General features: G+C 68.1%; 40 protein-coding genes. 4 read left to right on the forward strand and 36 right to left on the reverse strand.

Annotated elements, in window-relative coordinates:
• Positions 1-288: 288 nt before the first annotated feature.
• A complete protein-coding gene (locus AAGI91_10320) occupies positions 289-501 on the reverse strand; it encodes a cold-shock protein (GenBank protein ID MEM1043012.1) in 213 nt (70 codons plus the stop codon).
• 181 nt (positions 502-682) lie between these two features.
• Here AAGI91_10320 and thiE point away from each other — a divergent pair, with 181 nt between their 5' ends.
• Positions 683-1,324, forward strand: coding sequence for a thiamine phosphate synthase (gene thiE, locus AAGI91_10325; protein ID MEM1043013.1), 642 nt, complete (start codon positions 683-685; stop codon positions 1,322-1,324).
• 75 nt (positions 1,325-1,399) lie between these two features.
• A complete protein-coding gene (locus AAGI91_10330) occupies positions 1,400-2,803 on the forward strand; it encodes a hypothetical protein (protein MEM1043014.1) in 1,404 nt (467 codons plus the stop codon).
• A gap of 64 nt (positions 2,804-2,867) precedes the next feature.
• On the opposite strand, the gene AAGI91_10335 is transcribed toward AAGI91_10330, so the two are convergent.
• The 35 genes from AAGI91_10335 to AAGI91_10505 all read right to left on the reverse strand — a co-directional run bounded on the left by AAGI91_10335 (position 2,868) and on the right by AAGI91_10505 (position 47,321).
• The gene (locus AAGI91_10335) at positions 2,868-4,409 is read right to left on the reverse strand and encodes a YifB family Mg chelatase-like AAA ATPase (protein ID MEM1043015.1); all 1,542 of its coding nucleotides are present in this window, start codon (positions 4,407-4,409) and stop codon (positions 2,868-2,870) included.
• A gap of 75 nt (positions 4,410-4,484) precedes the next feature.
• Positions 4,485-4,700 carry a hypothetical protein gene (locus tag AAGI91_10340; GenBank protein MEM1043016.1) on the reverse strand — a complete coding sequence of 72 codons (216 nt, stop codon included), beginning with the start codon at positions 4,698-4,700 and terminating at the stop codon, positions 4,485-4,487.
• Positions 4,701-4,740: 40 nt separating this feature from the next.
• Positions 4,741-5,835: a hypothetical protein gene (locus AAGI91_10345; protein ID MEM1043017.1), complete on the reverse strand. Its 1,095-nt coding sequence runs from the start codon at positions 5,833-5,835 to the stop codon at positions 4,741-4,743.
• 13 nt (positions 5,836-5,848) lie between these two features.
• The gene (locus AAGI91_10350) at positions 5,849-7,525 is read right to left on the reverse strand and encodes a FlgD immunoglobulin-like domain containing protein (GenBank protein MEM1043018.1); all 1,677 of its coding nucleotides are present in this window, start codon (positions 7,523-7,525) and stop codon (positions 5,849-5,851) included.
• Positions 7,526-7,527: 2 nt separating this feature from the next.
• Positions 7,528-8,844 (reverse strand): CsgG/HfaB family protein, encoded by a 1,317-nt coding sequence (locus AAGI91_10355; protein MEM1043019.1) that lies wholly within the window; start codon positions 8,842-8,844, stop codon positions 7,528-7,530.
• A gap of 19 nt (positions 8,845-8,863) precedes the next feature.
• Positions 8,864-9,871 (reverse strand): CsgG/HfaB family protein, encoded by a 1,008-nt coding sequence (locus tag AAGI91_10360; protein ID MEM1043020.1) that lies wholly within the window; start codon positions 9,869-9,871, stop codon positions 8,864-8,866.
• Positions 9,872-9,983: 112 nt separating this feature from the next.
• Positions 9,984-11,900, reverse strand: coding sequence for a PEGA domain-containing protein (locus AAGI91_10365; GenBank protein ID MEM1043021.1), 1,917 nt, complete (start codon positions 11,898-11,900; stop codon positions 9,984-9,986).
• 67 nt (positions 11,901-11,967) lie between these two features.
• On the reverse strand, positions 11,968-12,735 hold the full coding sequence (locus AAGI91_10370) for a PP2C family serine/threonine-protein phosphatase (protein MEM1043022.1): 768 nt from the start codon (positions 12,733-12,735) through the stop codon (positions 11,968-11,970).
• Between the two features lie 7 nt (positions 12,736-12,742).
• Positions 12,743-14,467, reverse strand: coding sequence for an FHA domain-containing protein (locus tag AAGI91_10375; GenBank protein ID MEM1043023.1), 1,725 nt, complete (start codon positions 14,465-14,467; stop codon positions 12,743-12,745).
• Between the two features lie 133 nt (positions 14,468-14,600).
• The gene (locus AAGI91_10380) at positions 14,601-16,430 is read right to left on the reverse strand and encodes a type VI secretion system contractile sheath large subunit (protein ID MEM1043024.1); all 1,830 of its coding nucleotides are present in this window, start codon (positions 16,428-16,430) and stop codon (positions 14,601-14,603) included.
• A 270-nt stretch (positions 16,431-16,700) separates the two neighbouring features.
• Positions 16,701-18,137, reverse strand: coding sequence for a hypothetical protein (locus tag AAGI91_10385; GenBank protein ID MEM1043025.1), 1,437 nt, complete (start codon positions 18,135-18,137; stop codon positions 16,701-16,703).
• The gene (locus AAGI91_10390) at positions 18,130-18,909 is read right to left on the reverse strand and encodes a hypothetical protein (protein MEM1043026.1); all 780 of its coding nucleotides are present in this window, start codon (positions 18,907-18,909) and stop codon (positions 18,130-18,132) included. The genes AAGI91_10385 and AAGI91_10390 overlap by 8 nt, the downstream gene beginning before the upstream one ends.
• Positions 18,910-18,912: 3 nt before the next feature.
• Positions 18,913-19,500, reverse strand: a complete 588-nt coding sequence (locus tag AAGI91_10395) for a DUF1629 domain-containing protein (GenBank protein MEM1043027.1) — start codon at positions 19,498-19,500, stop codon at positions 18,913-18,915.
• Positions 19,501-19,524: 24 nt separating this feature from the next.
• On the reverse strand, positions 19,525-20,421 hold the full coding sequence (locus tag AAGI91_10400) for a hypothetical protein (protein MEM1043028.1): 897 nt from the start codon (positions 20,419-20,421) through the stop codon (positions 19,525-19,527).
• 13 nt (positions 20,422-20,434) lie between these two features.
• On the reverse strand, positions 20,435-21,124 hold the full coding sequence (locus AAGI91_10405) for a beta-ketoacyl synthase N-terminal-like domain-containing protein (protein MEM1043029.1): 690 nt from the start codon (positions 21,122-21,124) through the stop codon (positions 20,435-20,437).
• Positions 21,125-21,567: 443 nt separating this feature from the next.
• Complete coding sequence (locus AAGI91_10410) at positions 21,568-22,029, reverse strand: DUF4150 domain-containing protein (protein ID MEM1043030.1); 462 nt, start codon at positions 22,027-22,029, stop codon at positions 21,568-21,570.
• Between the two features lie 12 nt (positions 22,030-22,041).
• The gene (locus AAGI91_10415; GenBank protein MEM1043031.1) at positions 22,042-23,112 is read right to left on the reverse strand and encodes a DUF2169 domain-containing protein; all 1,071 of its coding nucleotides are present in this window, start codon (positions 23,110-23,112) and stop codon (positions 22,042-22,044) included.
• 17 nt (positions 23,113-23,129) lie between these two features.
• Positions 23,130-23,651: a DUF6484 domain-containing protein gene (locus AAGI91_10420; protein ID MEM1043032.1), complete on the reverse strand. Its 522-nt coding sequence runs from the start codon at positions 23,649-23,651 to the stop codon at positions 23,130-23,132.
• A 2-nt stretch (positions 23,652-23,653) separates the two neighbouring features.
• The gene (tssI, locus tag AAGI91_10425; GenBank protein ID MEM1043033.1) at positions 23,654-25,837 is read right to left on the reverse strand and encodes a type VI secretion system tip protein TssI/VgrG; all 2,184 of its coding nucleotides are present in this window, start codon (positions 25,835-25,837) and stop codon (positions 23,654-23,656) included.
• Positions 25,838-25,854: 17 nt separating this feature from the next.
• On the reverse strand, positions 25,855-28,539 hold the full coding sequence (gene tssH, locus AAGI91_10430) for a type VI secretion system ATPase TssH (protein MEM1043034.1): 2,685 nt from the start codon (positions 28,537-28,539) through the stop codon (positions 25,855-25,857).
• Between the two features lie 75 nt (positions 28,540-28,614).
• Positions 28,615-29,640, reverse strand: a complete 1,026-nt coding sequence (tssG, locus tag AAGI91_10435; protein ID MEM1043035.1) for a type VI secretion system baseplate subunit TssG — start codon at positions 29,638-29,640, stop codon at positions 28,615-28,617.
• Positions 29,637-31,376 carry a type VI secretion system baseplate subunit TssF gene (gene tssF / locus AAGI91_10440; GenBank protein MEM1043036.1) on the reverse strand — a complete coding sequence of 580 codons (1,740 nt, stop codon included), beginning with the start codon at positions 31,374-31,376 and terminating at the stop codon, positions 29,637-29,639. The genes tssG and tssF overlap by 4 nt, the downstream gene beginning before the upstream one ends.
• A gap of 27 nt (positions 31,377-31,403) precedes the next feature.
• Positions 31,404-31,823, reverse strand: a complete 420-nt coding sequence (tssE, locus tag AAGI91_10445) for a type VI secretion system baseplate subunit TssE (protein ID MEM1043037.1) — start codon at positions 31,821-31,823, stop codon at positions 31,404-31,406.
• A 90-nt stretch (positions 31,824-31,913) separates the two neighbouring features.
• The gene (gene tssD, locus AAGI91_10450; protein ID MEM1043038.1) at positions 31,914-32,369 is read right to left on the reverse strand and encodes a type VI secretion system tube protein TssD; all 456 of its coding nucleotides are present in this window, start codon (positions 32,367-32,369) and stop codon (positions 31,914-31,916) included.
• A gap of 257 nt (positions 32,370-32,626) precedes the next feature.
• Positions 32,627-34,156 (reverse strand): type VI secretion system contractile sheath large subunit, encoded by a 1,530-nt coding sequence (gene tssC / locus AAGI91_10455; protein ID MEM1043039.1) that lies wholly within the window; start codon positions 34,154-34,156, stop codon positions 32,627-32,629.
• A gap of 41 nt (positions 34,157-34,197) precedes the next feature.
• On the reverse strand, positions 34,198-34,722 hold the full coding sequence (gene tssB, locus AAGI91_10460; GenBank protein MEM1043040.1) for a type VI secretion system contractile sheath small subunit: 525 nt from the start codon (positions 34,720-34,722) through the stop codon (positions 34,198-34,200).
• A gap of 148 nt (positions 34,723-34,870) precedes the next feature.
• Positions 34,871-36,496 carry a type VI secretion system protein TssA gene (tssA, locus tag AAGI91_10465; GenBank protein ID MEM1043041.1) on the reverse strand — a complete coding sequence of 542 codons (1,626 nt, stop codon included), beginning with the start codon at positions 36,494-36,496 and terminating at the stop codon, positions 34,871-34,873.
• A 32-nt stretch (positions 36,497-36,528) separates the two neighbouring features.
• Positions 36,529-37,473, reverse strand: a complete 945-nt coding sequence (tagF, locus tag AAGI91_10470; GenBank protein MEM1043042.1) for a type VI secretion system-associated protein TagF — start codon at positions 37,471-37,473, stop codon at positions 36,529-36,531.
• 153 nt (positions 37,474-37,626) lie between these two features.
• Positions 37,627-41,193: a type VI secretion system membrane subunit TssM gene (gene tssM / locus AAGI91_10475; GenBank protein MEM1043043.1), complete on the reverse strand. Its 3,567-nt coding sequence runs from the start codon at positions 41,191-41,193 to the stop codon at positions 37,627-37,629.
• Positions 41,190-41,915: a type IVB secretion system protein IcmH/DotU gene (icmH, locus tag AAGI91_10480; GenBank protein MEM1043044.1), complete on the reverse strand. Its 726-nt coding sequence runs from the start codon at positions 41,913-41,915 to the stop codon at positions 41,190-41,192. The genes tssM and icmH overlap by 4 nt, the downstream gene beginning before the upstream one ends.
• Before the next feature lie 90 nt (positions 41,916-42,005).
• A complete protein-coding gene (tssK, locus tag AAGI91_10485) occupies positions 42,006-43,358 on the reverse strand; it encodes a type VI secretion system baseplate subunit TssK (GenBank protein ID MEM1043045.1) in 1,353 nt (450 codons plus the stop codon).
• Between the two features lie 34 nt (positions 43,359-43,392).
• The gene (gene tssJ, locus AAGI91_10490; GenBank protein MEM1043046.1) at positions 43,393-43,860 is read right to left on the reverse strand and encodes a type VI secretion system lipoprotein TssJ; all 468 of its coding nucleotides are present in this window, start codon (positions 43,858-43,860) and stop codon (positions 43,393-43,395) included.
• Between the two features lie 75 nt (positions 43,861-43,935).
• Complete coding sequence (locus AAGI91_10495) at positions 43,936-45,312, reverse strand: FHA domain-containing protein (protein ID MEM1043047.1); 1,377 nt, start codon at positions 45,310-45,312, stop codon at positions 43,936-43,938.
• Positions 45,313-45,450: 138 nt separating this feature from the next.
• A complete protein-coding gene (locus AAGI91_10500; GenBank protein ID MEM1043048.1) occupies positions 45,451-45,783 on the reverse strand; it encodes a DUF3467 domain-containing protein in 333 nt (110 codons plus the stop codon).
• A gap of 146 nt (positions 45,784-45,929) precedes the next feature.
• Complete coding sequence (locus tag AAGI91_10505) at positions 45,930-47,321, reverse strand: pyridoxal-phosphate dependent enzyme (protein MEM1043049.1); 1,392 nt, start codon at positions 47,319-47,321, stop codon at positions 45,930-45,932.
• A gap of 275 nt (positions 47,322-47,596) precedes the next feature.
• Here AAGI91_10505 and AAGI91_10510 point away from each other — a divergent pair, with 275 nt between their 5' ends.
• Positions 47,597-49,081, forward strand: a complete 1,485-nt coding sequence (locus tag AAGI91_10510) for an ATP-binding protein (protein MEM1043050.1) — start codon at positions 47,597-47,599, stop codon at positions 49,079-49,081.
• A 189-nt stretch (positions 49,082-49,270) separates the two neighbouring features.
• Positions 49,271-51,763 (forward strand): endopeptidase La (gene lon / locus AAGI91_10515; protein MEM1043051.1); only part of this gene is annotated, 2,493 nt, incomplete at its 3' end.

The following is a 51,763-nucleotide window of genomic DNA, read 5'->3' on the forward strand; positions in this document are numbered from 1 at the left end:
CTTGAGAGGCCCTGATGGCGCAGAAACGCTGTTCTGCTACTGTTACCTCCTCACATCGAGTCATTCCCGACCCTGATCGGGAATCCAGAAGGCGTACTACAAGCTCTGGATTCCCGCCTGCGCGGGAATGACGGCTGTTTTGAGGAGAACGCTGAGACCTAACCGAGTCCATAACATGCTCTAGACGCGAGCCACTCCCATTCGTAACCCGACATTCGCCACTCGGCACTGAAAAAGGGCTGCCCCCGGAAGAGAGCAGCCCTGTAGGTTGTGGCGCGGCAGTCGAGGTCAGCCTGCGTTCGTGACCTCCTGGGCCTGGAGCCCTTTGCGGCCCTCGCCGACGATGAACTCCACCTTCTGCCCCTCGTCGAGGCTGCGGTAGCCGTCCATCTTGATCTCGCTGTAGTGGACGAAAATGTCGCCGCCGGACTCGCGCTCGATGAAGCCGAAGCCCTTGTCGGCGTTGAACCACTTGACCGTGCCGGTCTCGCGTTCTCCCATGGTACTGGTGCGTCTTGCGTGATTGGATACGGGAGCAGAGGTACTTTCGAGGTCCGGCTTGCCAATCGAGAGACCGAGGTGCTAGCGGAGATCGACCGTCTGCTTACAGCGTCAAAGTATGCATTCTCCACGAATCAAACAAAGAAATATGCCTCGGCCGCACATTTTCTGCCCATAACCCATGCCACTGGGCCGCCTCCACGTCCTCACCGACTTCACCTTTCAGCAGCGATTCTCCCACGCCGACCTCGCCGCGCGGGCCGTCGCTGGTGGGGCGGACACCGTCCAGTTCCGCCAGAAAACCGGTCCGGTCCGCGCTCGTCTTCACGAGGCTGAGTGCACCGCCGCCGTCTGCCGCGCAGCCGGGGTCCTGCTCCTCATCAACGACGACCTCGCGCTCGCGCAGGCCGTCGGCGCGGCCGGCGTGCACCTCGGGCAGCAGGACCTGCCGGTGACCGTCGCCCGGCGCATCCTCGGACCGGACGCCGTCGTCGGCGCGACCGTCACAACCGTCGCGCAAGCCCGCAAGGCTGAGGCGGAAGGGGCGAGCTACCTCGGCTTCGGCCCTGTCTTCCCGACCCGCTCGAAGCGCAACCCAGCCTCGGTGAAGGGGCTCGATGGACTGGGTGCCGTGTGCGAGGCAGTTCAGATTCCCACCGTCGGGATCGCGGGGATGACGCCGGAGCGGGTCGCGTCCGTACTCCGCGCCGGGGCGTACGGCGTCGCCGCGATGACAGCGGTCACGGCGGCCGACGATCCCGAGGCCGCAACGGCTGCCTTCCGTGCTGCACTAGACGCCGCCACTGGCAAGGCGGGAGGGTGAGCGAAAAATGAGTTGCTCCGGTGTAGTTTTTGACTGCTCCTCTGCGATGTTCGCGCTCTGCCGCCAGGGAAATCCATGGACCGCCTCTACGCTAATCAGTTTTTGCTGACGCCGTCTCCCTCCGCCGTTCCAGAGGAGTGGCAGACTCAACCGGTCGGCGGTCAGCACCTAGCCCACTGTCCGACGATCCCCATTCGCAACCTCACGCTGAATGCGGGCGAGCACCCCCACGAGCGGGGACTCCTTGTCGGTTGGACGCCCGGACTTTTGGCAGCACCTGATGCTCCCCAGGCCGCGCTATCGGTCCGTTCGGAGGAACTCGGCGACCTGGGAGGGCGCTGGGTGTTCGTCCACGAAGCCGGCGTCCGGCTAGACCCGGCCGGCTCGTTCTCTGTCGTCTACAGCGCCGAGCACCGGACGGCGGCGTCGTCTCCGGCGGTGATGCCTCCAGATCAGCTGGAGGCCGACACCAATCTAGAGCGAGCCATCGGCCTACCCGAGGAGCGGGCGTGGTACCCGTTTGGCCTGACCCCGTACCGCAACGTTCGGCGTCTCCTGCCCGGCCACCTCCTTCCGTTCGACACGTTCGAGCCCGTCCGGCTTCCACGCTCGCCTAGCCTCGTGGGGGACGACAACGCGCTGCTCGACTGCATCGCGCAGCGGCTCCGGGAGCAGGCCCTCACCCTGGTCGCAGGGTGCGGCCTCAGCATTCCACTCACCGCCGGAGTCGATACGCGGATGATACTTGCGTCGCTCCGCGACCACACCGAGTCTATCTGGAGCTTCACCTTCCAGGCTGGTTCGCGCCCAGGGCTCGACGTGTTCACCGCTGGCTACCTCGCCGAGCGACTCGGCTTGGATCACCACGTTTTACCCAGGGTTCGCTCGGACGAGGTCGAGAGGCGGTGGTTCGAGCGCACGGGGCGCAGCGTGGCAGCAGGCTCCCTTCGCAACGCCGGAGCTACGGCCCAGCTACCTCGCGACCGCGTCTACCTGAAGGGCATAGCCGGCGAGCTAGGTCGAGGCTTCTACTACCGACCCGGCGACCGGCCCGGCATGTCGCTGTCGGTGGAGGAGATCGTGACCCGGCTTCGTCTCCCGCCGCACGAGACGGTGCTCAGTGCCGGCCGGCATTGGCTAGAGGGGGCGCAGACTGAGGCGAGCGATGCCTTTGAGCTCCTAGACATGCTCTACCTCGAAAACAGACTTGGGTGCTGGGCCGCTCCCATCCTTCTGGGAAACACCGTGCCGCCGGTAAGCATCTGGCCGCAGAACCAACGTACAGTTCTGGAGGCTATGCGCGCGTTGTCCCCCGAAACGAAGCGGCAGCAGAGCGCGGGGCTTCGCGTGGTTGAGCGGCTTTGGCCGGACCTGCTGACGGTGCCCATCAACACACCCTTCGGGGCCTTCAAGCGCGAGAAGCGAATGAAACGGATACGGCAAAAGGTGAGGCGTCTCACCAAGCGGAGCAGAGGGTGAGAGCGTTCAGGCTTCGTCCCTGAGGCCACGTCCCTGCATCCGATCCTCCGTGCTTCCGCTCCTGTCACGCGCCCCACCACGAGCGGTCGAGCGACCGGTACTGCACCGCCTCAGCCAGGTGCGCCGGCGCGATCCGGCTATCCCCAGCCAGGTCGGCGATCGTCCGCGCCACCTTCAGCATCCGGTCGTAGGCCCGCGCTGAGAGCCCGAGCCGCGTCAGCGCCATCTTCATCAGCGCCTCGCCCTCGGCGCAGAGCGCGCAGTGCTCCCGGACGAGGCGCGACCCCATCTGCGCGTTCGCGTAGACGCCGCCCGCCTCGGCGAAGCGCGCGGCCTGGCGCTCGCGTGCGGCGACGACGCGGGCGCGCACCGCCTCCGACGACTCGCCCGGCGCCCGGCGGTTGAGTTCGTCGAACGGGACCGGCGTGACCTCGACGTGGAGGTCGATGCGGTCGAGGAGCGGGCCGGAGATTTTGGCGAGGTAGCGCTGGACCTGCGGCGGCGCGCACACGCACGCCCTCGACGGATCGTTCAGATGTCCGCACGGGCACGGGTTCATCGAGGCTACGAGCATGAAACGCGCGGGGTATTCGACGGTGCAGCGGGCGCGGGCCAGCGTGATCTGCCCCTCCTCCAGCGGCTGCCGCATCACCTCCAGCACCTGACGCCGGAATTCGGGCAGCTCGTCGAGGAAGAGCACGCCGTTGTGGGCGAGCGAGATCTCGCCGGGGAGCGGATTCGAGCCGCCGCCGCAGAGCCCAGCGTCGGAGATCGTGTGGTGCGGCGAGCGGAAGGGGCGCGTGGCGACCAGCCCGTGCTGCGCCGACCCGTTGAGCGCGCCGCCGACGCTGTGGATCTTCGTCGTCTCCAGCGCCTCGTCCGGGCTCAGCGGCGGGAGGATCGTCGGCATCCGGCGGGCGAGCATCGTCTTGCCCGCGCCGGGCGGCCCGATCAGGAGCGCATTGTGCCCGCCCGCCGCGGCCACTTCGAGCGCCCGCTTGACGTTCTCCTGCCCCCGCACGTCGGCGAAGTCGACCGGGTAGTGCCGCGCCTCGTCGAAGAGGCGGTCGAGGTCGCGGCGGAAGGGCGCGCCGGGGCCGTCGGCGAGAAGCGTGACGGCGTCGCGCAGTGTAGCGACGGGGTACACGTCGAGCCCCTCGACGACGGCGGCCTCGGCGGCGTTGGCTTCGGGGACGAGCATAGCCGGCTTGCCTTCGCGCCGCGCGCGTACCGCCGCCGGGAGCACCCCGCGCACCGCGCGCAGGGAGCCGTCGAGCGACAACTCGCCGAGCGCGAACAGGGTGCCGAGCCGCTCCTGAGGAACGAGGCCGCTGGCGGCGAGGAGTCCGAGGGCAATCGGGAGATCGAACGCCGCGCCCTCCTTGCGCACGTCGGCCGGGGCGAGGTTGACGGTGATCGCCCCGCGCGGGACGGGCAGGCCGGAGTTCTTGAGCGCCGCCCACACCCGGTCGCGGCTCTCGCGCACGGCCCCGTCGGGGAGCCCGACGACGGTCCACTTCGGAAGGCCGGGCTCGGTGTGGGTCTCGATCTCGATGGGGAGGGCGTCGACGCCGAGGACGGTGGCGCTCCAGACGTGGGACAGCATCGCGGCAGGGGTTGGTGGAGGGTCTCACCCCCATAGACCCCGCCGCTGGCCCGGCGTAACCTCCTGCCAGAAGTCTTATGGACCGGCCACGCGCTGCGCCAACTGGTATCCGATGAAGCCCGTCACGCCGAACATGATGGCGTAGAGCGTGTCGTCGTAGGTCTCCCCGGCAACAAGCTCGACGAGGAGCGCCGGAATTCCGGCCCCCAGCCCGCCCGCGACGGCGAACACGACGGCGTAGACAGTCCAGAGAGTGAGGGCACGGGGGATGCTGAGGCGAGAAGAGGTCATCGAGGGCTTCGGATCGTGAGCCGCAAGATAGAGCCCGCGCTCAAAACGCGATGCTCATGCCGCCGCCGGCAGTAAACCCGCTGAAGCTGCCGAGCGTGTAGACGAACCGCCCCGTCAGGTGTAGCCGCTCCCCGACCCGGACGGTCGGCACCAGGCCGAGGTCGGTGAGCGTCTGGCCTTCGGGGACGAGCGCGCTCTCGCCGTAGATCCGCGCGCGTGCCAGCACGCCCAGGCGAAGCACCGGCGCAACCTCGATCTGCCCGGTGGCTGCGACCAGCAGCTGCGTCGGCACGGCGGTCTCCGCTGCCGTCCCGCCCAGCACGGTCGCCTGCGGCAGACGCCCCTCGCCCCGCGACTGGTACCGGGCCAGCACGCGCACCTCGTGCCGCCCGACGAGTTGCAGGTACTGCATCGCCGCCGAGACCGTGTTGCCCGGCTCATACTCGATGGCACCCCACGAGTCGGTCCCGTTCAGCGCATACGAGACATCCAGCGAAACAGATGACAGGTCAGTGACCTTGAGATCGGTCCCGCCGGTGAGCAACACCTCTTCGCCCGGATCGTACTGGTCTAGCTCGTCGGCGAGGGGCTCGTACGGCCCTCGGTACTGGTACGACGCGCCGAGCCCGAGGGCAACGCGGTCGCTCAGGGGAAAAGCGTAGGTGACGGCGGGCGCGACGCGGAGCCCCTGTCCGAAGGTCGGCACCCGGAAGTCGTACACGGTCTGGCTCGCGCGCGTGGCCGCCTCGAACTCCTCGAACGTCAGCGCGCTGCTGCCCGTGTTGGCGTTGAAGCCCAGGCTCAGCACCACGCTGCCGTCCCCGACCGGCTGGAAGTAGCTCGCCACGAACTGCACGTCGCCGAAGGCAGAGAGGGTTTCGATCTCGCTCCCGCTCACGGCGGCGTAGTTGGCGTTCAGCCCCAGCGCCACGTTTGCGCCGAGGGGGAGGTAGACGCCGAGCGGCACGCTCACTTCGGCGAGGTCTTGCCCCTCGTCGGTGAAGCGCTGGTAGACCCCTTCGAGGCTGACCCGGACGGACTGCCGGTCCCCGCCCGCGTAGAGCGCCGACGGCTCGGGCTGTCCGAGCACAGCAGGCGCAAGGGTGAGCAAGAAGAGGAGCGCGAGGTGTCGCACGTCGTTCGAGGGGCTAGCGGAGCACGGCGACGCGGCGTGTGGCCGAGGCACCGGCTGCGCGGAGGCGAACGAGGTAGACGCCGCTGGCGGCGAGGCGGCCTGAGCCGTCGCGCCCGTCCCACACGGCGGTGTGGGGCCCGGCCTCGTGGGCGGCGTCGGCGAGCACGCGGACGCGGCGGCCGAGGAGATCAAAGACTTCGAGCGTGGCAGGGCCGCGCCTAGCGAGGCGGTAGCGCATCGTGGTCTGCGCGGCGAAGGGGTTGGGGAAGCCCGCGTCGAGCGCGAACGCGACCGGCTCCAGCGGCGCGCCCTCGCTCCCGGCCTCGGCGAAGGATTCGGTCCCGGCAATTATGCGGAGCCGGCGCACCGGCGCGTCCGGCCCGAGGGTGACCTCGAACGTGCCGCCGTCCACGTCGATGCCCGTCCCGAGGTCGCGGTCGATGACCCAGAGGCCGAAGCCGGGCCGCCGCGCGCCCTCTTCGGCGAGCGACAGCGTGACGCGGCGCGGCGCGCCGAGCAGGTCCTCCGACGCCGTGACCTCCACCTCCCAGAATGTGCCGTCGGTGGGCGTGGGCCGGAGGCTGCGCGTCCAAGAGGTGCCCTCGCCGAGCACGCTGACGCGCAGGTGATCGCCGATAGGCGGCGGCTCGCGGAGACTGGGCGCTACGCCCTCGGCAAACCCGACCACGTTCAGGGTATCCGCGTAGGCTTCGGACCGTCCGCTCAGGCGCACGGTGTAGGACGCCGACACGGGTAAGGCTTCGCGGCCGACGCCCGCCTCGCGCGGCAGCACCCTGAGGGTGACAGGCCGGTCCTCGTTGTTCGACACGAAGTAGCCCTCCCACGGCTTCAGCCGCGTCACCTCGACGTAGGGCGAGACCCCATCGTAGCGGACCGGCAGGCTCACGTCTCCGTCGGCGAGAACGTCAGCCCAGTCCACGGGGAAGGCGTAGGGGTTCCCGATCTGGTTGAAACCCGGCTGCAGAACGATCGGGGCTAGCGAGTCGGGGTTGGTGGAGTTCGCCAGGTCCACGTCGAACGCGCCGCCCGTCGCCGCAGCGACCCAGAAGGCGTCGCCGCTCGTGATGGCCTGGTCGGGCGACAGCTCGTACCGCTCCAGCGCGGGCTGCCAGCGCGCTGCGCGCCACCGAGCCGCGTCCGGCCTGCCCAGGTCATCCTCCAGAATCTCCCGGACCGACTGCACCTCGATGTCGGCAGGGACCGAGACCATCCGGTACGTGCGGGGGACGAGGCCTGCGTCGGCCCTGAACGAGCCGAGGAAAATGGGCAAGCGGACGGGGTTCTCCGCCGGGTCTTCCTCGGGAAAGGTGAGCACCTCGCTGCCGTCGAACAGCTCGCCGTAGAGGTCGAGGCCGCGCACGGTCAGGGCGTCGGCCGGGATCTCGACGGTGAACACGAGGCCGTTTTCCGGTTCTACGGCGACCGCTGTGTACGCGCTCGTCCCGGTGACGCGGTAGAAGAGCGTGCCGCTGAGGGTACTGACCTCGCGGGAGGTGACCGTCACCTGGAGCGGCTCGCCGACGACCGGCAGCAGGCGGTTCACCTCGACGACGAAGTCCTCGTAGCAGAAAACGGTGACGTCGTTGCAGGATGCTTGCGCCTGCACGCTCGGCGCGGCGGCACACGCGAGGGCGACGAGCAGGCACCAGGTTCGGTTGATGGAGCGCATACTCATCGGGGTCGGTTGCCGCCGGGCGGGCCGGGCGGGCCGGGAAGCGGCTCGAAGGTGACCCCACTCCCCGTCGCCCCTTCGCCAGCCGGGTTGCGGGAGGTGCCCCCGGGCAGGAAGGTCGAACCCACGCTGTCGTTGAGGCGCTGGAGCCGGCTGCCGACCAGGTCGATCCGTCTAACGTTTCCGAGCGTCCGCGCCGCGGCCAGTCCTTTCCCGACGGACCCGCCGGCTCGCTCGACGGCCCGGGCCTGCTCGGCGCGTGCCGCGGCCTCGCCGAACCCGGGGTCGCGCTTGACGGCGGCCTGGTAGGCGCTGGCAGCAGCGGCGAAGTTACCGTCGTCCTCCTCCTGGAGCCCGCGCGCGTAGAGCAGGAACGCCTGGAGGTTGCGCGTCGGCACCACGTCGAGCGCGGCGCGCTCTTCGGGCGAGAGCGTCACGCCGATCTGATCGACAATCCCGAGGACCACCTCCCGCTTCAGCCGGAACAGCCGGTTGAGGTCGTCGGTGCGCGTCTGGAGGGCGGGCTCCGGCTCGTCGAGGTCCCAGAGGGCGGCGTCGACGCGGAGGTCGCCGTCGCTCACGTCGAAGGAGCCGCCGACGGCGCGCCCGGCGCGGAGCAGGCGGCCGAGGCGCGGCGTGGTGCGCTGGTCGAACGCGGCACGCTGCGCGAGCGACAGTTCGTCGAGCAGTGCCTGGAGCCGCACCCGCTCAACGACCTGCAACCCTCCGATGCGTGCCAGGTCGGCCGTCACCATCTCGCCGAGACCCCGACCGAGAGCCATGAACTGCGGGTCGCTGCCGAGGTAGGCGAACGGAAACACCGCCACGACGCCCGGCGGCCCGGTGTCGCTCCCGAGCGTGTCCTCGCGCGCCACGAGATCGCCGACCTCCTCGCGGAGGCGCTCCCGCGTCAGCCACTCGTAGCGCCCCTGCAGCAGCGGCCGGAACGGCGACCGAGGCGAGACGCGGACGAACTGCCCGTGGAAGCGAATGGCCTCGTCGCGGCTCCCCTCGGCTTCGAGCGTGAGGCCGAGGTAGTAGACAGTTTTGGGGTCGCTGCTGTCATCAACGTACGCCTGGCGGAGGTACCCCTCCGCCTCGCCGAAGCGCTCGGCTTGGGCGAGGAGCACGCCGAGGTCGCGGCGCACCCGCACGTTGTCGGGCCGGCGGACGAGGTCGGCTTGCGCGCGCGTGATCGCCCGGTCGAGCGCGCCTTCGTCGGTCGCCACGCCGGCCGGGGCGCACGCGGCCAGCAGGCCGGCGGCCAGCAGCGCGAGCAGCGAGCGGAGCATCAGCGGGCGGGAGCAGACGAGCATGAGCGGCAGCGCTAGAGGATCATCCTAGGAGCAGACGCAGACTGTCGGCACGCTCGCGGGCGCGGGTGTAGCCCGGGTCGTGCTCCAGCGCCTCGATGAACTTGTCGTAGGCCTCCTGGTACCGCTCCTGGTCGATCAGGCTGAGGCCCTCGGAGTAGGCCAGCATGGCATCGGCGGAGCGTGTCGCACCGCTCCCCCCCTGCTCTGCCAGTTCCACGTCGATGGCATCGGCCACGCGCTCGGAGAGCGCCCCGGCCAGGTCCGCGAAGTCCCGCCACCGGCCTTCGACCTGCTCGCTGAACAGGATCTCGCCGGTCTCGACCTTCACGAGCCGAGCCGAGAGCCACATGTCTTTGCCGAAGATCGTGAACGAGCCGAAGAGGACCGCCGTGACGCCGAGCAGCCGGCCAGTCTCGACGGCCGTCTGCTGGTCTACGACCGAGGCGTCGCGCTGCAGTTCGAGTTCACCGAGGAGCCACTGGATGCGGTCGCGCTCGACGACCTTCAGGTTGGTCGCTCCGTGGAGGTGGTTCACCAGGCGGTCGGCGAAGCCGCCCTGCATCGGGTCGAAGCGCTCCTTCTCGTCGACCGAGTTGTTGGCGAAGTCCATCACAGCGAGCGTCTTCATCCCCGGGTCCTCGCGCTCGACGACGTAGCTCCCGACGTACTCGGCGCGGACTTCGTAGAACAGGTTCTGGAGTGGTGGAGCCTCGCCGCGCAGTTCGACGAGCGGGGGCTCGAGTTCGAGCAGCTTCAAGAGCGCAAGCCGGGCGTCGTCCCACGCGTTGCGGGCGGCGTAGGTGCGGCCGAGCCACTGGAGCGCCTCTTTCTTGACCTCCTTGTCGGCGGCCTCGTCCTCAACGAGTGCGTCGAAGCCGACGATGGCCGTCTCGTAGTCCGCGGCTCGGTGCGCGGCGATAGCTTCGCCGAGCCGCGCCTCGTCGTGCTGTGCGTAGGCCGCGTGCGCGAGCAGTACGGCTCCGAGGCAGGCCAGCGCGCAACGTGTGTGGTGCAGAAGCGGTGTCATAGGTTTCTGGACAGGTGGACAGGCATAGCTCGGGCGCGTGGCCCTTCTCACCGGAACGAAAATAGCACCTCCCCGGGGCCGCTGCCGCAATCTGGCGCACGTCGCGCTCTTCTTACTGCTCTTTCATTTCAAATATAAGGGGAACGGGATCGGGTTGCTCCAGCCCTGCCCGAAGGGTAATGGTGTGGCTCGCTGGCTCTACCCGATACCCTTCGCGCCGCACCTCGACCCGGTAGGTGCCGGGGCCGAGCGAGAGTTCCTTAGAAGCAAACTCCTGCGTGTTGCGCCCATTGATCCAGATCTCGCCCCACACGTCCCCGCTCCCCGAGGCCGGATTCGCCTGCACCCGGACCGGCGTCACGAAGTGGCACGTCGCCCTCGCGGTCTGTCCAGCGCGGACCCGCACCGTGGTTTCATAGGGTCCGTACTCCGGGCTTTCGCAGCGGACCGTGTGGCGACCAGGTGTGAGCGAGAACGTGCCCGTGCCGGTGGCTCGCTGTCCGGCCACGCGGACCGTCCCGCCTCCCCTGGACGTCAAGACGAGCGTGCCGGGCTGCTGCGAAGGCGGATCGGTCGGCGGCGGGGTAGCCTCCGAAACGCGCTGCAGGTCGGCGGCGACCTGCGTCGGGGCGTCCGGCTGGAGTTCTACGCCCTCGCGCGTCCACGGTCGGTAGCCGGCGCGTTCCAGGCGCAGCGTGACGGGCGCGCCGGTCGTGTCCTCGTACGTCAGCGGCGTCGTCCCCGCAGGCGATCCATTCACGGAGACGGTCGCCCCGGCCGGGGTCGAAGTCACCTCCAGGAGCCGCACCTCTTGCTGGTCCGGCGGCAAAGCCGCGAGGTCAAACCGCAATGCCACGGGCTCTCCCCCGGCGAGCGCGAGCAGCGTGTCCACGGGGCGGTAGCCGTCACGCTCGACGCGCAGCCGGCCGGTTCCACTCGTCACCGTCTCAATAGGCGTTTGGCCGAGCCGCTCCCCGCCGAGCGTGACGACTGCCCCGGGCGGGTCCGTGACGACACTCAGCGTCACACCCGAGGCAGCGGGCCAGAGCCAGAACGCGAGGGCCGCAATCAGTACTGCCGCGAGCACGCCGCCGACGGCGGGCAAACGGCGCATCGGCGACGTAGCCTGTGTCTCCTGTGCGAAGGTCGCGTGCTCGACGATCGTCGGTGCCTCGCGCCGCCCCCCGCCGGCCGACGCCCCAGCAGGAACCGCTGCGAAAGCAGCCCGCATCGCTGCCGCGTCCGGGTAGCGCTCGGCGGGGTCTTTGGCGAGGGCTTTCATCACCGTCTCGCTGACGCCGGCCGGGAGGGCTGGAGCGAACTGGGCGAGGGGCGGGTACGGCATCTCGACAATCGTTCGCATCGTCTCGAACTCGCTCTGTCCCCGCTCGAACGGCAGCCGGCCGCTCAGCATCTCGTAGATGGTCATCCCGAGCGCGTAGAGGTCGCTCCGGCCGTCGAGGGTGCGCTCGCCCTTAACCTGCTCGGGCGACATGTAGTAGAGCGTCCCCGCGATTCCCTGCGTGACTGTGATCTCACTGTCACCGGTGCGGAGCTTGGCGAGGCCGAAGTCGGTGACCTTGACGCGCCCCGCTTCGCTCAGCAGGATGTTGCCCGGCTTGATGTCCCGGTGCACCACCCCGACGCCGTGCGCGTGCTCGAGCGCTGCGATCATCTCCAGGACGAGCGGCCGAGCGGCGGTCCATTTGAGCGGCCCGAAGTCCATGCGGTCGCTGATCGTGCCGCCGCCGATGTACTCCATCACGATGAAGAGGCCCGCCTCGGTGCGGCGAAGCGCGTAGATGCGCGTGATGTGCGGGCTGTCGATCCGGGCGAGCGCCCGGGCTTCGGACCGGAAGCGCCGCTCGAAGGACGCGTCGCGGGCGAGGTCGCGGGCGATCATCTTGAGGGCGACAGGACGAGCGAGGGCGACGTCCTCGGCTTTGTACACCACCCCCATGCCGCCGCGCCCGAGTTCTTCGAGGATGCGGTAGCCGTCGATCTCCTGGCCGATGAACGTGTCGGGCACAGCGAAAGATGGAACGGATGGAGGCGGCAGGCGCATGACGCGAGGCCGCCAGCCGAAGCTACGCTCGCTAGCGCACTTCGACGACGAGGACGGTCACGTTGTCGTGCCCGCCGCGCTCGTTTGCGAGGTAGACCAGACGCTCTGCCGCTGCCTGCGGTGCTTCCCCGCGAACGATGTCGCGGATCTCTTCGTCTGCCACGCGAGCCAGGCCGTCGGAGCAGAGCACGAACCGGTCCCCTGCCTGGAGGGGGTCCACGCGTTCCACGTCCACCTCGACGCCCGGCTCGACCCCGACGGCGCGGACGAGGGCGTGGCGCTGCGGGTGGCGCTCGGCCTCAGCCTCGGTCAGCACGCCCTCCCGCTGCAATTCCCCGACGAGCGTGTGGTCCTGCGTGAGCTGCGCGATGCGGCCGTTCTGGTTCACCCGGTAGACCCGGCTGTCGCCGACGTGTGCCACCCAGGCCTCACCTCCGATGAGGGCGAGCACGCTGCAGGTCGTGCCCATCTTCTTCGGCAGGGGTCCTCCGTGCGCCAGCGTGTAGACTCGCTCGTTGGCCGCGCTAATCGCCCGGGCGAGGTGCACCTCGATGGGCTTTTCCTGCTCACTGAGAGACAGACGGCCAACGATTTCGACCGTGACCCGGCTAGCCTGGCCGCCGTCCTCGTGACCGCCCATGCCGTCGGCCACGACAAATACGCAGGGGACCGGATCGCCGCCCGGAGCCGCTTCGGGGAAGACCCCGTAGGCGTCCTGGTTCTCCGAACGAACCTGCCCGACGTGGGAGCATGCGCCGTAGTGGACGGAGAGAGGACGGGCGGATCGTTTCCAGAACATGAGCAGGTCAGGGGCGGGTGAGCGGCGCGCGCGCGAGGGGCGAAGCCTGCTCGATGTAGCGCTGCAACGGGTTGTCGAAGTCGAAGCCGAAGAGGCGCGGGTTCTGGCCGATCACGGCCGCGGAGAAGATGTAGAGCACGTAGTTCTTCGTCTCCTCCGGCATCCGCTCCTCGTACTGGTTCAGGAAGCGCCAGTAGCTCCGCTGCTGCGGGGTCTCGCCGAGCCCCGCGAAGAAGTCCTGCTGCGCCCCCGCCTGCAGCCGGTTCAGCTTGGGGACGACGCGGTGCTCGCCCCAGTTGTAGGACGCCATCGCGAGCAGGCCCGAGGCCTGGGCCAGTTCTGTGTAGATGTCGGCGAGGTACCGCGCCGCCGCCTCGGTCGACCTCTCGAAGTCGTGCCGCTCGTCCTGCGGGTCGTAGACGCCGAGGTCTTCGCGCGGGCCGGTGGCGAGGCCGTAGGCCTGCCCCGTGGACGGGATGAACTGCCACATGCCCTTGGCATGCCCGAACCGCGTCCAGGGCCCGACTCGTTCGGCGACAAAATCACTCTCCTGCATGGCGAGGTAGAAGAACTCGGGCGGGAGTCCGTGCCGCTGAAAGGCATCGACGATGACCGGCGTGTAGCCGTTGTTCTCGGCGCGCCGCACGGCCGTCTCGAAGCGCCTCGTGCTCTGCCAGTAGCCGATGTACTCCCTGACGGCCCGGATGAAGCCGGCGGGGATCGCAAACTCGCTCTCGTTGAAGATGCGCGCTACCCGGTAGATCTCTTTCTCTTCGTCCGAGAGCGCCCGGTAGAGGCCGTGCTCTTCGACGTAGCCCGCGTAGCGGCGCGCCATGCGGCGTCCAGCCTCCGCCTGCTCCTCCAGAAGCACAGCTAGCTCCTCGTTCCCCTCCACCTCAACGGCGCTGAGCGTCTGCGCAGTGCGGAGATCCTGTTCTTTCATCTCGTAGAAGAGGGTCTCGGCCAGGCCGGACAGGTGCTCCAGCCGGGTCTGCTGCCAGATCGCGAAGCCGAGCGCGCAGAGCAGGAGCACGGCGACTCCGGCGACCACCTTGCCGTAGGCCAGTTGCTGCTGCTGCTGCACCTCTTGGAACGCCTGGCGGATCATCATCGTCCGCTCGCCCGCCGGCTCGCCCGCGCCCTCCTCCTCGAAGTAGCTCCGGATGACCTGGCTGACGGACCCCGGATCGGCCGAGGCGTCAGGGGGCTCGCTCATCTCGGCTGCGTAGCCTGGCTCTGTCCGAGCCGATTCGGTTGGGGTCGGCCCCGACGCCTCGTCGCTCGGTGACCAGTCGGTGGCTGGTTCGGGCGGTCGCTCCCGCTGCCGCGCCCGCTTCGTAACCCTCTCAGCAAACGCGGGCGGGGCTGCTTCGGGCTCGGGCAGCACTGGCTTCGGTGCGGCGTCTACCGACAGATAGACGAACGGCCCTTCCTTCCCGAGGCGCACCGTCGTCTCGGCACCGAGTTCGACTCGCTCGATCCGCGCTCCGTTGTGGTACGTTCCGTTCGTGCTCTCGGCGTCGCGCAGCACCCATCGCCCGTCCTCTCGGGCTACCTCGACGTGCACCCGGCTCACCCGTCCCGAGTCGACGAGCAGCGTTGCCTGCATGCCGCGCCCGATGCTGAAGCGCTCCGTGAAGGTCCGCTCCGCGTTGGGGATGGACGTGCCCTCGATGCGGACCCGGACTGCGGGCCGCTCGGCGTCGTTTGGCGGCGGGTAGGAGGACGGCACGGACGTAAGCGCTAGCGGAGCCGCAGGCCCGCAGCTTCTCGCCGAAGCTCAGCAGGGCCGGTGCAGCCCTGCGGTGGTGGAGGCCGCAGGGTCAGTAGGTAGAAACGGAGACTGCCGCTACCGCAGGCCACCGTCACGCACGCGGCACGGGGAGCCCAACCGCGAGGTGGACCGGATGATACAGGACGTGGCGCGGAGGCTGCAAACGCACCGCGAGCAAATCGTGCCCGTCGATCTCTGCGTCCGGCACCGGCTCAACGGTGACGGCGTCGGCCGGCACCTCCGCTCCGGGTGCACCGAGGAAGGTCTGGAGCTTCTGGGCGACGGCGTCCTGCTTCGCCTCCAGCGTGTCCGCTGGGTCGAGCTCGCCCGGAAGCTGGAGTAGGCGGTGCCCGGCGCGGGTAGCGAAAAGGCCGCAGGCCAGCGTGGCGTGAGCTGCCGCCTGCGCCGCTTTATCCAGGTCGTCGAAGCGTTGCGGCTTCGAGAGGTTCGGAGCATGCACGAGGCGCACCGTGTCCCCGTTGGCGTGGCCGGCGAGGACGGCAAACCCGGCCTCCGCAAGTTCTGCCGCCTTCGCCTCGGGCAGGAGCCTCGCCAGCGGGGTCTGCCCGCGCTTCGTCGGTCGGATCGGCAGGTTGCCGATCTGCTGCCCTGCGAGGTGGGTCGGCCATCCGGTCCCGGCAAAGGACGCCCCCATCGCCACCCCGACCGCGAGGGCCCCGCCGCCCCACAAGAACCCCTCTTCATCGAGCGGCACCTCCTTCGACGGGTTGTCCGGACCGTAAGGGGCCCGCAGCAGAAGCGGCGGGAACGCCAGCGCGACAAACCGCGCCTCGTCCTTCTCACGCAGCTTGTTCCAGTGGATGTAGTCCGGCCCCTCCACAAGGTGAGATACGAGCGGGATGGCTTCCTCCGCTTCCGGCGCGCCGAGTCCGAAGAAGCCGGGGTCGACCGAGGCGATGATGGGGACTTGGAGGCTCGCTCCGGTCCCGGCAAGGTCATCGAGCAGAGCCACGTCGGCCTGGCTGTTGCCGAACGCGAAGCCGAGCAGGACGGCCGAGAGCGGAGCCCGCCCGTCGTCTGCGCTGTGCTCGGGCAGGAGCACCTGCTCGTAGAGCGCCTCGCTCAGGTCGTCGCGCCCGGCCGGCAGCACGTCGAGGTGGACCCCGTCGCGCAGCGGCAGGCGGTCCGCGAGAAACTTCAGCCCGCGCCACGCGGCTTCGAGCCGCCGGAGGCCCGGGTGCTCAAGGATCGCTCGGAGTTGGCCGCCGAGCTTGCGGTCAAAGTCGGCGAGGATAGTGTCGGCGGCGGAGGCCGCAACGCGCGGCTCGTCGCCCGAGACGGCACCCGCTATCGCATCGCCGATGCTCTTCGGCTCCTCTGCGCCGTCGGCGCCCGCGTCCACCATTCCCATCAGCCGGTCGAGCGCGGCGTCCTCGCCAGTGTTTTTCGGTTTGGGTGGTGCGGGGGTGGGCGGCGCGACCGTGAGCTGGGCGTACAGCCCGTCTGCCGAGGCTTCATCCACCCCGGCTTCGGCGAGGCGGGCGCGGAACGTCTCCCGGTCGGTCCCTTTCGTGCGAACGCCGTAGACCTCGGTGCGGATCGCGAGCAGCCGGGCGAGCGCCGGCACCTGGCGCGCGAGGCCGCCCGGCGTAAAATCCTTCAGCGACGTAAACCGGAGGGATAGTTCTAGCGCCTTCGGCTCCGAGCTGAGGTGGTTGGGCACGCCGAGCCGGAGCGTGGGCTGCCACTCGGCCATGAGCTTAGCGAAGCCGTTCGCGTCTACGGACCGGACCAGCGACTCGCCGCGCCAGTTGCGTTTTACCTCCGGCGCGAGATCGGCCACGAGCAACAGCCGGAGCGGCATCGGCACTTCGCGCTGCCGCAACTCGGACTCAGGTTGCGTGATAGAGGTCGTGTCCGACGTGATGCGGATCCCGATGTTCTTGTGCGCGTCACTCATGATGGCGGAGAATAGGCGAGGCTAGGATTATACAGAGGAAGATTATACAGAGGAACGAGGGGGGCCGTGGTGAAAGGCCGCACGAACAGGCCTTGTGTCCCAGCTAGAGCTTGTTAGCAACTTGAGAGGCCCTGATGGCGCAGAAACGCTGTTCTGCTACTGTTGCCTCCTCACACCGAGTCATTCCCGACCCTGATCGGGAATGACGGCTGTTTTTGAGGAGAACGCTGAGACCTAAACGCTGAGACCCAACCGAGTCCATAACATGCTCTAGGTCGGCAGCAGCTGGCGCGCGATGTACCAGCACCCAGGCTGGAACGTCGCGCTGTCCTCCGTGGCCTTCTGGGCCGCGCCGACAATCGCCCGCTGCTGTTCGGTGACGAGCCAGTCCGACTCAAAGGGGACATCGATGCCGTAGCGGACAACGAGTTCTTCGTGGGCTAGCTGCCTGAGCCAGCGAGGCATCCGCTCGGCTTGCAAGGTGCGCACGAGGCTTAGCGGCGTACACGGCTCGCCCAGTCGGTAGCGGGTACCCGGTTCGAAGCGCCCGCCGCTCTCGCTCCACCACGCCCGCCACAGGGCCGGGTCCTGCGCCAGTCGCTCTACAGTCTCGCCATACGGTTCCCCGTCTGGACGCAGCGGGAGCTCGCCCCGCCGGTAGGCTTCGAGTTCGTCCTCGAACAGTTCGTCCTCGTCCATCTCCTCCGGCACGAACGCTTCCTCGACCGGCGCATGCCCCGTGATGAGGTACAGCCCGAGCGCTGCAGCCTCAGCCAGATTCGGATTTTCGAGATGGCTCAGCAGCGCCTCCACCGCCACCGGGTCTCCGAGCAGCCCGAGCGCCGTCGCGCTTGCCGGACTCGCCGCCGACGCGAGCATCCGCCCGTGATGGGCCGAGCCGCTGATCCCGATGAGGGGGAGCGCCCACGCCGCGTCCCGCTCGTGCGAGGCGATGTGCTGGAGTGCTGCTTGCTCGCTGAGGCGCAGCAGGGCCAGCGCCGCCTCGGCCCGTACGGTTTCACTGCTGTGTTGCACGTAGTCGTTGTAGAGCACCGTCCGCGCTGCGTTCACGCGCAGCCGACCCAGCGCTCGGATGAGGTCCGGCAGAACACCCAGGGCAGCTTGGGGGAGCGCGGCCAGCAGTGCTCTCCCGGCCTCCAGCCGCCGGTAACCGATGACGTACGCCGCGACCCGCTGCTTCCACAGGAGGGTGTCCGCGAGCCATCCTACAACGTTCTCCGCCCACGCCTCAGGAAGCTCCGCCGCCAGCGCATCGCGTACCGCGAGCACCTGCTCTTCGTCGTCACCGTCCAGTTTCTCCAGTACCTCGTCCAGCAGATCCTTGCGCTCGTGCCAGCAGACCACCCGCAGCGCCGCGTGCAGTTCGCCCGCGCCCCCCTCCTCCGCTTGCTGCTGACACACCGCCAGCGCTAACTCCTCGCCGAGCACAAGCCCGTCAACGTGCGCCTCAAACCGTTCCTCGGACGCAGCGCGGTCAAGCCACGTCAATTCGAAATCGGTGAGTAGGCTGTCGCGGCGCTGCTCGTAGAGGAAGCTCCCGTCGGCCAGGTGTTCGAGGTAAACTTCAATCCGAAACCCTTCTTCTGACAATGAAGGGGTCAGCAGCTTGCCGGACCTCAGAAGCTCACGCCATCTATCAACATTCGTTGCAGGCATCACGCTTGGTCGGGCTTTGCCCTCAGGCATCCAGAGGAGTGTAGGGAAATGCGCGAGCTTCGAAGCGGGCATAGTCAGGTTTACGAGCCATAGTTGGGCAGTAGCGGTAAACATCGCCTGCGGTGATGCCCGAATCTTCGGCAATGCGCAGCAGTGCCAGGCCCTCTAGAAAAACTAGGTGGTGATCGTCGTATCGGTACGACACAGACTGCCGGTACTCCATCTCTGCTTCGTACTGAATGAGCAGCCCGAGAAAGGCCTGATGAAACGCGAACCGGTCTCGATCCAATAGCGCACGCATCACCGGGACCCGTGCTTCCGAAAGCTCTCCGAGCGCTTCGACATACTGTCCGAAGATCCGTTCGGCATCGCTTGCCTCCTCTCTCACCAGCGCACCGACGAGCCGTGCGTAGTAGTAGTCCTCATCGTACTCGTGGCCCTCGACCGGAGCGTCAGCCACGAGATCGTCCAGCTCTCGGGCGACCCCATACTGCCCCGCCACAATGGCTCCTACGAGTGGCCCCGTCACACTTGCGCGTCGCTCTGGGTGAACTCGGTCTTCAGCCAGACATCGACGAAGGAAATACCGCCTCGTTAAAGCGCCGTCGATGAGTCGGTGAAAAAAACCTTCGGTGTTTGCTTCGATCAGTAGCTCGCAGAGACCAAGGGTCTGGTAGAGTTCAGCGAGGTCGTTCGCCATCCGCCCTATGTCCTCAACGGTTGAGGCCTCGGTGATCCGGTCGATGAGAAAGCTCGCGTATTGGGCTGCCTCATCATGCACATGTTCGAGCGAATAGCTCATGCGTCAGAGGATCGCGATGTGTCTAAAACCATCCAACTCGTTGAACTCAATTCCAGTGAACCCCTGAGCCTTGATCCGTTCAGCTAAGCTCTGCCTAACCAGGACAGGGTATGGGTATCTGTCCAGACGGAACAAAATCACACCAGGATCGAGGCATCCCTCTTTGAGTACAAGGCGCTCGACTGATGCAAACACGTCCGGCTTAAACGGCCAGACTTCTCCGCCGCTGGCCTCACCATCCAGGCAGTTCTGGTGCTCTAGGATGTGTGCGACATAGAACTGCTCGTCCACGGGCCGTCCTTTATGATCGAGCACCGCGACTGGAAGGAACTCTACGTTGCTTAAATCCTCCTGTATCTCTAGGAACGTTCTGACACGCTCTGAGATGACAAGCGCACCACTCTGATTATTAACGAAATCGCGGAGCTCCATGCCATAGTTCGGGAGCATGGGGAAATAGGTGTCCTCGGGAAATTCTGCAGCGAGCGAGAGGTCCTTACTAAGTCTGTAAGGACGCGGGATGTTTACCAGGGCGTCAAGCACTGCCGCGGTCGGCTCTTTCTGGATCGTGATGTAGTACAGGTCTTCCATTGAGGTTGGACTGAGCAGGCGCGGTCAACTAGCTGTTCCGGTTAGCGGGTTCCAGCCATCCGCCATGGTGAAGTTCTTGTACCAGGTGGGATCGTAGTCTGGGTTCTCCTCCCACTTTCTCTCTCCACCCCGCTTCCTCTTGTTTCCCAGAACTCTCCTGTATCCCTTAGCCCAGTTATCGCCGGTAGCATTCTCACCGCGAGTCTCGAGTTCCCGACGGAACCACTGAGAGGTGTTTTTGAGAGCCTGCGCGATTTGTGCCGGATCAACACCCAATGCCTCGGGGCTTTCAATATGCCCGTCGCGCTCCTCTAGGACGAGATTCCACATCTGGTGTAGCCATTTCGCCACCACTCGGTTATACTCCGTATGGCCCCAGTTGACATACTGGTGGATACAGGAACCCTCGGGCGATCCCTCCTTGTCGAGAAGCCCCTTCCACGTCTTACGAGTTCCTCTGTCCTTCCTGTTAAACGAGCCGATCCGCTGGCTCATGTACGCCCCCACAATCTCTGCCGCACGAATTTCCAGCTTCGGGTCTTCAGGGTCGAGCGCGATGCTAGCGCGGTCGAAGTACATCATAAACGAGTTGAGGTGAGGCATGCCGACTAGGTTGTCCTGATCGTCGAGGTTCCACGGAGTAACCCACTTCAGATCCTCGAAGAAATCAGCGTACCCTTCAATTTCAATCGCGGTCACACCCTGCGTCGGACTGCCGGGCCGAGCGGGGCTCCCCTCAATAGATTGCTTTATTGATTCCTTGGGCACGATGTGGTGCGCCTCCCAGCGAGGGCCATTGTAGCCGAGCCCTTCGCAGTTATCGCGGTAGTTCTTGCCTACCGGGTTACCGTCCATGTTCTTCTCGAACCAGCCTTTGCGGTCGCCCAGGTCCTTGCTCTGGTGCTTGCTTGATTTCCCCATCGGTCCTGTGTGGTCAGTTGCGCGCGGCACTTAGGGCCAGCGCTGCTCGGGCACCGCTGCTAGAAGCAAGGTGGAGAAAAGCCCGCTCGATCCTCGCGACCCGCTGGAACAGGTGCAGCGTCAGAGCCACTCCGATCAGTCCCGCTGCTGCTCCGGTGTCCCCAAATGAAGCTGCCGGATACCAGACCGGGCGATCGAGAGCAGCGTCATGTTCGGCGTAGAGACGTGACAGCGCGTAACCCCAGTCTGCGGCGCGCCATACCTCGCCGTTCAGGTCCCCGACGATAATGTCTGGGATAAACCCCGACGTGCGGAGGACAGCATCGGTAACTCGGGCCAGAGCTTCTCCGCGCGGCTGATCACCGGTAAAGCGGTCCTCGGGCTCAGCGTCGAGACCCGTAACATTGATCGTTCCGAGCGTGTCTGTCTGTCCTGAGTACGGTTCGACGAGCAGAAATGCAGCACCTTCGCCGGGCAGAAAGCCGTTGGCCTGGGCGGGTGTTTTTATCATGGAGAGGCCGAGCAGCGCCTCCAGCAGGTACGGCTCGAGGTGACTGGCAATGCCACCAACTATGCACTGCTCAATCTGCCCAGCAGCGAGCCAGCTTGCGGCTCGCAGCAGCATCGTTGCCAATCCAGTCTGATCCTCAAAGATCAGGGCTTGGTGCTCGGTATCCACGTCCAGTTCGGCAAGACGTAGCATGGTAGGCAAAAGCCGAGAAGCATACTCATTCTGGCGCCACTCCATTTCGTACTCTCCGCCGGTCACTGGCTCCCTTCTCCCTTCTGCCTCCCGCCAACGCTCCCACTGGGTGTGGTACAAACCGCTGGGTACGTTGACCAGGCACCCTGTTCGGTACTCTTCATTCGGTGAGAGCCCATCCCAAAGGTCGGCCAGCGCTGCTCCCCCAAGCTGTGCGAGACGACCTAGGCCGGTAAATCCGTCCGTGACCGTGGGAACGCTGTGGGTAAGGACCTCGACCTCTTCGTCGGTGTCTCCAGCCTGAACGGTCAGGCCCCCGCGTGGCGTCGGGCGCACCATCCCTGCCCGCGCTGCTGCACATCCTGTTGTGGCATCAAGCCCGAGGCTCGACACCATACCGACCGCTGTGATTGCAAGGTCCAGGCGCTGCGCACCCATGCGTCTCAGAATGGTTGGTCGCAGATCAGACACACCGGCTTCTCGTTGCCCGGGATGCTAATGATCGGTGGCTGAATGAGTGGAAAAGGCGGCGTGTTTTTGTCGTTGTGCAACATCAGGTCGAGGGCTCGGGCGACGTTCTTCCCCTCCACCTTCACGTCGAAGCTGAAGCTGACAAACTCAGCCTTACCTTTTGTCTTGTTGGAGATGATGCCTTTTAGCGTCCCCGGCTCGTCGCCCGTACTGGTCTTGAAGTTGGAGTCTTTGAGACAGATCGGGTTGCCGTCGCACTTCACCTTCTTGCTTCCCTTCGCAGTGTCGGCAGACCGAGCGATGTTGGGATAGGGAATCGGGACCGGCGGGGCAGGCGGCGCGGGCGTCTTGCACACGTCGGGAAACGCGATGGTGACGCCGCCGCTGCCTTTGTGGACAACGGAGAGTTGGTTGACGCCTACAGTGACTCCCATGACGGCTCTGGTTTAGGCAGCAGGAATGAGGGCAGTGTCGGGCGCGGCGTGTACGGACTGCGCGTGCGGCTCGACGTGGATCGCCGTGACGGCGTGGGGGCCGGCAGGAATGAGCAGGTGCGCTCGCCACAGCAGAAGCACCTGCATCGCGTCAGTGTCGAGGATGACGGTGTCGAGATGCGGCTCCAGCGGTCTGTCGGCGGCTCGGTGCCGCACGACAGTTACGTGCGGCGGCGGCTCGGTGGGCAGGCTGAACGAGAGCCACGGCACGGATGCCGCGTTGGCAATCACGACCGACTCATTTCCTTGAAGATACCTGCCGGTAATCTGGCCGGGAGGTGCCGCGTTGAAAAAGCGCCGGTCGAAGTCTATGGGCAAAAGGGGCATCCGCGTCTGCTGCCACGTCTCGTCGTAGGTACCGGCATAGCCGAGCCGAGGGCTCCAGTGCGGGCCGATGAACCCGACGCCGGCGGGCGGCGGGGTATCGCCGGGAGCCGTGATGAGCTTGCGTGGGTCTTCCAGATTCGGCAACGCGGTCTGCTCGACGAAGGCCACCTGCACCTTCTTCCGGTAGCCGACCCCGACAGGATTCCGCTGCTCGACGCGGTGCTGGCGCTCGTCGGGAGCGGTACGGTCCCACCCCCCGAAGGCGCGCTCCCAGACCAGCGGGACGCGCTCGAACGGCTGCGGCTCGCTGATCTTGTAGAATCCCAGCGTCGAGGTCCAGTGCCGGTCGCCGAAGACGCGGATGGTCTTCTGCACCGGACCGACCTGAAAACCAACGTCGACCTGCCGCGCGCCGGCTCGGTCAGGGTAGGCGTGCCCGACAAGGACCACATCAGTGCTTGGCTTGGCGAAAGCGACCTCCGGCTCGAACCGCATGCTGGACTCGGCAGGATCGCCGTAGTAGGTGCCTGCGAGGTCAACCGCGACTTGCTCCTCGGCAAGCGCGAGCGGCTCGCCCGGCCGGATAGCGTACGTCGCTTTCACGACCACCGCGAGGAGGTCGCGCCCGTCTTCGTCAGCGAGGAATAGTTCCTGCGCTGCGAAGGGAGATTCGTTGACGAGGCCTTCGGTTGCCATGTCAGTTGATGAGCACATCAGTTGATGAGCACGTTGCCGCCCTTGATCTTGTTCGTCCGACGTGCCCGGCTGACGATCTTCAGTCCTTTGACGACCACCTCGCCGCTAGCGCGGAGGAGAATGCTGCTCTTACCGCACTGCAGGACGAGTTCGCGCTCGGCTTCGATGCAGACCGTCCGACCATCTACCCGGACCTGCCGGTTCGCGCCAGCCGGAAGCACGGCAGCGTGTTCTTGAGGCACCGGTGCTTGTGGCGGCGGCTCATGAACCGGCGCCGTCTGCAGCACGCCTAGCACGACGGGGCGCTGCGGGTCACTCTGTTCGAAGGCGAGCACGACCTGTTGTCCAACCGCGCTCGGCGTCACGGCGACGGTCGAGCGGGCAGCGACGGGATCCCATCCGTGGCCTGGATAGACCACGCGCAGCCCCGCGCCCGGCTCGGCGCTGACGAGCGTGCCTATGCACACGCCTCCTGCACTGGGAGGTGGCGCGTCGAGCAACTCCGGCCCGGTGACTTGAGGAGTGTGTTCCGAGGGCATGTTCAGTTCTCCTTGATCTTGCTACCCTTGATGACGACATCGCCACTCCCCTTCACCTGGATCTTCTTGCCCTTGATGATGATGTCGCCGCTCTTCTTCATGATGATCTCGGCCTTGCCCGTCTTCAGCACGATCTGGTCCTCGGCCATGAGTTGGATCTTCTTCGCGTTGACGGCCCACTCCTTCGTAACCTGCTCATGGTGGTTGCCGCCGATCTTCTCGTCGAGGTCCTTGACCACGCTCAGCGACTGGCCATCGCCGACGTTGATCGAGAAACTCTTGCCTACAGAGACCGACTTGGAGCCGCCGATGGTCTCACTCTTGTTGCCGCCGATGGCTTCGCCTTTGAACGCGCCGACCTCTTCCATTTTAGCTCCGCCGACGGTTTCATTCATCGCCGCGCCGACGGTGACCTGATAGGCTGCCCCGATAGCGAGCGACTTCGCTGCTGTGATGTTCTCCGCTTTGGCGCCCGCGACGTTCTGCGTCATGTTGCCGACGATCGTCTCGCTGTGGTTGCCCCCAACGGTGATCGTCTTGTTCGCCCCAACCATCTCTGTCTGGTCGGCTCCGACAACCTTATCCCGATTGTTATCGACCTGCAGGCGCTGGTTGTGCCTGACCCACTCGGACTGGTCATGACCGATCGTGATGGTCTCGTCGTTCTTCACCTCGACCGTGTGGTTTCTGGTGGCGTGGAGGTAGATGTTCTCTTCGCCCTGCTTGTCGTCGAAGGTGAGTTCGTTCTTGCCCCAGGTGCGGATAACGTTCTGGTGCTTGTTACGCACCGTCGAGGGCGATGCCTGCGATGGGTTGGGAACGGTACCGAGCGCAAACGGGCGGTCGATGTCCCCGTTGAGGCACGCCCAGATCATCTCGGTGCCGGCGTGATTGGGAAAGTGGATGCCGTAGTCCGCCCCCGAGTAGCCCTGGTTCATGGGAATCGGGAGCGTGGCGGTGCCGTCGACCGCGTCGCCGAGGTCGAAGTCCATCTTGGCGTGGTAGCGCCCTTGGTCGTCGAGGTGGGCGTAGAGGCCGCCGGCTGTTTCGACTTTCGCTGTCATCACACCGGGGAGACGAGGCTCCGGCGTCAGACGCGGCGGGCGGAACGCGACGTCGGCCGGGATGCACCTGAACTCGTTGCGGTAGGGCACGGCCGCGTCTTCGCCTGCCTGCATGGTCATCGCTCCTCGCTGCGAGCCGTAGTGCGTGATTTCGGTAACGAGGTAGGCGTGGTTGAGGTCGAGGCGGTAGTGCTGATCAAGCGTGAAGGTGTGCCCGGCGCGGAGCCGCAGGCACGTCCCCTCCCCTTGCCCGGCGCGCCGCTGGCACTCGATCTCCTCGTTGCGGACGCGCGCCAGCCGGTCGCCTTCGTCGGCGTCCTGGAAGTGCGGGCCGTACTCGTAGTACGTCCCCGGCTGGTCGCGGTTGATCTGCGACTCGACGCACAGCTTCTCCTCCGGCGTGCGGTAGTTGTGGTCCTTGAGGATCACCTTGCCGGTGACGATCTGTTCGCGGAAGAGAAACTGCTGCACGGTCTCGGTGTGCGGCTGGGCGAAGCCGTCCATCCGCTGGTAGGTCACCGTGTCTTCGCCCTCGATGGGCGGGTTCTGGCTCCGGTCGTCGGTGAAGACGACGACCTCGCGGCTCCCCTCCTGCCGGAAGAAGAACTGGATGCCCTCGTGCTCGCAGAGGCGCGACACGAACGCGAGGTCCGTCTCCTGGTACTGCGTGCAGTACTCGCGCGCCGGGTAGCTCGCCTGGAGCAGGAACTCGAAGTCGCCCCCGGCGAAGCCCGCGTCGGTGAGGACGGCCTCGATGATCTCCTGGACAGACTGCTCCTGGAAGATGCGGCTCTGGTGGGTCAGCGAGAGCCGCCACAGGCGCGGGACGAGGACGGCGCGGTAGCGGTAGTAGTCGCTCCCGACGGGGCCGCCCTGCTCGAAGTGCGCCACGACGCCGTGGACCGGCCACGGCTCGTCCTCGCCGTGGAGGACGAGCGTCGCGGGCTGGTCCATGAGGTCGGAGAACGGGACCGACGGGTCGGTGGACAGCAGCTCGAGCTCGAACCGGAACGGCTGCGAGATCGCCTCGCGGCCGACGAAGCTGACCACCTCGAGCGTGTCCTCGCCGAGCTGGGCCGTCGAGAAAGAGAACTTGAGCGCGTTCGCCGGAGTCGTTGCCATCGGGTGCGAAGTAAGCGTTAGGAAGTAGCGAGGTCCGCTTCGGCAGGCTCTGCCGCCGCTGCCTCTTCGTCTCCGCCAAAAGTATACGTGAAGTCGCCCTGCTCGTCGATGCCGAGGGCGAGGCGCTCGGGCGTGGTCGCGTCGGCCATCTGGGCGAGGAGGGCGCGGCTCGCCTCGGGCAGGAGCGTCCGGTCGATGATGAAGTCGATGTTGCGCGCGCCGGAGTCGACCTGCGTGCAGCGCTCGGCGATGCGCTCGACGATCCGGTCGCCATATTCAAACCGCATCCCGTGCGTGGCACGGAGGCGGCGGCCGATCTTGTCGAGCTTGAGCCGCGTGATGCGGGCGATGGCGTCTTTGTCGAGCGGGTAGTACGGGACCACCTTCATCCGCCCGAGGAGCGCCGCCTGGAAGTGCCCGACGAGTTCGGGGTGGATCGCCGCGCGGAGCGTGTCAGCGTCGGGGCGGCTGCCTGCCGTCGCCGCCTCGATCACGGTCGCGCTCCCGATGTTGGAGGTCATCAGGATGACGGTGTTTCGGAAGTTGATCTCGCGCCCCTCGCCATCGCGCATCATGCCGCTGTCGAGGACCTGGTAGAACATCTCCATCACGTCGGTGTGCGCCTTCTCGGCCTCGTCGAGGAGCACGACCGAGTAGGGCTGGCGGCGGACGGCCTCGGTGAGGACCCCGCCCTCACCATAGCCGACGTAGCCGGGCGGCGAGCCTTTGAGCGACGAGACGGTGTGCGCCTCCTGGTATTCGCTCATGTTGATCGTCGTCAGGAAGCGCTCGCCGCCGAAGAGCCGCTCGGCGAGCTGCTTGGCGGTCTCGGTCTTGCCGACCCCGCTCGGCCCGACGAGCAGGAAGACGGCAATCGGCGCGTCGGGGTTACCCATCCCGGCTTTGGCGGTGCGGATCGTGTCGGCGATCTGATCGAGCGCCTCGTCCTGGCCCTTGATGGACTGCCCGAGGTCGGCTTCGAGGGCGAGGAGGGTCTCGGCCTCGTCGCGCTCCATCGTGCCGGCCGGGATGCCGGTCCAGTCGGCGATGACGCTGGCGACGACGCGCTCGTCGACGGCGGCGTAGACGAGGGCCTCGCCCTGCTGCACCTCGGCCAGCTGCTCTTTGAGCCTGCCTAGCTTGTCGCGCAGGCTGTCTTGCTCGGCCGGCGCGCCATCGCCGCCGAGGTGCTCGGCGATCTGCTGGCGCACGGACTCGATCTCAAGCACGACCTCGCGCTCGCGCTCCCAGCGGTCGAGGAGCGCGTCGCGCCGCTGCTCTAGCTCAGCCTGCTCGGCTTCGAGGGCCGCGAGCGCGTCCGCGTCGTCGTGGAGGCCGGTCTCGAGGTCGCGCCGCATCGCCTTCGCGGTGATGGCGAGGTTCAGGAGCCGGCGCTCGACGTCGTCGACGGCACCGGGCTTGGCCGACTGGCTCATCTTGACGCGCGCCGAGGCGGTGTCCATGAGGTCCACGGCCTTGTCGGGGAGCTGGCGCCCGGTGATGTAGCGGTCGCCGAAGGCGGCGGCGGCGTGCGCGGCCTCGTTCGTGATCTGCACGTCGTGGTGGTCCTCGTAGATCGACTTGATCCCGCGCAGCATCGTCGTCGCGTCCTCGACCGAGGGCTCCTCGATCTTGACCATCTGGAAGCGCCGCTCTAGCGCCGGGTCCTTCTCGATGTACTTCTTGTACTCGCTCCAGGTCGTCGCGGCGACGGTCCGCAGCTCGCCGCGCGCGAGGGCGGGCTTGAGGAGGTTGGCCGCGTCGGCGGTCCCGGCAGCTCCGCCTGCGCCGATGAGGGTGTGCGCCTCGTCGATGAAGAGAATCGTCGGCTTGGGAGCCTCGCGGACCTCCTGAATGACGGACTTGAGCCGGTTCTCGAACTCGCCCTTGACCCCGGCTCCGGCCTGGAGCAGCCCGAGGTCGAGCCCGACGATCTCGACTTCCTTCAGGCTGTCCGGCACGTCGCCGTGCGCGAGCCGCAGCGCGAGGCCCTCGACGACGGCCGACTTGCCGACCCCGGCCTCGCCGACGAGGATCGGGTTGTTCTTGCGCCGCCGGCTGAGCACGTCGATCATCTGCCGGATCTCGCCGTCGCGCGCGAAGATCGGGTCGATGCCGCCCTGCCGGGCCTTTTCGGTGAGGTTCTCGGTGTAGAGGTCGAGCGCGGTCTCGCCCGCGCGCTTGCCCGGCCCGGCCGCGCGCGGCCCGCCGGTGCGGAGCGCCGCCTGGTCCTCCGCCGAGCCGGCGACGATCTCGAAGAAGTCCTCGCGGAGCGCGTCCGGCTTGACGGGCGCGAGCACGTCCGTCACCTCGTCCATCCGCAGCCCGTCGCTCTCGAGGAGCGCTTCGAGGAGGTAGCCCGAGCGCACCTCGGCGTCGCCGTGGTGGACCGACCCGACGACGAACGCCTTCTCGACGAGGTCGAGCAGGATCGGCGAGAACGTCGGCCGCCCGGTGTTGCCCGTCTTGAAGCCCTCGAGCCGCGTCGTGATCGCCTCCCACAGCCGCCCGCTGTCCACGCCGAACCGGTCGAGGACGCGCGGGATGTCGCCACCGCCGGCTTCGAGAAGCTTGGCGAGCAGGTGCTCGGTCGAGACCTCGTAGTGGCCGCGCGCGATTGCGAACCCGGCGGCGGCTTCGAGGGCACGGGTGACGGTGCCGTTGAGCTTCTGGAGGAGCTTTTTGAGGTCTTTCGAGATCATGGCGGGGCCGAGTCGGGTGTCCGGGGTCGGGAGTGTGAGGCTGTCTTCTGCTCGCTGTTTTCTGTCCGCTGCCCCTCAGGCGTAGGCGACGATGCGTTCGGTGATGACGGCCTCGCGGGGCCGCCCGACCCAGGTGTTCTCGCCGAGGCGGGCGGTGCGGTCGCCGAGGCGGAGGCCGGGCACGTCGCCGGTGCGGAGCAGGAGGCGCACGTCGAAGTCGAGGTGGTCGGGGGCGTAGAGGCCGACGAGCCAGCCGAGGGCGTCGGCGCGCGCGCCGCCGGGGAGGTAGGCCTCGAAGTCCTCCAGCCCCATCGGGCCGAGGACGACGCGGAACTTGCCGCCCGCGTCGAGCACGCTCGCGCCGAGGAGCGCCGAGCCGCCCAGCGTGGCGCGGGTCCCGCTTTGCCCGAGCCGGGGCCGGTTCTCGACCTGCACCCGCCGCATCACGTTCTCCTCCACGCCCACTTCCAGCCCGTCCGTGAACGCGCCGACGAGCGTCCTCAACCCCTCGGCCGTACGGACACGCCGGCTGAGGAGGCCGGCCAAGCCGGCGAGGCGGTCCGTGGAAACTGGCGCATTGGCAAGGGCGCCCGGGTTGGCGAGGCCGGCGACCGCGAGAAGATAGGGCGCATAGCTCCCGAAATCGCCTGCGCGGTACTTCTTCCAGGCCCGGTAGAAGTAGCTGTAGAGGCGGTGGTTGAAGAGGTCCAGGAAGTGCCGGAGCGGGAGCGTCTCGGCGGCTTCCGTGGCGATGTCTTCGTAGAGGTAGACCGGCAGCGGCGAGGCGATGCCGTAGAGGCCCATGAAGGTGACTGTCACCTCAGCTCCGTCATCGCCGAGCGCCACCGAGCGCACGTCGGAGGAGGGGAAGATGGTCGCGGGGTGCGGGAGGAAGCGGATGCGCTCGGCGTCGGGATCGGCGCTCGTGCCGGGCGCGGGGGCGTCGGGGAAGTAGGCTTCGAGGAGGCGGACCGCCTGGAAGAAGTCGAACCGGTAGCCGGCGCGGAAGAGGTCGGCATAGATGCCACGCGTCGGGCGCGCCTCCTCGTCGGCAGGCACCGCGTCGTGCTCCGGGGCGGTATGGACCGTGGCTTCGCTCACAGCGGCAGCTGCTCTCCCTGCTCGGCCTCCCACCGCATCGTCTCGCCCGAGGGCATGAGGACGACCGCGAGGTGGACGAACGAGTTGATCGTCGCGTAGGACGCGAAGAACCGGCTGAGGACGAGGCCGAGCAGGGCCGCGTCGCCGGTGTCCGCGAACTTCTGTTCGTCGAGTTCGACCGTGACCTCGGTGCCGCGCAGCACGGCACCCCGGTGGATGCGCTCCTTCGGTACCCAGCGCACGTCGCGGATGCCATCGATCCGCTGCCGGACACTCTCGGCCCCGCTCCAGTCGTAGAGCCGGAGCACGCCCGCGAGCGCCTCGCGCGTCGCCGCCGAGCGGTAGTTGAACGACCAGTGCGAGAGCAGCATCCAGTAGAAGTCCTGCTGCCGATCGGTCGGCGGGTAGCGGATGAGAGTCGGCTGCACGAGGTTCTGGACGGCGACGTTGCGGATGCTCTTCGAGGCGAAGCGGTTGACCGAGCGCTCCCGGAGATGCTCGCGCGGAATCGTCCCGTTGGTGCAGCGGAGCGCGAGCGACAGGGTCTCGACCGGCAGCGTCCCGTCGCCGGTTGGGGCCACGCCCTGGAGCGTGAGCGTCGTCTCGTAGCGGTCGGTGAGGCCGCGGCGCGAGACGGCGGTGTAGGTCCGGTCGCCCCCGGCGCGCTCGGGCGAGAGCAGCCGCCGGTACGCGTGCCGCCGGCCGGTCATGTCCTCGATTCCCGTCACTGACTCGACGGCGTAGACCTCGACGCCGGTGCGGCGGCGCACGTCGGCCACAACGCGGTACTCGGCGCTGCGGTGGTCCGCCCGGACCGGTTCGGCGTCCTGCTCGAAGAGGTTGACGACGGGGCTGGCGAAGAGCCTCACCTGCTCGGCCCCGAAGCGCTGCGGCTCGGGGTAGCTCCGGTCGAAGTGGAGCGTGACGCGGAACGCGTCGGCCTGCCCTTCCGGGTCGAACCGGTCGAGGCCGAGGAGGTCGGCGCACCAGAACTTGGGCCGGAACGCCAGATACTCCTGCAGCAGCCGGAGGCCGGACGGCGCGCGCTCGGCCTCGGGCAAGAGGGCGTCGTCGAGGCCGAGGCCGCCGGGCCGGACCCACTCCTGCCCGTGCAGCCGGAGCGACGCCTCGCCGCTCTCGACGGTGACGGTGCGGACCCGGCGGGTGAAGAAGTAGTGCATCGCCGCGGCCGTCGCCGGGTCGGCGTGGAAGTACAGCCGGAGCGCGCCGAGGTCGAGGTCAGCCAGGGTGGCCCCGGCCGTGCAGGCAAACGAGAGCGCCGCGCTGGAGGTCCCGTCCGCGGCCCAGGCGAGCGCTACGTCGTCGAGGCGAAGGGGTTGGACGGTGACTGCGCGCGTGGTCACGAACCGGCAGACGGTATTCTCGTCTCCTACCGGGTCGCTCTGCACCTCGGTGCCGCGCGGGAGCACGGTCTTCTCCCCGCTTCGCTGGCCCTCGAACGCGACGAGCGAAAGCGACGGGACCGGGCGCAGGAAGTGCGGAAAGAGCAGCTCGCACAGCCCCTCGGTGATCTGCGGCAGCTCGTCGTCGAGGCGCTCGCGGATGCGGCCGGTGAGGAGCGCGAACCCCTCGAAGAGGCGCTCGACGTACGGGTCCCGGTCGGTGACGCTGTCGATGTTGAGGTAGCGCGCCTGCTCGGGGTGGACCTGCGCGAACGCCTTCCCCGCCTCGTGCAGGTAGCGCATCTCCTCGTCGAAGTAGCGTCGCTGGCTCATGGCGGCAGGCGTTCGCGGGTCAGGGTGTTACCGGGTGCTTACCACCGGCGTGACGTGGGCTTCCTCTTCCGAGGAAAAGGTCGTCTTGAAGCGGACGCGGTCGCCGTCGAGCGTCTCGGCCGTCAGCAGGAAGACGAGCTGCATCGCGTAGCGGTCCGTGGCCTGGTGCTCGACGCGGACGCGGCGCAGGCGCGGCTCGAACGTCTCGACCGTCGACTCGATGGCCCGTTTGAGCTCGACGACCGAGCCGGGCATCTCGCGGTAGACGTCGGAGATGTCCGGCAGGCCGTAGCCCGGAAGGTGGCTGAGCGCCCCCTGCCGGGTGTTGAGCAGCCGGTCGAGGTTGGCGACGATGCTGTGCTCGCGCTGCGCCTCGGGCGCGACGGTCTCGGTCCGGCGACCGTCGCCGAAGCGCCCGCGCAGCACGTCGTAGAGGCTTGCTTTCATCGGAAGCTCGTCGGGCCGAGATGCCGAGCGCCGCACGGTCCGCCGGGCCGAGACCCGTAGCCCGTGCGGCGCTCGAAGGCGGAGGCCGGACTAGGCAGGCATGGCAGCCCACTCGTCTTCGTACTCGTAGCCATCGGCGTGCTTCCAGTTGATCTTCTCGTAGAGGAAGCTGACGCGCTCCTGGTGGTTGAGCTTCTCGAACGACGGGTCCTTCGTGTTCGGGACGTTGTTCGTGACCGACGCCACTTTCACCCCGCTCATCGTGATCGTGTAGTAGATCTCCTCCTTGCCAGCGGGCGTGATTTTGTAGAAGTCGATCACGATCTGGTCGAGCGTCTGGCCGGTGCAGCAGGCCTGGTAGAGCGACGGCGAGGCGGTGTCGATCTCCTTCGTCACCTCGGCCGTGCCGTGGACGCGGCTGCCGGTGACGGTGCCTTCCTGCACGTCGACGGGGCTGTAGACTTGGTGCGAGAACTCGACGATCGCCGAGGTCTGAGCGCGACCTCCTTTGGTGTTGGAGCCGACGATGTCGTTCGAGTAAGTCATGGCGCATTCGAGGGGCATAGCAAGAACCTCTTGGGGGTTGGTTGGATGAAGCGGTAGGGGTGAAGCAGAGCCGAGCGGAGCCCGCCGAACGAGTGCTTCAAGTGTCTGCCAGGGAAACGGGAAGTTCCCTCCTACAGGGACACGCAGGAAACAGCGAAAGAACAGATCAGAGGTAGAGCGACGAACGGCGAGTTACGAATGACGACCGGGGGCCCGCCGCGAGTTCGTAGCTCGTCGCTTGGATCTCGTCGCTTGTCTTACTTCGCCTTCGGCATCTTGCTCACCATCGAGAGGTTGATGTCCATCCCCTCGATCTGGAAGTGCGGCATGATCGACATCTGGACGCGGTAGAACCCCGGGTTGTCGTCGAGGTCTTGGACGGTCACCTGCCCGCTCCGGAGCGGGTACTTGGCGATCATCTCCTCGGTCGGGTTCGGCATCTTGGTGACGAGGCCGCTGATCCACTTGTTGAGCTCCTCCTCGATCCGGCCGGCGTCCTTCGTCGCGCCGATGTTCTCGCGCTGGAGCACCTTGAGGTAGTGCGAGATCCGCGAGCCGAGCATGATGTACGGGAGCCGGGCGTTGATCCGGCTGTTGGCCGTCGCCTCGGGGTCGTCGTAGAGGGTCGGCTTCTGGGAGGAGTTGGCTGAGAAGAAGCAGGCGAAGTCCTTGCCCTCGTAGATCGAGAGCGGGATGAAGCCGAGGTTGGCGCACTCGAACTCGAGCGTCTCCGAGATCGGCACCTCGGTCGGGATCTTCATCTGCTTGCCCTTGCCGACGTCGTAGAGGTGGACCGGGAGGTCGGAGACCCTGCCGCCGGACTGCGGGCCGCGGATCTGGACGCTCCAGCCGTCGCGGACGTAGGCCTCCACCATGTTCGAGGCGAACGAGAACGAGGCGTTGCCCCAGAGGTACTTGTCGTGGTCGGCCCCGGTGACGTCCTCGTTGTAGTTGAAGTTCTTGACGGGGACCGTGTCCTCGCCGTAGGGCAGGCGGAGCATGAAGCGCGGGAACGTGAGCGCGAGGTAGCGCGAGTCCGGGCTCTCGCGGAAGGCGTTCCACTTGACGAAGTCGACCGTCTCCATGTGGGCCGAGACGTCGGGGATCTTCTTCCACTCCTCCATCGACTCCTTGCCGAAGAACTCGTGCCCGACGCTTGCGACGAACGGGCAGAGCGCGGCGGCGGCCACCTGCGAGGCCTGCTGCATCAGCGCGATGTCCTGCGGCGTGTTCTTGAACTCGTAGTTCGTCACGATCGCGCTGTAGGGGTCCGCGCCGGGCTGGTCGTAGGCGTTCGTGTAGACGTGCCTGTAGAGCGCCGACTGGATTAGCTCCGGCGCGTCCTCGAACGACTCCAGGAGGTCCTCCTTGGAGCAGTTGACCATCTCGATCCTGACGTTCTTGCGGAAGTCCGTCCGGTCCACGAGGAACTTCAGGCTGCGCCACGAGGACTCCACCTCCTGGAACGCCTCGTGGTGCATGATCGCGTCGAGCTGCTCGGAGAGCTTGTGGTCGAGCTGGGCGACCATCGAGTCGATCAGCTCTTTGTCGACCTTCTCGACCGGCGCTTCGAGGTCGTTCACGGCGTCGACGAAGACGCGGAGCGCGGCGGCGACGACGGCCCCGCGCGGCTTGTCGGCGTTGGCGGTCACGTCGTCGAACTCACCGACGTTGACGGCACCCTCGGGCGCGGCGACGGCGACCTGCTGGAAGATGGAATCGAGGATGCTGCCTTGGTCTTCGGTCTCGGCGGCCGCGGCGGCCCCGTCTTGCTGGGTCTCAGCCATGAGGATGGGGATCTGGGGTCAGAGGGTCTGGGATCGGGAGTCTAGCCTTCGGCGTCGTCCTCGCCGGCGTCGTCGGTCTGGACGAACTGCTCGAGCTCGGCGGCGAGGCTGGCGAGCGCGGCCTCGTCCTTGACGATGCCTTCGAGCTGCTTGCGGAAGTCGTTGGCCGAGACGACGCGGTTGCGGAGGTCCTGGAGGAGGTTCCGCATGGCGAGCATCCGGTTGAGCTGCGGTACCTGCTTGGCGACCTCCTCCGGCGTGAACGACTTCATCGAATCGATGTCGAGCTCGACCTTCATCTCGGCGTCGTCGCTCTCCGAAAGCTCGTCCGGGACCGTGTACTCGAGCTTTACGTCCATCGACTTGAGGACGTCCTCGAAGTTGTCCTTGTTGAGGTTGATCAGCTCGCGCTCGGCCAGCGGTGTGTCGTCGGGCCGGCCTCGGTAATCCCCCATCACCATGAGCCGCATCGGGAGTTCGATTTTCTCCTGGGCGTCGCCCTTGTCGACTTCGAGAAAAAGGTTGACGCGGGCGGGGGGTTTTTCGCGCTGAAAGCTCTGGGCCATGACGGTCCTCGGTTCGGGGTGATGCAGGGCTGGGCGGCGTGGGCACGGCGAAGCCGGATACCTTGTAAGCCGGAACGCAAGCCTGCGGGGTTCAGGAAGGTAGGGAAAAAAGTTTACAATTCAAGGGACTAGCGAGCGCGACGCGGGATTAGCCCTGCTTGGCGCTCTGGACGGCGAGCGCGCGGGCCGGGTCGGCGGCGCAGACCTTCGCGAAGATGCGCTCGGCGGCTTCCTGGAGCGCGGGCTTGTCGGCGGCGGAGGTGGCACGCTGGAGCGCAGCGTAGCAGCCGTGGAGCGCGGTCCAGACTTCGAGCGCGAGCGCCGGGTCCCACACGTCGAGCCGGTGGGCCGCGATCTCGGCGTCGAGCGCTTCGAGGATCGGGCGGGCGACGGCGGGTCGGCCGCCGCGGAGGCAAAGCGAGGCGAGGTAGAACCGGCGGCGGAACCGGTCGCGGCCAGCGGCATCGGTGCCTTCGCCGAGCAGGGCGAGTGCCGCGTCGAGGTCGCCGGAGGCGAGGTGCGTGCGCGCCTCGGCGTAGGCGTTGTCCACCGCGCTCGCCTCGCCGTCCGTCGCGAGCACCGGCTCAGCCGGCTCGCCCCCGCCGAGCGCCGGGCGGATGCGGGTCTCGATCCACTCCTGCGTCGCGGCGTCGGCGAACGGGGTGCCGTCATCGAAAGTCAGCGACGGCAGCGACGGGAAGCGGCGGACGAGGCCGACCACGTCCTCGACCACACCGTCGCGGGCCGGGGTGAGCGGAGTCCCGAGCGCGTCGAGCGCCGTGACGACGTAGCGCTGGAGGTCGAGCCAGAACGGCTGCTCGCGGAAGGTCTCTTCGGCCTCGCTCGCGAGATCGGCGAACTGGGCGCGGCTGAGGAGGCCGTCGAGGTAGTCTTTGCGCTGCTCGACGAACGGCGGAATGCGGGTCCGCCCCTGCTCGGCGGGCGGAGCGGCGAGGAGGCCGCCCCAGTGCAGCGCACGGGCGAGCCGGAACGGGGCCGGGTCCGTCTTGTCGTGGTCGTGCAAGAAAGCCGCTGCGGCGGTAATGGCATCGGCTGCGCCGGCCGGACTGCTCAGTTCGGAGGGGGCGCTCGGTGCTGCGGTCGGCGCGGCGGCTCCGTCGCCCGACGGCGCAGTAGGCTTCGAGGACGGCGCCTTCGGGACGGCGCGGAGCTTGGCCTCGAGCAGCTTGGTCATCTTGCTGACGACGGGCGCATGCTCGTCCATCCGCTCCATGACGAGGGCCTGGAGCGTCTTGTAGCTGTCGCGGGCACGGGCGAGCGCTTCTTCGTCGCCGCGCTTCGGCTTCTGGCCTTCGAGCCACTCGTGCGAGCGGTCGATGAGGAGTTGGAGCGCGTTTTTGCGCGCCGCCATGCGCCGGGGCGGCGGGTAGAGGTCGTCCCAGTACGTCTCGCACAGGAGCCGCGCCACCTCTACGCTCTCGGCGACGCCGGTGGTGCCCGCCGTGCGGACGAGGCCGATCCCGAGGAAGGCCGCCGCCGTGAGGTCTTTCGACTGCTCGGTGAGCACCTTCTGGCCGAGCTCTACGATCCGCTCGAAGTCCGCGTCGGCGCTCGCGCTCTGGAGCTTGTCCACCTCGGCCTTGAGTTGCTGGAAGCTGTCCTCGTACTTCACGTCCTCGCCGACCGGGTTCGCCTCGGAGATCGGCGCGCGGACGGCCTGGAGGAGCGCCGAGAGGTTCTGCGCTTCGGTGGCGTCGGGCGCTGCGTCAGTCGGCGTCTCCACGGGCGGTACGTTGGGGGGCGTGTCGGGCATGGCGGAGGGCAGGAGCCGTTGGTTCGGCTCTTCTACCTATTGATACGACGAATAAAGTCGAGCAGGGTCATGGCTTCGTGCTCGAGGAGGCTTCCGAGACGAGGGGGAAGCGCGAGCGCGGCCAGCGCGGCAGGCTCTCCCCGGGCGTCGTCGAGCACGAGCACCCCGTCGGTGAGCGTGGGGCCTGCGGTGAACAGCCCGCGCGGCGGCGGCACGGGCGCGAGAAGGAGCGTGTTGCTCGCCCCCGGGGACGCCGTCCAGAAGAAGAGCGGCGCGTCCGGCGTAGCTCCCAGCATCTGCCAGCAGGTCTCGAGCCAGAAGCTCACGTCGAGATCGCCGGTCGCACTGGGGAGCGGCAGCCGGAGCGCAGCCGGCAGGTGGCCGTGCCCGTTGCGCGCTCGGCCCAGCGCGTCCGTCAGGTTCTTCAGCGTGACGTACTTGCGCCCGTCCTCCGAGTCGCCCCAGGTGCGGGCCCAGAGGTCGCGCGAGGGGGCCTGGCGCAGGCGGAACTCGTAGTCTACGAGAAACGGTGTGGCGTCGTGGATCGAGCGCAGCGTCTGGAGTCGACCTGCCAGCGTGCCTTCGGCGAGGCGGCCTTCGACGGCGTCGTCTACGAGCCCGGCGGCCGCGTCGTAGAACGCCCGGTAGCGCGCCGGCCACGACGGGATGCGCCGCCCGTCTACCTGGCGCTTCTCCACCTCGACGGCGACGAGGAACGGATAGCGCCGCCCCGTCCGGTCGCGGCTCGGCCGGAACGCGCCAGCGAGGGCGTGCGGGGCACCGGGCATATCGGCAAAGAAGCAGGCGGTCGTACCCTCTGGAGGGGCCTCGCCCGACACCGACCGCGCCTGCGCTACGTCCCGCTGCACCCACTCGTCGAAGGCTCGCATCGCCCGCCCACCCGCGTGGTGGCGGACGAAGTCGCCGTGTGTCGGCAGCTTGCCGAAGCACGCTGCGCTAGGAGAAGCAGGCTGCATGGGGTCGGGGGTCAGGTGCCGAGCCCCAGGAGCCGAAAACCCCGAAGCGCAACAGCCTCGTTAACTTGTGCGGCTTTTCTTGTTCTGTCCTCTGTCCTCTGTCCTCTGTCCTCTGTCCTCTGTCCTCTGTCCTCTGTCCTCTGTCCTCTGTCCTCAGTTTAGCGTTGCCGGAGGCGAGAAGGCGAAGAACTGCGTAGCGTTGTTGAAGGGGAAGGCGCGGCTGCGCGTGCTGAGCGTGTAGACCGCCGTGACGACGTATTCGTCGGGCTCCCGGAATGGCCAGCGCACCTCGTACTGCGTCGTCGTGGTGCGTCGCACGTCGGCCTGCTGGAGGAGCCGGAACCAGGCCCAGTCACCCTCGAACTGCTTGGGACCGAGTTCGCCTCGGTTGGTCGAGACCGAGAGGCGAGCGCCCGACGGGCCGGGCCACGCGAACGGCGTCGAGGGACGGAACGAGCCCAGGCCGTAGCTGTCCGGGGTTCCGTGGATCAGGACCGAGACCCGGCTGGGGTTCGGCGCGTCGCCGTCGCGCTCGGGCAGGTCGGCCTGGAGTTCGAACGCGAGTTGGAGTGTGCCTCCGCTGAAGAGTGCCTCGCCGATAGCCTGCGCCCTGCCGAGCGCGGTTTCGGCCCGCCCGGAGAGACCGATAGACCCGCCGCCCCAGGTACGCGGCCGGCCGTCCTGGGTCAGGTAGGGAGCCAGCACCTCGTCGTAGAACGCGGCGAGCGTGCCATCGCCGGGCCGGAAGAAGCGCTCGAAGTCGTCGAGCGGGGCATCCTGCCGGCTGTTCGGGTCGAAGGGATAGGTACCGGCGAGCGTGCGCTGGAACTCGGCCTGGACCTCAGCGCGCCAGCGCTCGTTGAGGCGGCGCTGCGCCGACCCGAGGATGGTGCCCCACGCGACGTAGACCGGCTCCTCGAAGAGTGTCCGGCGCACGTCGGCGTCGAGGCGGCGGAGTCCGCCCCGGATCTGGCCGAGCGCGTTGTTCAGACGCCCGCCGTTGTCCCCCACGACGGCCGCGGCAAACTCGGCAGCCTGGGCAGGGTCGGCGGCTCCTTCGAGCATGCTGCCCACCTGGCCGAGCGCCTCGAGCGCCCGGTAGAGGCCCTCGCCCGCGCCTCCGCTCTCGGCCTGGTCCGCCTGTAAGGCATGCAGCCCCACGAACTGCCGCATCACGGGGTGCATGTTCTCGTCGCCGCCGAGCCCGTCGGTGGCGCGGCCGGTCACCCTGCGCCGGACTTGGTCGCCCTGCCGGCGCACGGCGTCCGCTATCCCCTGGCCGACCTGCCCGCCCGGCAGGTCGCCGAAGGTCGTCTCGGCCGTAATCCGGGCCAGCACGTAGATGAGCGGCGAGTCCGTCGTGTTCGAGAGGAAGCTGAGGTAGGTGACGGCCGTCGGCGCATCGCTGAAGGACTGGTAGCGGACGCTCCGCATGAAGCGCTTCCAGGCTCGCCCGTAGTCCTCGAAGTAGAACTCGTTGAGCCGCGCCAGCATCTCGCCCGCCTGGAGCATGTCCGGCGGCAGCTCGTCTCCCGAGACGCCCATCACCCAGTCGTCGCGCGAGGGGTCTTCACTCTCGGTCTCGAACGCCTGGCGAGCGAACTCGTCCCAGCCCCGCTGGGTGAAGAAGCCCGGAACGCGCGGCCCGCCGCCCTCGCCGAGTTGGAACATGGCGTGGAAGCGCGGGGGCACGACCTCGGCGAGGCGGACCGGGGGGAGGACGGCGCTGCCCTCGCTGCGGAGGCGGTTGTAGACTCCGCGAACGGAGGGCTGCTCGTAGATCAGGTCGCGCGTGCTCAGGACGAGGCCCGCCTCGGGCTCGAAGGGCGCGACGGCGGCGGCGTCCAGCCCCTCGACGAACGCCGCGAGGTGCCGGTCGATGCCCGCCGGCGCGATAGCCGAGGTGGAGTCCGCGCCGTAGAGCGAGCCGTAGGTCACGTCGGTCAGGTACTGCTGGAGGAACGCCGCGTTGGCCTCGTCGTCGAGGCGCTGCGCGTCTGAGGTGAGCAGGAGGTACGCCTTGAGGTCCTCGTAGGCGCTCCGCCGCGCCGACGAGTCGGAGGCGACGCGTCCGAGGCGGTCCCGCAGCGTGGCCAGCGGGTAGGCTTCGACGAACGCCCGTGCCCGCGCGTGGTAGAGCGCGCGCGCCGGCTCGAGCACGGTCCCGCGCCGGTTGAGGCCGAGCTGAAGCAGCGGCGGGCCGCCGCCGAGGCGGTCGATCTCGTCGCGGAGCAACGTCATCCGGTCCAGGTTGGCGATGCTCGGGCGGCGGTCGTCCCAGCGGACGAGGGCGGCCTCTGACGCCGCGTCGCGGGCGCGGTCGAGGTCACTCTTGCTGCGGAAGACCGCCTGCGAGGCTCCGAGGAGGAACAGCACGAGCGCCGCCACCGCCGCCGCCGAGGTCCCGGCGCGGGCCAGCCGCCGCTGCGTCGCCGCCCGCGAGGTCTGCCGCCCGAGGTACTGGTCGGGGATCACGACCTCGGTGAACACGTCCTTGATGAAGTAGCTCTTGGCCTCGGTCTCCGCGCCGAGCGGGGTCATCTCCGGCGGGAGGTCGAACTCCGCCTCGATGGCGCGGATGACGTGGTCGATGGGAACGCCTTCCTGGGTACCGCTCGTGAAGTAGAACCCGCGAAAGATGGGCGTCTCCTGGTACGGGTTCGGCTGGAACAGGCGGGCGACGAACGGCCCGAGGGCACCGCGCAGCGAGGCGAACTGGAGCGGGAAGTTGTAGACCAGCTTGCGCTCCTCGCGCTTCATCGCCCGGCGCAGCCGCCGCGAGCGGAAGCCCGAGAGCGCCTCGGCGAGCCGGTCGAACTCCCGCTCGAAGAGCGCCCGGAAGCCGGCCTCGGGGGCCGCGTCCGGCTCCAGCGTAGCGCCCCAGATCACCTCGCGCTCGCGCCGGTCGAACTCGCCGAAGAACTCGACGAAGCCTTGCAGCAGGTCGGTCTTGGTGAAGAGGAGGTAGACCGGGAAGCGGATGCCGAGGTGCCTGATGAGCTCGTCGATCCGCGCGCGGACGGTGTCGGCGTGGCGCTCTATCTCGGCCGGCGACGCGCCGGCCAGCTCGTCGAGCGCGATGCCGACGAGGACGCCGTTGATGGGGCGCTCCTTGCGGTGCTTCTTGAGGATCTCCAGGAACGCGATCCACTCGTCGTTGTCCTCGCGCTCGGTGACGTAGCGGCCCGCCGTGTCGAGGAGAATCGCCTGATCGGTGAAGAACCAGTCGCAGTCGCGGGTGCCGCCGACGCCGCGCACGCGGTCCGTGCCGACGGGGAAGCTGAGGCCCGAGTTGGCGATCGCCGTCGTCTTGCCCGCGCCGGGCGGGCCGATGAAGAGGTACCACGGCAGGGCGTAGAGGGCGGCCTTGCCGCCACCGGGCCGCCACCCCTTCTTGCCGAGCTTGGACTGCTTGAGCGTCTCGATGGCGCGCTCCAGGTCCGCCTGGAGCTGCTCGATCTCGGCCTGCTGGTCCGGCCGGACGTTCTGCTGCTGCGAGGCCGCCTGGGCCATGAGCTGCTGCTCCAGCCCGCTCGACGCCTGCGCGGCCTTCATCTGCCGCATCATCAGCGCGAGGCCGACGAGCAGCAGCGCGACCGCGAGCGCGAGCCCCGTCACCACGAGCGACCACTCCATGACGAGCGCGGCCAGCAGCACCAGCAGCACCACGAGGACCACGCCGAGGCCGATCCAGAATCCTTTGCTCGTCAGCCACGTCATGGGGTTGCCACCGTTTCGATGTCCCGCGCCACCTCGGCAGCGGTGCGGTTCATGTAGACTGTCATGCCGAGGTAGATCACCAGGCTGAGCATGACGACCGCGGTCACGACGGCCCAGGTTGGCACCCGGCTGCGGACTTCAGTGGCGACCTGGCCGCGCGGCTGGCCGTGCGGGGCAAGCTGCCCCGGTGCCATGCCCGGCTGGCGTTCCACCTCACTCTGGACCTCTTCGACGAGCATGCGGAGTTCTTCCTGCCCGTGCAACTGGTACTTCCCCTTGAAGCCCAGCGCCATGCAGAGGTAGTAGACCTCCAGCACTTCGGCGTGGAGGCCGGGGTTGGCCCGCATCCCGTCGAGCCGGTCGAAGAACGTCTCGCCCGCGTCGAAGCGGTCGTAGAGTTCGAGCTGGAGCGGGTTCGAGAGCCACTGGTTCTTCTGGCTCCACCCCGACGAGAGCAGCGTCTCGTCGAGGAAGGCGACGAGGGCGAACTCGGCCTCGCGGATGTCCTCAGGCGCGAGCCCGGTGCCCTCAGCCTCGCGCCGGGTAGTCTCCAGGAGGTGCTTGATCCGGCGGCGGAGCATCTCGGCATCCCCGTACTCCTGCGTCGCCCGAAGCTGGAGCGCGAGCGAGAAGCACGGCGCATATACGTCGGCGAGGCGGGCGCTGAAATCGCCGAAGCTGCCGAAGTGCGCGTCGGGCGGAGGGCTGGCCGTCGTGGGCATGGCGGACGGTGGACAGGGGCTCGAAGGGTGACGGTCTCGTTAGCTTGTTCGGCTTTACTTGTCTCTCTCCTCTCTCTCCTCTCTCTCCTCTCACGTAGCGATCAGCTCCATGTGCAGCTGGCCGAACTCGGCAGGGACAAAGATGGCGAGGCCGCCGCTGGCCTGGATCGCCTCCCAGAACGGCCCGCGCTTCTGCAGCTGGAAGTACGTCGCCTGGTTGTCCATCGGGACCCCGGAGGGCAGTCGGTTCGTGTGCTCGACGCTCAGCGCGCGGGTGTAGCTGCGGAGCACCGCGTCGATCGTGTCCGGCGAGGCGACCCGGATCATCTGCGGAAGCTCCTGGGCCAGCCGCGCCTCGGGGAGGTCGTCGCTGCGGACGAGGAGGAAGAACTGCGCCTCGTCGAGCAGCCGGCCGTCGGGCTGGGCGACGTAGAGGTTCTCGCGCTCCTCGCGGAGCGGGACGCGGGCGTAGTTGGCTTTCGGAGCCGCCCCTCCCAGCAACTCCATTAGGATGGCGTCGAGCGCGTTGAAGCAGGTGGTGAGGTCGGCGTGGGCGTAGACCGGGTAGTCGCGTGGGGCCGTCGAGGCACCAGGAGTGAAGGCGGCGAGGTGGCCGGCGAGGGCGAGGAGGGTCGTGTAGAGCGCCTCCGGGTGGGCGTCGCCCCTGGCGTGGTGGTGGTTGAGGAGAGGGACGTAGGTGCTCATGGCGAGGTTCAGCCCCAGCACGGTCAGGTCGGCGGGCGAGAGCTCGCGCTGCTGGGTCACGCCGCGCCACCGGTCAGCCAGGGTCGTGCTGCGGGCGACGAGGAGTTCGAGCAGGCGGCGCGCGAACTGGTTCAGCCGCGCCGAGGCCCCGGTACGGAGGCAGGTCGGGATGAACGTCTCGCGGAGCGCGAACAGGCCGGTCTCGCGGCGATGCACTTCGGCGACGGGGAGCACCGTGAACTCAGGCAGCGCCTCGGTCCCGAACCCGATCCTGAACCTCGGCTGTGCTACCTCGACGGTGCGCTCGTCGGCCCCCGTGGTGTCGTCGGGGAGCGAGACCGGGGTCGCGGCGAAGCGCGTCTCGCGGCTCGCGGCTCCGTTGCGGGCCACGTTGCCGCCGCCCGGGCGCTCCGCCGGAATCGCGAGGACGACCGAGAGCGCGTCGCCGGTGGCGGCGAAGTGCTCGCCCAGGCTGCGCGGCTCCGGGAGCGGCCCCTCGTCGGGCAGGCTGAAGGGGAGCCCGTCGGGCATCACCCCGGCGCACCGCAGCAGCGCCACCTCGCCGTTGGCGAGCCGCTCTTCATCGAGCGCGAGCTCCGTCAGCCCCCAGCCGTGCCGCGTAAGCGCCCCGACGCGGGCGTGGACGACGCCCTGGTGGTACCGGTCCCACTGCTGGAGGTGGTGGGGGTCGAGAGTCATCCCCTCGTACCAGACGGTCTTGCCTCGGTCCTGCGCCATGATGGAATGCGGATGGGGGCACGCAGCGGGTGCGCTAGGGAATGGTCACGAACAGCCGGTTCTCGCCGACGCGCACGGCGACCGTTTTGCCACGCACCGCGTCAACGGGATAGATGGCTCGCCAGTGGTCCGGGTCCGGCAGCCTCAAGTCGGCGGCGAAACCGACGAACTGCGTCTCGTCACCGAGCACCAGATCGGCACTCTCCGTCACGTTGGGAAAGAGTTGGACTTCGCGCGGGCTGCCGAGCAGTTCGTCGCCAAGTTCCTGCTCGTCGCTCTGCCAGAAGGCTTGCGCCGAGGCGCGCTGGAAGTTGGCGTCGCCCGCCAGCTGGTAGATGCGCACGACGGCCGCGTTGCCGCCCGCGTTGAGGTTGGCCTCGCCGACCAGCGTGACGACGGTCGGCGTGGGCGGCGGCGGCGTCCGGCTGCACCCGGACAGGGCCAGCACGGTGAGGGCGCACATTACGACCCGGACGTTTCGCACGGAGGCACGCAGGGACATGGAACGAGAAGGAGGGTTAAAGGGGTGAGGGTAACTTGAGCCTGGAGCGGCACGCCTCCAGGGAGAGACACGGGGTCAGGCCCTGCGCCGGGTCATCCGCGCGAGGTAGGCTTTGATGAACGCCGGCCGGAAGGCCCGCCGCTCCGCGACCGACCAGTCCTCGCCGCCGAGTTCCTGGTGCAGCTCCTTGAGCCGGTCCAGCACGGCGACGCTCCGAAGCTGGGGTACTTTATAGACTGGGCTGCTCGCCTCGATCTCTTCTTCCAGCGGCGTCGGGTCCACCTGCCCGAGCAGCCGCCCGGCCCCGTCCTGCACGCTCGCCTTGTACCCGTCGAGCATCGCCAGTTGGTGCACCGCGACGGCGTCGGCCGCGTCCACGAGTACGCCGATGCGGCGCTCGGCCTCGGCTGGATCGCGCGTGTCGAGCAGGAGTGCTTTGAGCTCCTCGGGGGGCGTCTCGTACAGAAAGGCCGTCTCGTCGGTCTGGACGATCGTCTGCCCGATGAACTCGTGCCGGAACTGCCACGGGATCGAGACGAGCTTGGAGACCACTTCCAGGAGGGCGTCGAGCACGCGGTCGGCCTGACCGTCCAGCCCTGACATTTCCGGCGCGGCGTGCCGAACCGGCGGTGCCTCTCTCGGCAGTTCGGCCCCCCGGAGAGGCTCGGCGCGCACGGGCCCCACCGAGGGCGGAATGCCCGGCGGCGGGGTGTCGGGTGGTGGAATCGCCGGGGGCATCAACGGCTCTACCTGCGTGACGGCGAGGGGGTGGCTCCCGGCCTGCGAGGCAGGCGGCTCGTCCGCGAACGGCATGGGCTCGTTGGCTCCCGGCTCGTCCGGGCTCGGCTGGTCGGGGGCGGGCGAAGCAGCGGGGCTCCATGCCTCTTCGGGCGCGGCTGCCTCGCCGTGTACCACTCCTCCGCCCAGGAGTGCCGCCACGACCGCGTCCGGTTCGTCGCCGCCGCCGATCACTGCGGCGCCGAGCGCCTCGCGCAGGGCCTCGGCGCGGTGGGCCCCGCCCTCGGCCTCCCACACGCGGCGCATGGCTCCGAGCGAAGCGGCCAGTTTCTCCGCCACCTCGTCGAACGGATTCGCGAAGCTGGCGGCGAACACGGTCCGGTCGTCGCGCGGCTCCGGCGCGGCCTGGGGGTAGAACGTCACCTCGAAGTCGCCGAGCTTGAAGCTGTCGCCGGGGCTGAGCCGGGCCGGCTGGTCCGACGGCAACCGCTTGCCGTTGAGGAAGGTGAAGTTCTTGCTCCCCAGATCGGCCAGGTAGTACGCGCCGTCGGTGCCGCGCACCTCCGCGTGGTGCTTGCTGAGCACGCGCGACGGGTCGGGGAGCGTCAGCGCGTTGTCCCCGTCTCGGCCGATTGTGACGGGGCCCTGGTCGAAGACGTACTCGTCCGGCGCTCCGCTGTCCCCGGTGTGTGTGACCAGCAGCTTGATGGGCATGGGGGCTCGGGGTCGGGCGAAGAAGGCCTGGCTGTCGGACGCGGTGCGCCCGGAAAGTAGGGGTCCCGACTCCAACAAGCAAGGGCCCGCAGCCACGGCGCGAGCAGCATCGTGCGACCTGGTCGCTCGCGCTGCCCCCTACGCTTCGCCGCCCGGGATGCTGAACGAGAACTGCGGCGCTCCGCCGCCCTCGCCGATGGCCCCGAAGCTGGCTTCGTAGCGCCCGATGTTCTCTTCGAGCGCGGCGAGGAGCCGCTTGGCGTGCTGCGGCGTGACCACGATCCGGCTCTTGACCCGCGCCTTCGGCACGCCCGGCATCACCCGGATGAAGTCGAGGATGAACTCCTCCGGCGAGTGCGCGATCATGACGAGGTTCGCGTACGTCCCCTCGGCCACCTTCTCCGTCAGTTCGATGTTGATCTGGGGCTGGCTGGCGTTCGGGTCCTGGGGCGTGTCGGCGGCGTCGCTCATGGCGGTCGGGAGTTGAGATCAGGAATCGGGGTCGAGAGCCTGGGATCGGAGAGGAGGAGTTGGGCAGAGGTGCGTCAAGGTACCGCGACCGTCGCGCAACGCGCCACCGTCGTACCGTCTTCCGGTCCCACCGTCCGCCTCCGTCCTCACCGTCCGTTGGCGGCGAGGGCCGAGATCAGGTCCGAGCGCGTGATGATGTCGAGGCGGTCCGCGCCGGGGGTGTGGACGAGCACAGCCCCGGGGGCGGCGTTGAGCGCAGCCGACAGGTCTTCGACGGACACATGGGCGGCGACGGTCGGGAGCGGAGCCTCCATGACCTCGCCCGCGGCTTGGTCGCGGGCCGCCGGGTCGTCGACGAGCAGGCCGAGGATGCGTTTCTCGGTGAGGCTCCCGACGACGGCCCCGTCCTCCATCACCGGAAGCTGCGAGATGCCGTGCTCGGTCATCCGGGCGACGGCCTCGGCGAGGGTGTGGGACGGCGAGACAGCGACGACGGCGTGCTCGCGCCCGCTGTGCGCGAGGATGCGGTCCACGGTCACCGCTGAGCGCTCGTCGAGGAAGCCGTGGCGGCGCATCCACTCGTCGTTGTAGGTCTTCGAGAGGTAGCGGAAGCCGGAGTCCGGGAGGAGCACGACGACCACGTCGCCGGCGCTGAGGTCGCCCTGGTGCGCTTCGAGCCACTGCATCGCCCCGGCCATCGCCATGCCGCAGCTCTGGCCGATGAAGAGACCCTCCTCGCGCGCCAGCCGGCGCGTCATCTGCATCGCCTCCTTGTCGGTCACCCGGACGTAGTCGTCGAGGAGCGAGAAGTCCATGTTGCCCGCCAGGATGTCCTCGCCGACGCCCTCGGTGAAGTAGGGGTAGATCTCGGACTCCTCGAAGACACCCGTGTGGAAGTAGGTGTAGTAGACCGAGCCGTAGGGGTCGACGCCGATGGTTTTGAGGTCGGGGTTCTGCTCCTTGAGGTACTTCGTCGCGCCGGAGATCGTGCCGCCGGTGCCGGCCCCGGCGACGTAGTGGGTGATCCGCCCGTCAGTCTGCTCCCACAGCTCGGGGCCGGTCGCGCGGTAGTGGGCCTCGGCGTTGGCCGGGTGGTCGTACTGGTTGGGGTAGAACGAGCCCGGGACCTCCTCCGAGAGGCGCTTGGCGACGGAGTAGTACGAGCGCGGGTCGTCCGGGGCGACGGCCGTCGGGCAGACGATCACCTCGGCCCCGAAGGCGCGGAGGACGTCGATCTTCTCCTGGCTCTGCTTGTCGGTCGTGGTGAAGATGCAGCGGTACCCCTTCGCGATCGCGGCGATGGCGAGGCCCGCGCCGGTGTTGCCGCTCGTGCCCTCGATGATGGTCCCGCCGGGCTTCAGCAGCCCCTTCTGCTCGGCGTCTTCGATCATCGCAAGCCCGATGCGGTCCTTGACCGAGCCGCCGGGGTTCGTGAACTCGACTTTGGCCAGCACCGTGCAGGGCAGCGCGGCCGGGATGCGGTGGAGCTGGACGAGCGGCGTGTTACCGATCGTGCCGAGGATGGACTCGTGCCACATGAGCGGGTCTGGAAGATCGACGGGCGAAGCGCGGAGACAGCAAGGTACGCGGAGCCCCACCGAGGCGGCGGCGGGCGCTGATGGATTCGCTGCGACTTGACGACGGGCCGCGCGCCGTCGTTGCCCACTTCCCGGAACGCCGATCACGTTGGTGCCGTGCCTATATTGAGGCGCAGACCCGGCCGTGCAGGCGCTCCCGGTCTCGCTCACGACGGTCGTGGCTCGCGGCCCACCCGAGAGACTGCCCGCCGCCCGTCCTCCGCCCCGCCACCGCCATGGACATGCCCACCCCCGAGACTCGCTCCTCCGAGGTGCTTGCTCTTCTGGCACCGGAGGTGCTCGCGGCCACGGTGTCCGCCAAGAACCAGCGTCTCGGCTCGAACGCGGCCTGGGACGCGGTCTTCGGCAGCGAGGGCCTGTGGGACCGGCTCAGCCCCGAGGACCGCCGCTTCGCCGGCGACTACGTCACCGAGGCCGCCACCGGCGCGCTGATCACGCACCAGATGTTTCTCATCGCCCACCGACCCGAGGAACTGCCGGTGCCGGTGCTGCTCAACTTCCTCCCCGTCCACCTGCCGCATTCCAGAGCGTCGGGCCGCCCGGTCGTCATCACGGGCGAGGTCCTGCAGGAGCCCAAGCGCTGGGCCACCGACCAGACCAAGCGGCGGCGCATGGAGATGCTCGGCCAGATGGCGATGGGCATCGCGCACGACTTCAACAACCTGCTGACCAGCATCCTCGGCCACGTCGAACTCCTCAAGGGGGCGCTCGACGAGGTGCCCGGCGTGCTCCCGGCCACGCGCGACCACCCGCACACGATCGAGCGGGCCGCCCTCGACGGGGCCGCGCTCGTGCGCAAAATCCAGCGCTACATCCGCCACGAGAAGAAGCAGCGCTTCGACCTCGTCGACCTCGCCTCGATTCTCGACGAGGTGGCCTCGCTGACCCGGCCCTACTGGTACAACGAGCCGCGCGGCCAGGGCATCGCCATCGAACTCGTCAAAGAACTCGGCGAGGTCCCCCCGGTCCGCGGCGTCGAGCCCGAGCTGCGCGACGTGTTCGTCAACCTCATCCTGAACGCCGTCCAGGCCATGCCCGACGGCGGCACCCTCACGCTCCGTACCCGGCTCGACGGGTCGAGCGTGGTTGCCCAGGTGGACGACACCGGGGTCGGCATGACGGACGCGACGCGGCAGCACATCTTCGAGCCGCTCTTCACCACGAAAGGCGAGAACGGCACCGGCATGGGCCTCGCCGTTGCCTACGGCATCGTGCAGGAGCACAGCGGCGACATCGACGTGGCGAGCACGCCGGGCGAGGGCACGCGCTTCTCGGTCCGCTTCCCGGTCGCGGCGGCCAGCCCGCTGACGCTCGAGCCCGCCGCCCCGCCCGCCGAGCGGCGCTCGGTCGAGACCGCCCGCCTCCTCGTCGTGGACGACGAGCGCATGGTGCGCGACATCACCGTCCGCCTGCTGCGCAGCCGCCGCTACGAGGTCCAGGAGGCCAGCGGCGGCACCGACGCCCTCCGCTGCATCGCCGACGAGCCCTTCGACCTCATCGTAACCGACCTCGGGATGCCGGAGATGAGCGGGAGCGAGCTCGCCTACCGCATCAAGCAGCACCACCCGCACCTCCCCATTGTCCTGCTCAGCGGCCACACCGACGCCGAGGACCAGGCCGAGAGCGTCGACGCTGTCGTCCGCAAGCCGTTCCAGATCCAGGCGCTCGACGAGACGATCCAGGGCCTGCTGGCGGAGTAGGAGCGGAAGCGTGGACGAGCGGAGGCTGGGAAGACCACCTTCGGTGGCGCGGTCTGTGACCGTCCTCCGCTCTTCCTCTCCCCCGCTCTTCCACACCTGAAACCCGCCACTTTGTCACGCTCCGGCCGGTGGCACGGTTTTGGGCCAACGCGGTTGCTCCACTCCTCGTCTGTCTACGCCCTCCCATTGATGACCCGTCTTCCCCACTGGTTCTCCGACGAGACCGATCCTGAAGGTCCCCAGAACATCCCCCTCCTCACGCCCGACGAAGAGGCGGCGATGCACGAGTCTAGCCTGCCGGACGAGCTTCCGGTCCTGGCGCTCAAAAACACCGTCCTCTTCCCCGGCGTCGTCCTCCCGATCACCGTCGGGCGCGACACCTCGCTCAAGCTCGTCAAGGACGCCTACGGCGGCGACCGCATCATCGGCGTCGTCTCGCAGCGCGACGCCGAGGTCGAGAACCCGGACCCGGCTGACCTCTACCACGTCGGCACGGCCGCGACGATCCTGAAGCTCATCAAGATGCCCGACGGCTCGGTGAGCATCGTGATCCAGGGCAAGCGGCGCTTCGAGATCAGCGAGTTCACCCAGGACGACCCGTACCTCCGGGCGACCGTCCGGCCGATCCCCGAGGAGGTGGTCGGCGAGGATATCGAACTCGCCGCCCGTGTCCGCTCGATCAAGGAGATGGCGATCCAGATCGTCAACATGTCGCCCAACCTCCCGAGCGAGGCGGCCTACGCGATCCAGAACATCGAGTCGCCCGGCTTCCTCATCCACTTCATCGCCTCGAACCTCCAGATCGACGTCGAAAACAAGCAGGAGCTTTTGGAGACCGTGCCGATCGTCGAGCGCGCCGAGCTCGTCCTGAAATACCTGGAGCAGGAGATCCAGGTCCTCCAGCTCTCCGAGGAGATCCGCTCGAAGGTCAAGACCGACGTGGACCAGCAGCAGCGCGAGTACCTGCTGCGCCAGCAGCTCAAGACGATCCAGGACGAACTCGGCGAGAGCGAGGGCGGCGGGGCCGAGGCGCAGGAGCTGCGCGAGCGCATGGACGAGCGCGGCGACGAGCTCCCCGAACGCGTCGTCGAGACGCTCGAAAAGGAACTCACCAAGCTCGCCCGCACGAACCCGGCCAGCCCCGAGTACGGCGTGACGCGCAACTACGCCGAGACGATCCTCGACCTCCCGTGGCGGCACTACTCCGAGGACGACCTCGACATCGGCCGCGCTCAGGAGGTCCTCGACGAGGACCACTTCGGGCTGGAGGACGTCAAGCGCCGCATCCTCGAATACCTCGCCGTGCTCAAGCTCAAGGGCGAGCGCGCCGCCGACGGCGGCACGGCAGGCGACGCGATGAAGGCACCGATCCTGTGCTTCTACGGGCCGCCCGGCGTCGGCAAGACCTCGCTCGGCAAGAGCATTGCCCGCGCCATCGACCGCGAGTTCGTGCGGATGTCGCTCGGCGGCGTCCGCGACGAGGCCGAGGTCAGGGGCCACCGCCGGACCTACATCGGCTCGATGCCCGGCCGCATCCTCCAGGGCCTCAAGAAGGCCGGGACCTCGAACCCCGTCTTCATGCTCGACGAGGTCGACAAGCTCGGGTCCGACTTCCGAGGCGACCCGTCGTCGGCGCTCCTCGAAGTCCTCGACCCCGAGCAGAACGACACCTTCAACGACCACTACCTCGAACTCGACTACGACCTGTCGAAGGTCCTCTTCATCGCCACCGCCAACTACCTCGACCAGATCCCGCCGCCGCTCCGCGACCGGATGGAGGTCATCGAGATCAACGGCTACACGCCCGCCGAGAAGCTCGCGATTGCGAAGCAGTACCTCGTCCCGCGCCAGATCGAGCGCAACGGGCTGACCGAGGAGCAGTTCGACGTGGCGGACGACGCGCTCGCACTCCTCATCGACGGCTACACGAGGGAATCGGGCGTCCGGCAGCTGGAGCGCACCATCGGCTCGGTCGTGCGCGGGGTGGCGAAGAAGGTAGCTCTCGGCGAGACCGAGCAGGAGACCGTCGAGGAAGGCGACGTGGAGACCTACCTCAAGGGCCGCAAGTTCTTCTCCGACGTGGCCGAGCGCACCGAGGTGCCGGGCGTGGCGACGGGCCTCGCCTACACGCCCGTCGGCGGCGATATCCTCTTCATCGAGGCGAGCGTCAGCCGGGGTACGGGGCGGCTCGTCCTGACCGGCCAGCTCGGCGACGTGATGAAGGAGAGCGCGCAGGCGGCGTTCTCGTACATCAAGGCCCACGCCGAGGACCTCGGCGTCCCGCTCGACGCCTTCCGCTACTGGGACGTCCACGTCCACGTCCCCGCTGGGGCGATCCCCAAAGACGGCCCGAGCGCGGGCGTCGCGATGATCTCGGCGCTCACCAGCATCTACACCCAGCGCTGCGTCAAGCACACGGTCGCGATGACGGGCGAGATCACGCTGCGCGGCCTCGTCCTCCCCGTTGGCGGGATCAAGGAGAAGGTCCTCGCCGCCAAGCGCGCTGGGATCGAGACGGTCCTCCTGCCGGAGAAGAACCGGAAGGACATCGCCGAGATCAAGGCATCCGCCATCGAAGGGCTGGAAGTCGTCCACGTCTCGCGCATCGAGGAGGTCGTCGAGCACGTCCTCATGCCCGAGCCCGTCGCCGACCCCGCCGAGGCGTTCGCCCTCTCCGAGCGC

This window comes from Bacteroidota bacterium (assembly GCA_038746285.1).
Taxonomy (GTDB): domain Bacteria; phylum Bacteroidota; class Rhodothermia; order Rhodothermales; family JANQRZ01; genus JANQRZ01.

Coding starts and splice junctions, on each gene's coding strand:
- tssA (MEM1043041.1), bottom strand. CDS start 36,496: ATGCCCGACACGCCCCCCAACGTACCGCCCGTGGAGACGCCGACTGAC.
- AAGI91_10350 (MEM1043018.1), bottom strand. CDS start 7,525: ATGCGCTCCATCAACCGAACCTGGTGCCTGCTCGTCGCCCTCGCGTGT.
- AAGI91_10320 (MEM1043012.1), bottom strand. CDS start 501: ATGGGAGAACGCGAGACCGGCACGGTCAAGTGGTTCAACGCCGACAAG.
- AAGI91_10510 (MEM1043050.1), top strand. CDS start 47,597: ATGGACATGCCCACCCCCGAGACTCGCTCCTCCGAGGTGCTTGCTCTT.
- AAGI91_10500 (MEM1043048.1), bottom strand. CDS start 45,783: ATGAGCGACGCCGCCGACACGCCCCAGGACCCGAACGCCAGCCAGCCC.
- tssD (MEM1043038.1), bottom strand. CDS start 32,369: ATGACTTACTCGAACGACATCGTCGGCTCCAACACCAAAGGAGGTCGC.
- AAGI91_10400 (MEM1043028.1), bottom strand. CDS start 20,421: ATGGGGAAATCAAGCAAGCACCAGAGCAAGGACCTGGGCGACCGCAAA.
- thiE (MEM1043013.1), top strand. CDS start 683: ATGCCACTGGGCCGCCTCCACGTCCTCACCGACTTCACCTTTCAGCAG.
- AAGI91_10505 (MEM1043049.1), bottom strand. CDS start 47,321: ATGTGGCACGAGTCCATCCTCGGCACGATCGGTAACACGCCGCTCGTC.
- icmH (MEM1043044.1), bottom strand. CDS start 41,915: ATGCCCACGACGGCCAGCCCTCCGCCCGACGCGCACTTCGGCAGCTTC.
- AAGI91_10395 (MEM1043027.1), bottom strand. CDS start 19,500: ATGGAAGACCTGTACTACATCACGATCCAGAAAGAGCCGACCGCGGCA.
- tssK (MEM1043045.1), bottom strand. CDS start 43,358: ATGGCGCAGGACCGAGGCAAGACCGTCTGGTACGAGGGGATGACTCTC.
- AAGI91_10420 (MEM1043032.1), bottom strand. CDS start 23,651: ATGCCCTCGGAACACACTCCTCAAGTCACCGGGCCGGAGTTGCTCGAC.
- AAGI91_10410 (MEM1043030.1), bottom strand. CDS start 22,029: ATGGGAGTCACTGTAGGCGTCAACCAACTCTCCGTTGTCCACAAAGGC.
- tssF (MEM1043036.1), bottom strand. CDS start 31,376: ATGAGCCAGCGACGCTACTTCGACGAGGAGATGCGCTACCTGCACGAG.
- tssB (MEM1043040.1), bottom strand. CDS start 34,722: ATGGCCCAGAGCTTTCAGCGCGAAAAACCCCCCGCCCGCGTCAACCTT.
- AAGI91_10335 (MEM1043015.1), bottom strand. CDS start 4,409: ATGCTGTCCCACGTCTGGAGCGCCACCGTCCTCGGCGTCGACGCCCTC.
- tssJ (MEM1043046.1), bottom strand. CDS start 43,860: ATGTCCCTGCGTGCCTCCGTGCGAAACGTCCGGGTCGTAATGTGCGCC.
- AAGI91_10405 (MEM1043029.1), bottom strand. CDS start 21,124: ATGCTACGTCTTGCCGAACTGGACGTGGATACCGAGCACCAAGCCCTG.
- AAGI91_10385 (MEM1043025.1), bottom strand. CDS start 18,137: ATGCCTGAGGGCAAAGCCCGACCAAGCGTGATGCCTGCAACGAATGTT.
- tssM (MEM1043043.1), bottom strand. CDS start 41,193: ATGACGTGGCTGACGAGCAAAGGATTCTGGATCGGCCTCGGCGTGGTC.
- tssE (MEM1043037.1), bottom strand. CDS start 31,823: ATGAAAGCAAGCCTCTACGACGTGCTGCGCGGGCGCTTCGGCGACGGT.
- AAGI91_10390 (MEM1043026.1), bottom strand. CDS start 18,909: ATGAGCTATTCGCTCGAACATGTGCATGATGAGGCAGCCCAATACGCG.
- AAGI91_10355 (MEM1043019.1), bottom strand. CDS start 8,844: ATGCTCGTCTGCTCCCGCCCGCTGATGCTCCGCTCGCTGCTCGCGCTG.
- tssH (MEM1043034.1), bottom strand. CDS start 28,539: ATGATCTCGAAAGACCTCAAAAAGCTCCTCCAGAAGCTCAACGGCACC.
- tagF (MEM1043042.1), bottom strand. CDS start 37,473: ATGCAGCCTGCTTCTCCTAGCGCAGCGTGCTTCGGCAAGCTGCCGACA.
- AAGI91_10330 (MEM1043014.1), top strand. CDS start 1,400: ATGGACCGCCTCTACGCTAATCAGTTTTTGCTGACGCCGTCTCCCTCC.
- AAGI91_10370 (MEM1043022.1), bottom strand. CDS start 12,735: ATGTTCTGGAAACGATCCGCCCGTCCTCTCTCCGTCCACTACGGCGCA.
- AAGI91_10360 (MEM1043020.1), bottom strand. CDS start 9,871: ATGACACCGCTTCTGCACCACACACGTTGCGCGCTGGCCTGCCTCGGA.
- AAGI91_10415 (MEM1043031.1), bottom strand. CDS start 23,112: ATGGCAACCGAAGGCCTCGTCAACGAATCTCCCTTCGCAGCGCAGGAA.
- AAGI91_10340 (MEM1043016.1), bottom strand. CDS start 4,700: ATGACCTCTTCTCGCCTCAGCATCCCCCGTGCCCTCACTCTCTGGACT.
- AAGI91_10380 (MEM1043024.1), bottom strand. CDS start 16,430: ATGAGTGACGCGCACAAGAACATCGGGATCCGCATCACGTCGGACACG.
- tssI (MEM1043033.1), bottom strand. CDS start 25,837: ATGGCAACGACTCCGGCGAACGCGCTCAAGTTCTCTTTCTCGACGGCC.
- tssC (MEM1043039.1), bottom strand. CDS start 34,156: ATGGCTGAGACCCAGCAAGACGGGGCCGCCGCGGCCGCCGAGACCGAA.
- AAGI91_10495 (MEM1043047.1), bottom strand. CDS start 45,312: ATGCCCATCAAGCTGCTGGTCACACACACCGGGGACAGCGGAGCGCCG.